54 protein-coding genes, 4 tRNA genes and 1 pseudogene are annotated in these 56,705 nt (G+C 66.4%); 46 read left to right on the top strand and 13 right to left on the bottom strand.

Annotated elements, in window-relative coordinates:
- Positions 1-219 precede the first annotated feature (219 nt).
- Genes DN412_RS27800 through DN412_RS27780 form a run of 5 tightly spaced genes read left to right on the top strand, consistent with a single transcriptional unit; the run spans position 220 to position 4,847 of the window.
- Positions 220-609, top strand: coding sequence for a cupin domain-containing protein (locus tag DN412_RS27800; RefSeq protein WP_115214509.1), 390 nt, complete (start codon positions 220-222; stop codon positions 607-609).
- 48 nt (positions 610-657) lie between these two features.
- Positions 658-1,635, top strand: coding sequence for a Bug family tripartite tricarboxylate transporter substrate binding protein (locus tag DN412_RS27795; RefSeq protein WP_115214508.1), 978 nt, complete (start codon positions 658-660; stop codon positions 1,633-1,635).
- A gap of 49 nt (positions 1,636-1,684) precedes the next feature.
- The gene (locus tag DN412_RS27790) at positions 1,685-2,851 is read left to right on the top strand and encodes an acyl-CoA dehydrogenase family protein (RefSeq protein WP_115214507.1); all 1,167 of its coding nucleotides are present in this window, start codon (positions 1,685-1,687) and stop codon (positions 2,849-2,851) included.
- An 11-nt stretch (positions 2,852-2,862) separates the two neighbouring features.
- The gene (locus DN412_RS27785) at positions 2,863-4,023 is read left to right on the top strand and encodes a CaiB/BaiF CoA transferase family protein (RefSeq protein ID WP_115214506.1); all 1,161 of its coding nucleotides are present in this window, start codon (positions 2,863-2,865) and stop codon (positions 4,021-4,023) included.
- Positions 4,024-4,079: 56 nt separating this feature from the next.
- Positions 4,080-4,847: an IclR family transcriptional regulator gene (locus DN412_RS27780; RefSeq protein WP_115214505.1), complete on the top strand. Its 768-nt coding sequence runs from the start codon at positions 4,080-4,082 to the stop codon at positions 4,845-4,847.
- 101 nt (positions 4,848-4,948) lie between these two features.
- Here the strand turns inward: DN412_RS27780 and DN412_RS27775 are convergent.
- From DN412_RS27775 to fdxA, 3 genes are all read right to left on the bottom strand, one after another.
- A tRNA-Asn gene (locus DN412_RS27775) sits at positions 4,949-5,024 on the bottom strand.
- Positions 5,025-5,267: 243 nt separating this feature from the next.
- On the bottom strand, positions 5,268-6,377 hold the full coding sequence (locus DN412_RS27770; protein ID WP_244222808.1) for an NAD(P)/FAD-dependent oxidoreductase: 1,110 nt from the start codon (positions 6,375-6,377) through the stop codon (positions 5,268-5,270).
- 88 nt (positions 6,378-6,465) lie between these two features.
- Positions 6,466-6,789, bottom strand: a complete 324-nt coding sequence (gene fdxA, locus DN412_RS27765; RefSeq protein ID WP_010814656.1) for a ferredoxin FdxA — start codon at positions 6,787-6,789, stop codon at positions 6,466-6,468.
- Between the two features lie 339 nt (positions 6,790-7,128).
- Here fdxA and DN412_RS27760 point away from each other — a divergent pair, with 339 nt between their 5' ends.
- The 6 genes from DN412_RS27760 to DN412_RS27735 all read left to right on the top strand — a co-directional run bounded on the left by DN412_RS27760 (position 7,129) and on the right by DN412_RS27735 (position 13,865).
- Entirely contained in the window at positions 7,129-7,701 is a 573-nt protein-coding gene (locus tag DN412_RS27760) for a hypothetical protein (RefSeq protein WP_115214504.1), read from the top strand.
- Positions 7,702-7,779: 78 nt separating this feature from the next.
- Positions 7,780-8,958: a nicotinate phosphoribosyltransferase gene (pncB, locus tag DN412_RS27755; RefSeq protein ID WP_115214503.1), complete on the top strand. Its 1,179-nt coding sequence runs from the start codon at positions 7,780-7,782 to the stop codon at positions 8,956-8,958.
- 107 nt (positions 8,959-9,065) lie between these two features.
- Positions 9,066-9,752, top strand: a complete 687-nt coding sequence (locus DN412_RS27750; protein ID WP_115214502.1) for a LutC/YkgG family protein — start codon at positions 9,066-9,068, stop codon at positions 9,750-9,752.
- 156 nt (positions 9,753-9,908) lie between these two features.
- Positions 9,909-11,333 (top strand): sodium:proton antiporter, encoded by a 1,425-nt coding sequence (locus tag DN412_RS27745; RefSeq protein WP_115214501.1) that lies wholly within the window; start codon positions 9,909-9,911, stop codon positions 11,331-11,333.
- Positions 11,334-11,337: 4 nt separating this feature from the next.
- Positions 11,338-12,333, top strand: coding sequence for a 2-hydroxyacid dehydrogenase (locus DN412_RS27740; protein ID WP_115214500.1), 996 nt, complete (start codon positions 11,338-11,340; stop codon positions 12,331-12,333).
- A gap of 38 nt (positions 12,334-12,371) precedes the next feature.
- Positions 12,372-13,865: a DNA recombination protein RmuC gene (locus tag DN412_RS27735; RefSeq protein WP_115214499.1), complete on the top strand. Its 1,494-nt coding sequence runs from the start codon at positions 12,372-12,374 to the stop codon at positions 13,863-13,865.
- A 61-nt stretch (positions 13,866-13,926) separates the two neighbouring features.
- Here the strand turns inward: DN412_RS27735 and DN412_RS27730 are convergent, their stop codons facing one another.
- The 5 genes from DN412_RS27730 to DN412_RS27710 form a co-directional block, all read right to left on the bottom strand.
- Positions 13,927-14,208, bottom strand: a complete 282-nt coding sequence (locus tag DN412_RS27730) for a hypothetical protein (protein WP_078197116.1) — start codon at positions 14,206-14,208, stop codon at positions 13,927-13,929.
- A 195-nt stretch (positions 14,209-14,403) separates the two neighbouring features.
- Positions 14,404-15,693, bottom strand: a complete 1,290-nt coding sequence (gene moeA / locus DN412_RS27725; protein WP_115214498.1) for a molybdopterin molybdotransferase MoeA — start codon at positions 15,691-15,693, stop codon at positions 14,404-14,406.
- Between the two features lie 28 nt (positions 15,694-15,721).
- Positions 15,722-16,321, bottom strand: coding sequence for a molybdenum cofactor guanylyltransferase MobA (gene mobA, locus DN412_RS27720; protein WP_115214497.1), 600 nt, complete (start codon positions 16,319-16,321; stop codon positions 15,722-15,724).
- 13 nt (positions 16,322-16,334) lie between these two features.
- Positions 16,335-17,459: a GTP 3',8-cyclase MoaA gene (gene moaA / locus DN412_RS27715; protein WP_078197113.1), complete on the bottom strand. Its 1,125-nt coding sequence runs from the start codon at positions 17,457-17,459 to the stop codon at positions 16,335-16,337.
- Between the two features lie 219 nt (positions 17,460-17,678).
- A complete protein-coding gene (locus DN412_RS27710; protein WP_115214496.1) occupies positions 17,679-20,771 on the bottom strand; it encodes an Rne/Rng family ribonuclease in 3,093 nt (1,030 codons plus the stop codon).
- Positions 20,772-21,565: 794 nt separating this feature from the next.
- Between DN412_RS27710 and DN412_RS27705 the strand changes: the two genes are divergently transcribed.
- Genes DN412_RS27705 through DN412_RS27690 form a run of 4 tightly spaced genes read left to right on the top strand, consistent with a single transcriptional unit; the run spans position 21,566 to position 24,892 of the window.
- Positions 21,566-22,570: an RluA family pseudouridine synthase gene (locus tag DN412_RS27705; RefSeq protein WP_115214495.1), complete on the top strand. Its 1,005-nt coding sequence runs from the start codon at positions 21,566-21,568 to the stop codon at positions 22,568-22,570.
- Positions 22,571-22,600: 30 nt separating this feature from the next.
- Positions 22,601-23,260: an HAD-IA family hydrolase gene (locus DN412_RS27700; RefSeq protein ID WP_115214494.1), complete on the top strand. Its 660-nt coding sequence runs from the start codon at positions 22,601-22,603 to the stop codon at positions 23,258-23,260.
- Positions 23,253-23,651 carry a Rieske (2Fe-2S) protein gene (locus DN412_RS27695; protein WP_078197109.1) on the top strand — a complete coding sequence of 133 codons (399 nt, stop codon included), beginning with the start codon at positions 23,253-23,255 and terminating at the stop codon, positions 23,649-23,651. The genes DN412_RS27700 and DN412_RS27695 overlap by 8 nt, the downstream gene beginning before the upstream one ends.
- Before the next feature lie 23 nt (positions 23,652-23,674).
- The gene (locus DN412_RS27690) at positions 23,675-24,892 is read left to right on the top strand and encodes a S49 family peptidase (protein WP_115214493.1); all 1,218 of its coding nucleotides are present in this window, start codon (positions 23,675-23,677) and stop codon (positions 24,890-24,892) included.
- A gap of 76 nt (positions 24,893-24,968) precedes the next feature.
- Here DN412_RS27690 and DN412_RS27685 read toward each other — a convergent pair whose 3' ends face one another.
- Both DN412_RS27685 and DN412_RS27680 read right to left on the bottom strand, forming a co-directional pair.
- Positions 24,969-25,700, bottom strand: coding sequence for an SAM-dependent methyltransferase (locus DN412_RS27685; protein ID WP_115214492.1), 732 nt, complete (start codon positions 25,698-25,700; stop codon positions 24,969-24,971).
- Between the two features lie 16 nt (positions 25,701-25,716).
- On the bottom strand, positions 25,717-26,316 hold the full coding sequence (locus DN412_RS27680; RefSeq protein WP_115214491.1) for a Maf-like protein: 600 nt from the start codon (positions 26,314-26,316) through the stop codon (positions 25,717-25,719).
- A gap of 193 nt (positions 26,317-26,509) precedes the next feature.
- Between DN412_RS27680 and DN412_RS27675 the strand changes: the two genes are divergently transcribed.
- From DN412_RS27675 to nagZ, 23 genes are all read left to right on the top strand, one after another.
- On the top strand, positions 26,510-27,100 hold the full coding sequence (locus DN412_RS27675) for a DUF177 domain-containing protein (protein WP_078197105.1): 591 nt from the start codon (positions 26,510-26,512) through the stop codon (positions 27,098-27,100).
- 119 nt (positions 27,101-27,219) lie between these two features.
- Positions 27,220-27,399 (top strand): 50S ribosomal protein L32, encoded by a 180-nt coding sequence (gene rpmF / locus DN412_RS27670; RefSeq protein WP_010814675.1) that lies wholly within the window; start codon positions 27,220-27,222, stop codon positions 27,397-27,399.
- A 165-nt stretch (positions 27,400-27,564) separates the two neighbouring features.
- Positions 27,565-28,644: a phosphate acyltransferase PlsX gene (gene plsX / locus DN412_RS27665; protein ID WP_078197104.1), complete on the top strand. Its 1,080-nt coding sequence runs from the start codon at positions 27,565-27,567 to the stop codon at positions 28,642-28,644.
- Positions 28,645-28,696: 52 nt separating this feature from the next.
- The gene (locus DN412_RS27660; RefSeq protein ID WP_078197103.1) at positions 28,697-29,677 is read left to right on the top strand and encodes a beta-ketoacyl-ACP synthase III; all 981 of its coding nucleotides are present in this window, start codon (positions 28,697-28,699) and stop codon (positions 29,675-29,677) included.
- Positions 29,678-29,760: 83 nt separating this feature from the next.
- Complete coding sequence (gene fabD / locus DN412_RS27655; protein ID WP_115214490.1) at positions 29,761-30,690, top strand: ACP S-malonyltransferase; 930 nt, start codon at positions 29,761-29,763, stop codon at positions 30,688-30,690.
- 16 nt (positions 30,691-30,706) lie between these two features.
- Positions 30,707-31,456, top strand: coding sequence for a 3-oxoacyl-ACP reductase FabG (gene fabG / locus DN412_RS27650; RefSeq protein ID WP_115214489.1), 750 nt, complete (start codon positions 30,707-30,709; stop codon positions 31,454-31,456).
- A gap of 170 nt (positions 31,457-31,626) precedes the next feature.
- Positions 31,627-31,866, top strand: a complete 240-nt coding sequence (gene acpP / locus DN412_RS27645; protein ID WP_008644813.1) for an acyl carrier protein — start codon at positions 31,627-31,629, stop codon at positions 31,864-31,866.
- A 190-nt stretch (positions 31,867-32,056) separates the two neighbouring features.
- Positions 32,057-33,289 (top strand): beta-ketoacyl-ACP synthase II, encoded by a 1,233-nt coding sequence (gene fabF, locus DN412_RS27640; protein ID WP_115214488.1) that lies wholly within the window; start codon positions 32,057-32,059, stop codon positions 33,287-33,289.
- Between the two features lie 52 nt (positions 33,290-33,341).
- On the top strand, positions 33,342-33,869 hold the full coding sequence (locus DN412_RS27635; RefSeq protein ID WP_244222807.1) for a hypothetical protein: 528 nt from the start codon (positions 33,342-33,344) through the stop codon (positions 33,867-33,869).
- Between the two features lie 56 nt (positions 33,870-33,925).
- Positions 33,926-34,525, top strand: a complete 600-nt coding sequence (gene rpoE, locus DN412_RS27630; RefSeq protein ID WP_010814682.1) for an RNA polymerase sigma factor RpoE — start codon at positions 33,926-33,928, stop codon at positions 34,523-34,525.
- Between the two features lie 125 nt (positions 34,526-34,650).
- Positions 34,651-35,280: a sigma-E factor negative regulatory protein gene (locus tag DN412_RS27625; RefSeq protein WP_115214487.1), complete on the top strand. Its 630-nt coding sequence runs from the start codon at positions 34,651-34,653 to the stop codon at positions 35,278-35,280.
- Positions 35,281-35,288: 8 nt separating this feature from the next.
- Positions 35,289-36,368: a MucB/RseB C-terminal domain-containing protein gene (locus DN412_RS27620; RefSeq protein ID WP_115214513.1), complete on the top strand. Its 1,080-nt coding sequence runs from the start codon at positions 35,289-35,291 to the stop codon at positions 36,366-36,368.
- Positions 36,369-36,501: 133 nt separating this feature from the next.
- The gene (locus DN412_RS27615; RefSeq protein WP_115214486.1) at positions 36,502-37,986 is read left to right on the top strand and encodes a DegQ family serine endoprotease; all 1,485 of its coding nucleotides are present in this window, start codon (positions 36,502-36,504) and stop codon (positions 37,984-37,986) included.
- 17 nt (positions 37,987-38,003) lie between these two features.
- On the top strand, positions 38,004-38,297 hold the full coding sequence (locus DN412_RS27610) for a glutaredoxin family protein (protein ID WP_425267452.1): 294 nt from the start codon (positions 38,004-38,006) through the stop codon (positions 38,295-38,297).
- A gap of 198 nt (positions 38,298-38,495) precedes the next feature.
- Entirely contained in the window at positions 38,496-40,289 is a 1,794-nt protein-coding gene (gene lepA, locus DN412_RS27605) for a translation elongation factor 4 (protein WP_115214485.1), read from the top strand.
- A 96-nt stretch (positions 40,290-40,385) separates the two neighbouring features.
- Positions 40,386-41,285, top strand: a complete 900-nt coding sequence (lepB, locus tag DN412_RS27600; protein WP_115214484.1) for a signal peptidase I — start codon at positions 40,386-40,388, stop codon at positions 41,283-41,285.
- Between the two features lie 51 nt (positions 41,286-41,336).
- Positions 41,337-41,729, top strand: coding sequence for a DUF4845 domain-containing protein (locus DN412_RS27595; RefSeq protein WP_115214483.1), 393 nt, complete (start codon positions 41,337-41,339; stop codon positions 41,727-41,729).
- Position 41,730: 1 nt separating this feature from the next.
- Complete coding sequence (rnc, locus tag DN412_RS27590) at positions 41,731-42,501, top strand: ribonuclease III (RefSeq protein WP_010814690.1); 771 nt, start codon at positions 41,731-41,733, stop codon at positions 42,499-42,501.
- Positions 42,498-43,436, top strand: coding sequence for a GTPase Era (gene era, locus DN412_RS27585; RefSeq protein WP_115214482.1), 939 nt, complete (start codon positions 42,498-42,500; stop codon positions 43,434-43,436). Before rnc ends, era begins: the two co-directional genes overlap by 4 nt.
- Positions 43,437-43,455: 19 nt before the next feature.
- Positions 43,456-44,343: a DNA repair protein RecO gene (gene recO / locus DN412_RS27580; RefSeq protein ID WP_115214481.1), complete on the top strand. Its 888-nt coding sequence runs from the start codon at positions 43,456-43,458 to the stop codon at positions 44,341-44,343.
- A gap of 39 nt (positions 44,344-44,382) precedes the next feature.
- A complete protein-coding gene (gene pdxJ / locus DN412_RS27575) occupies positions 44,383-45,165 on the top strand; it encodes a pyridoxine 5'-phosphate synthase (protein WP_115214480.1) in 783 nt (260 codons plus the stop codon).
- Positions 45,162-45,584 carry a holo-ACP synthase gene (gene acpS / locus DN412_RS27570; protein WP_078197090.1) on the top strand — a complete coding sequence of 141 codons (423 nt, stop codon included), beginning with the start codon at positions 45,162-45,164 and terminating at the stop codon, positions 45,582-45,584. The genes pdxJ and acpS overlap by 4 nt, the downstream gene beginning before the upstream one ends.
- Before the next feature lie 14 nt (positions 45,585-45,598).
- Positions 45,599-46,648, top strand: coding sequence for a beta-N-acetylhexosaminidase (nagZ, locus tag DN412_RS27565; protein ID WP_115214479.1), 1,050 nt, complete (start codon positions 45,599-45,601; stop codon positions 46,646-46,648).
- A gap of 87 nt (positions 46,649-46,735) precedes the next feature.
- On the opposite strand, the gene efp is transcribed toward nagZ, so the two are convergent.
- Both efp and earP read right to left on the bottom strand, forming a co-directional pair.
- Positions 46,736-47,296, bottom strand: a complete 561-nt coding sequence (efp, locus tag DN412_RS27560; RefSeq protein WP_115214478.1) for an elongation factor P — start codon at positions 47,294-47,296, stop codon at positions 46,736-46,738.
- A 205-nt stretch (positions 47,297-47,501) separates the two neighbouring features.
- Positions 47,502-48,653: an elongation factor P maturation arginine rhamnosyltransferase EarP gene (gene earP / locus DN412_RS27555; RefSeq protein ID WP_115214477.1), complete on the bottom strand. Its 1,152-nt coding sequence runs from the start codon at positions 48,651-48,653 to the stop codon at positions 47,502-47,504.
- 120 nt (positions 48,654-48,773) lie between these two features.
- On the opposite strand from earP, the gene uvrC reads away from it, so the two are divergent.
- The 6 genes from uvrC to DN412_RS27525 all read left to right on the top strand — a co-directional run bounded on the left by uvrC (position 48,774) and on the right by DN412_RS27525 (position 53,803).
- Positions 48,774-50,861, top strand: a complete 2,088-nt coding sequence (uvrC, locus tag DN412_RS27550) for an excinuclease ABC subunit UvrC (protein ID WP_115214476.1) — start codon at positions 48,774-48,776, stop codon at positions 50,859-50,861.
- A 116-nt stretch (positions 50,862-50,977) separates the two neighbouring features.
- Positions 50,978-51,577 carry a CDP-diacylglycerol--glycerol-3-phosphate 3-phosphatidyltransferase gene (gene pgsA, locus DN412_RS27545; protein WP_115214475.1) on the top strand — a complete coding sequence of 200 codons (600 nt, stop codon included), beginning with the start codon at positions 50,978-50,980 and terminating at the stop codon, positions 51,575-51,577.
- A 172-nt stretch (positions 51,578-51,749) separates the two neighbouring features.
- Positions 51,750-51,825 (top strand) — tRNA-Gly (locus tag DN412_RS27540).
- A 59-nt stretch (positions 51,826-51,884) separates the two neighbouring features.
- A tRNA-Gly gene (locus DN412_RS27535) sits at positions 51,885-51,960 on the top strand.
- Between the two features lie 120 nt (positions 51,961-52,080).
- Positions 52,081-52,154 (top strand) — tRNA-Cys (locus DN412_RS27530).
- Positions 52,155-52,558: 404 nt separating this feature from the next.
- Positions 52,559-53,803, top strand: coding sequence for a cation:proton antiporter domain-containing protein (locus tag DN412_RS27525; RefSeq protein WP_115214474.1), 1,245 nt, complete (start codon positions 52,559-52,561; stop codon positions 53,801-53,803).
- A gap of 20 nt (positions 53,804-53,823) precedes the next feature.
- Here DN412_RS27525 and DN412_RS27520 read toward each other — a convergent pair whose 3' ends face one another.
- A complete protein-coding gene (locus DN412_RS27520) occupies positions 53,824-54,768 on the bottom strand; it encodes a LysR family transcriptional regulator (protein ID WP_115214473.1) in 945 nt (314 codons plus the stop codon).
- A gap of 98 nt (positions 54,769-54,866) precedes the next feature.
- Between DN412_RS27520 and DN412_RS27515 the strand changes: the two genes are divergently transcribed.
- Positions 54,867-55,961, top strand: coding sequence for a YeiH family protein (locus DN412_RS27515; protein WP_115214472.1), 1,095 nt, complete (start codon positions 54,867-54,869; stop codon positions 55,959-55,961).
- Between the two features lie 259 nt (positions 55,962-56,220).
- Positions 56,221-56,705, top strand: a pseudogene (locus DN412_RS44735) (hypothetical protein); the annotation flags it as partial.

The raw sequence follows: 56,705 nt of genomic DNA, 5'->3' as shown, positions 1-56,705 counted from the left end.
TGGTGACACCCCGGAACGCCGAGGGCTGCTGCCGATGCCGTTGACCCTGGCAGGAGGCTCCATGCACGACCCCGCGCCACATACCCCCACCAATTCCCTTCTCCTGATCCCCCGCCGTCTCCGCTCCCGGCAAACCCGCCCCCCGTCAAAAACGTTTGACGTAATAATTCATATGTATAAACTGCTATTCATAAATATGAATTAAAGCAGGAGCCCCACATGCAGGACCACCCCGTGTATTTCATCTCCACTAACGACGTCGAGGGCTACCACCCCGCCAACCATGTCGGCACCCTCAACCGCCGGCTGATCGGCCCTGAGACCGTCGGCTCGCGCCACCTGGAAGTGATCCACGGCACCATCGAGAAAGGCAAGGGCGCGCTGCCGCACGCGCACCCCGGCATCGAGCAGGTCTGCTACGTGCTCGAAGGCCGCGCCGTGGCCGAGGTCGGCGGCCAGCGCAAGGAACTGGGTCCGGGCGACTGCTGCTTCTTCCCGCCGGACCAGATGCACGTGTTCACCGTGGTCAGCGACGAGCCGGCCAGGATTCTGGTGATCTATTCCCCGCCATACGAGGAATCCCCTGATCGCGTAATACGGCCCGCATAAGTCGCGGCCGGTCACGGGCAGGGTACAAAACTACAGGAGACAACCACCGTGAAGTCCTTCAGCAATGCCTTTGCCAGCCTGGTGCTAGGGTGCACCGCGGCGCTGGCCGCCACCCCGGCGCTATCGGCCGATGAATTCCCGTCCAGGCCGCTGCGCCTGGTGGTGCCGTTCGCCGCCGGCAGCGGCACCGACGCCGTGGCCCGCCTGACCGCCAAGTACCTGGGCGAGGCACTGCAGCAGCCGGTGGTGGTGGACAACAAGCCCGGCGCCAACGGCACCATCGCCGCCGAGTTCGTGGCCAAGGCGCCCGCCGACGGCTACACGCTGTTCATGACCACCAACACCACGCATTCGGCCAACCCGTCGCTGATGAAGCAGCTGCGCTATGACCCGGTCAAGGATTTCGCGCCGGTTGCGCGCATGGGCAACCTGCCATTCATGCTGGTGGTCAACCCGGCGCTGCCGGTGAAGACGCTGCGCGAGTTCATCGACTACGCCCGCGCGCATCCGGGCCTGAGCTATGCCAGCGGCAACAGCACCGGCATCGTGTCGGGCGCGACGCTGTCGAAGATGGCCGGGCTGAAGATGCTGCACGTGCCCTACAAGAGCACGCCGCCGGCCATGACCGATGTGATGGGCGGCCAGGTGCAGGCGATGTTCGTCGACTTTGCTGCCGGCATCGCCAACGTGCGCGCCGGCAAGCTGCGCGCGCTGGCGGTGACCACCGCGCAGCGCAGCGCGCTGTTGCCCGACCTGCCGCCGCTGGGGAGCGTGCCGGAACTGAAGGGGTTTGACGTCACCTCTTGGAACGGCGTGTTCGCGCCGGCCGGAGTGCCGGCGCCGGTGGTGGAGCGGCTCAACCGCGAACTGGTTGCCATTGCCACCAGCAAGCAGCATGCCGCGCAGTTTCACGCGCTGGGCTTCGAGCCGTTCGGCAGCACGCCGGCCGAGCTCGGCCAGTTTGTCGTGGCCGAGCTGCAGAAGTGGTCGCGGCTGGTAAAGGACGCAGGCATCCAGCCGGAGTAAGCCACAAACAAGGCAACGAACAAGACAACGATAGCAAACAGGTAACGCCATGAATTTCGATCTCTCCGAAGAACAGGCATCCATCGTCGAGGCCGTGCAGCAGGTCTGCGCGCAGTTCGACATGGAGTACTGGGACCGCCTCGACAAGTCCGCCACCTATCCGCACGAGTTCTACAAGACGCTGTGCGAGGGCGGCTGGCTAGGCGTGGCGATGCCCGAGGCCTTCGGCGGCGCGGGCCTGGGCATCCTGGAGGCGGCGCTGGTGATGCAGACCATCTCGCAGTCGGGTGCGGGCATGACCGGCGCCTCGGCGGTGCATATGAATGTGTTCGGCCTGAACCCGGTGGTGGTGTTCGGTACTGACGAACAGAAGGGCCGCTTCCTGCCGCCGCTGATCGCCGGCCAGGAGAAGGCCTGCTTCGGCGTCACCGAGCCCGACGCGGGACTGGACACCACCAAGCTCAAGACCTTTGCGCGCAAGGTGCCGGGCGGCTATTCGGTGAGCGGGCGCAAGATCTGGATCTCGACCGCGCAGGTGGCCGACCGCATGCTGCTGCTGGCGCGCACCACGCCGCTGGAGGCAGTGAAGAAGTCGACCGAAGGGCTATCGCTGTTCTACACCAGGGTCGACCGCAGCAAGATCGAGATCCGCGAGATCGACAAGATGGGCCGTGCCGCCGTCGATACCAACATGCTGTTCATCGACGACCTGTTCATTCCCGAGGAAGACCGTATCGGCGAGGAGGGCAGGGGCTTCGAATACATCCTGCACGGCCTGAACCCGGAGCGCATCCTGATCGCCGCCGAGGCCATCGGCCTGGGCCGCGCGGCGCTGGCCATCGCCACGCAGTACGCCAAGGAGCGCGTGGTGTTCGGCCGTCCCATCGGCATGAACCAGGGCGTGCAGCACCCGCTGGCGCAGGCGTGGATGCAGCTGGAATCGGCCAACCTGATGATGCTCAAGGCCGCCGCGCGCTATGACGCGGGGCAGTCCTGCGGCGCCGAAGCCAACACCGCCAAGTACCTCGCCGCCGAGGCCGGCCACAACGCGTGCCAGACCGCGATCCTGACGCTGGGCGGCATGGGCTACTCGCGCGAGTACCGCGTGGAGCGGCTGTTGCGTGAATCCTATATCCCACGCATTGCGCCGGTCAGCCCGCAGCTCATCATGTGCTTTATCGCCGAGCGTGTGCTGGGTTTGCCGAAGTCGTACTGAGCGGAGCGACAATGCAAGACGAGCAAGCGCAGGCGCCAGTGGCCACCGGGCCGCTGGCCGGCATCCGCGTCATCGACATGACCTCGGTCGCGATGGGGCCGTATGCGACGCAGATCCTGGGCGACATGGGGGCCGAGGTCATCAAGGTCGAGCCGCCCGCAGGCGACGTTTTCCGCCATGCCGAGCCGGCGCGGCACGCGGCCATGGGCGCCAGCTTCCTGAACCTGAACCGCAACAAGCAGTTCGTGGTGCTGGACGTGAAGCAGCCGGATGACCTGGCCGCGCTGAAGGCCCTGATTGCTACCGCCGATGTCTTTGTCTCCAACGTGCGGCCGCAGTCGCTGCGCAAGCTCGGGCTGGACTATGCGTCGCTGCGCGCGGACCATCCGCGGCTGATCTACTGCGGCGCCTACGGCTATTCGGAAGAGGGCCCCTATGCGGGCGCGCCGGCCTTTGATGACATCATCCAGGCGCGCAGCGGCATGGCGCAGTTCCAGGGCGCCAATTCGAATGAAGGGCCGCAGTATGTCAACACCATCCTGGCCGACAAGGTGGCCGGGCTGACCGTGGCCTACGCGATCCCGATGGCGCTGTATGAGCGCGAGCGTTCCGGCCTGGGCCAGGCCATCGAGGTGCCGATGTTCGAGACGCTGGTGTCCTTCCTGGCCGCCGAGCAGCTGGCCGGGCAGACCTTTATCCCGCCGCTGGGGCCGGCCGGCTATCCGCGCGTGATGTCGCTGCATCGCAAGCCGTACCGCACGCGCGACGGGCATATCGCGCTGCTGCCGTACACCAGCGCGCAATGGCTGCGCTTCTTCGATGTGTCGGGCCATGGGCAGCTGGCCAGTGATCCGCGCTATGCCACGCCGGCCGCGCGCAGCGCCAATATCGACGCGCTCTACGCCACGCTGGCCGAGATCGTCGCGCAGCGTACTTCCGCCGAATGGCTGGACCTGCTGCGCGATGCCGATATCCCGCACAGCCAGGTGCCGAACTTCGACAGCCTGGCCGACGACCCGCACCTGCGCGCCACCGGCATGATGTTCGAGTATGACCACCCAAGCGAAGGGCGCCTGCGCGGCGTCGGCATCCCCACGCGCTTCTCGCGCACGCCGGGCAATATCCGCAGCTGGCCGCAGGCCTTGCCGCAAGCCGAGGGCGGGGAGGACTGACCCGCGCCGCCGCGTACAATCCCGGCCAACGGATACTGAAGTCGAGGAAGCCAACGATGGCAGAAAACGAAGCGGCGGAGAAATCCGGTTATGCCAGCGTCAAGACGGCGCTGCGCGTGATCGAGATCATGGAGATCTATGCGCGTGAAGGGCGCTCGCTGACGCTGACCGAGCTGGCCAAGCTGCTGGGCGCGCCGATGTCGAGCTGCCTGGGGCTGATCCGCACGCTGGCCTCGCTGGGCTACCTGTATGAGACCGGCCGCCGCCAGGGCTATTACCCGACGCGTCGGCTGCTCGACATCGCCCAGCGCATCGCGCGCAACGACCCGTTGCTCGAGCGTGTGCAGCCTGTGCTGGAATCGCTGCGCGACACCACCGGCGAGACCGTGGTCTTCGGCAAGCTGCAGGACGACGGACGCGTCCTGTACCTGGAGGCACGTGAATCCGCCAATCCGGTGCGCTATATCGCCGCGCCGGGCGAACTGCGCGATGCGCATGTCAATTCAATCGGCCGCGCCATCCTGGCCACGCTGACGGCCAGCGCGCGCGGCGAGCTGTTGTCGGGGCTTTCGTTCGCCGCGCGCACGCCGCGCACCATCGGCTCGGCGCAGGCACTGGAAGCGGCCATGCAGGGCTGGCAGAAGCAGGGCTGGTATCCGAATTTCGGCGAGTCGTTTCCCGACCTCGGTGCCATTGCCATTCCGGTGACGATAGGCGGCGCGACCTATGGCCTGTCGGTAGCGGGGCCGCTGCATCGGGTGGAGGTGAATGCGCAGGTTATCGTCGCCGCACTGAACGCTGCCGGCGCTTCGCTGCAGGGATGAGACAGAGAAGAGGGCGTTGTGGCAGCTGGTGTGCCGTGACGCTTTTGCCGAAGCCCAAAACGAAAAAGCCCGGTGCGTTTGCACCGGGCTTCCGTATCGGTTGGCTCCCCGACCTGGGCTCGAACCAGGGACCTGCGGATTAACAGTCCGTCGCTCTACCGACTGAGCTATCGGGGAACAGCTGAGAAAGAAATTATAGCCAGTTTCTCTTTTCTTCGTCAACACCTTTTCGACATTTTGTTCTTGTCAGAAGGTGTCTGGAAGCTTCCGGCTTGCTGCCTGCCGTACGGTGCGAAGGGCATCTCTGCTGGCTTCGTGCCGTCGTATTGAACAGCGAGGCCGCATTATAGCTACGGTTCTGGATTTGTGCCAGAAAAAAACCGCCTCGCGGCGGCTTTTTTCTGCGGGTCTCGCTCGGGGTCAGTCGAACACAGGCGAATCGACGCCGAGGATCTTGTGCAGCTTCGGCGAGGTGGTGGTGTACTGCATGTGGATTTTCTTCTCGGGGAAGATATACGGAGCGGCCCCGAACGCGGCCAGCGCGGCCTCGTGGAAGCCCGACAGGATCAGCTTCTTCTTGCCGGGGTAGGTGTTGATGTCGCCCACCGCGAAGATGCCCGGGATATTGGTCTCGAACTTCTCGGTGTCCACCTTGATCTGCTTGCGCTCCAGGTCCAGGCCCCACTCGGCGATCGGGCCCAGCTTGGGCGACAGGCCAAAGAACACCAGCAGGTCATCCACCGGCAGGCGGCGGGTCACGCCGTCGGCGCCGGTCACCTTGATCTCGGTGAGCACACCGTCCTTCTCTTCATAGCCGCCGATCTGGCCGACCAGGAACTGCATCTCCATCTGCTCGCACAGTTCCTTCATCTTGGCGACCGAGGCGGGCGCCGCGCGGAAGCCGTCGCGGCGGTGGATCATCACCACCGACTCGGCCTTGCCGACCAGGTCCAGGGTCCAGTCCAGCGCCGAGTCGCCGCCGCCGACGATCACCAGGTTGCGGCCGTGGAAGCGGCTCGGGTCCTTGACGCGGTAGAACAGCTGCTTGCCGTCGAACTTGTCGATGCCTTCGACCTTGACCGTGCGTGGCTGGAACGAACCCACGCCGGCAGCGATAAAGATGGTCTTGGTGATGAAGCGGGTTCCGAGCGAGGTCTCGACGAAGAAGCGGCCGTCTTCACGGCGCTCGACCACGGCGACTTCCTGGCCCAGGTGGAAGGTGGGCTCGAATGGCTCGATCTGCTTGAGCAGGTTGTCGGTCAGTTCCTGGCCGGTGCAGATGGGCACGGCCGGGATGTCGTAAATGGGCTTGTCCGGATAGAGCTCCACGCACTGGCCGCCGACCACCTTCAGGGAATCGATGACATGAGCCTTGATTTCGAGCAGGCCCAGTTCGAAGACCTGGAACAGGCCCACCGGACCCGCACCGACGATCAGCGCATCGATTTCCAGCGGCTGGCCGCCGACGGGGCTGCCGCCGTCGACCTGCCTGGTCGTGTCGGCGACGGGATTTGGAATGCTCAAGTCCATATTCGTCCTGATACGTTTGCGTGGGCCTCTGGTGCCCGGTATTGCCGCGGTATTGCGGAAGGCGCGTGGGGACGGCCTTCTTGTTCTGTCAGCGCTGCAGGTACTGCAGCTTGTCCGTCGCGTCCTTCCACTCCTCGGCCTCGGCCAGCGGGGCCTTGGTCTTGGTGATGGAAGGCCAGTTGCGGGCCAGCTCGGCGTTCAGATCGATGAACTGCTGCTGGTCGCCCGGCACATCTTCCTCGGCATAAATGGCATTCACCGGGCATTCGGCCACGCACACGGCGCAGTCGATGCACTCATCCGGGTCGATGGCCAGGAAGTTGGGGCCTTCACGGAAACAATCGACCGGACATACGTCAACGCAGTCTGTGTAGCGGCAACGGATGCAGGATTCGGTGACAACGTGAGTCATTTCGGTTCCAGGAAAACGGGTCGGCTTTTAATGGGAAACTGTTGGGCCGCTTCTTGCCGGCGGACACGCTGTATCTACCACACGGGTTCTACCGCACGGATGCCACTGTTGCCGCAGGGCAGCATGGACTGGACGAGCGCCGGCCGAGGCCTTTCGGAAACCGATATTGTAGCCGAGCCTTCTGGCAAGGATAGCGGGTCTATATAGCCGGATCAGATAGTTTTCTTATTTCTTTATGTGCTTTTGATTTAAACCAGAGCGACGCGCTGGCATGTCGGCCCGCCAGAGGGCATGATGAAGGTCGCCAGCAGTCACTTGCATCCGTGCCGGGAGACCCATATGCCACGCCAGCCTTGCCTTGCCAGCCGCGCCAGCTTGCGGCGCCATGCCGCGATGTGCCGGACATTCGCACCGGTTGCTGTGCTGCTGGCGGCATTTCTGGCGCCGATCAGCGCGGCTTGCGCCCAGACCCTGGCCCAGTCGCCGGCCATGGCCGACAGTGTGGTGTCGCGCCTGGTGGCCTGGCGCGCGCGCACCGACGCGCCGGTCGCCTTGCCGGCGCTGACCAGCTTCGACTGGGACACCTTCAGCGTGACCGACGCGCCCGCGGGCGACGGCGTTGTCCATTGCGGCCGGGCCGGCCTGATGCCGTGCGGGCGGCAACTGCAGCCGCAGCCGGGCGACCGGGTGCAGGTGCTGGGCTTCGAGCGCGCGGGCGCGCAGGTCTATTCCGAGCGCATCATGGCCGGCGACGGCGCCTTTGCCGAACCGCTGCCGCGCCAGGTGCCGCGCGCCGACGCCACGCTGGTGTCGTGCCCCGGCGCGCAGGGCCGCCAGCTGTGGTGCCTGCAGGGCAAGGCAAGGGGCAGGGGGACGTTGCGGCAGCCACAACCCTTTCTCGATGGTGCCTGAGCGGCAAGCGGGGGGGCGGGAATGGCCGGACTTCGGTTAGCATGACGTACTGACCCCGGCATCGCCGTCTGGCTCGTTATGATCATCCAGTCTCTGCTCGACACCGACCTGTATAAATTCACGATGATGCAGGTGGTGCTGCATCAGTTCCCGCAGGCACAAGTGGAATACCGCTTCAAGTGCCGCAACGCTGGCGTCGACCTCACGCCCTATATCGATGAGATCCGCGCCGAGCTGGCACACCTGTGCCAGCTGCGCTTCACCGATGACGAACTGGCCTACCTGCGCGGCCTGCGCTTCATCAAGAGCGATTTCGTCGACTTCCTCGGGCTGTTCCACCTGAACGAGAAATATGTCTCGGTGCGGCCATCCCCGCAAGGCAACGGGGAGATCGAGATCTCCATCGTCGGCCCGTGGCTGCACACCATCCTGTTCGAAGTGCCGGTGCTGGCGATCGTCAACGAGGTGTATTTCCGCCGCACCCAGCCTCGGCCCGACCTGGCCGAAGGCCGCCGCCGGCTGGCAGACAAGCTGGCGCTGCTCAAGGCCCCGGAACTGGCCGATTGCGTGATCGCCGACTACGGCACGCGCCGGCGCTTCTCGCGCGACTGGCAGGAAGAGGTGCTGCTGACCATGCGGCGCCAGCTGGGCCCGCAGCTGGCCGGCACCAGCAACGTCCACTTTGCCCGCCTGCACAATATGGTGCCGCTGGGCACGATGGCGCATGAATACCTGCAGGCCTGCCAGGCACTGGGCCCGCGGCTGCGCGATTCGCAGGTGTACGCGCTGGAGCGCTGGGCGCGTGAGTACCGCGGCGACCTGGGCATCGCGCTGTCCGATACCTACGGTTTCGACGCCTTCCTGCGCGACTTCGACCTGTACTTCTGCAAGCTTTTCGACGGCGTGCGCCATGATTCCGGCGACCCGATGCAGTGGGGCGAGCGCATGGTCGCCCACTATGCCGCCAGCCGCGTCGACCCGCGCACCAAGACGCTGATCTTCAGCGACAGCCTCGACATCCCGCGCGTGATCGAGCTGTATGAGCGCTTCCATGGCCGCTGCCGGCTGGCGTTCGGGGTCGGCACCAACCTGACCAACGATCTCGGCTACACGCCGCTGCAGATCGTGATCAAGATGGTGCGCTGCAACGGGCAGCCGGTGGCCAAGCTGTCGGACACGCCGGAAAAGACCATGTGCGACGATCCCGGCTACCTGTCCTACCTGCGCCAGGTGTACTCGGTTCAGCCGGCGGCTTAGCAAAATTCAACACATTGCGGGCGCTGCGACACGATTTGCGCACGGCGCCCGCCTCTATAATCGGTGCATCGCGCGTTTGCCGCGCATTGCCACCCCAGCCAGGCCTTATGGAAACCAACGACGCCCGCGACCGCATCTTTGCCCGCATCCGTGCTGCCCAGGGCAGGCCGACCCGGCCGAGCGCGGGCGAACGCGAGGCCGTGGCCGACTACCTGGCACGCCATCCGCAGGGTCCGCGCCCGCCGGTGGCGTCCGACCTGGCCGAAGCCTTCCTGGCCCAGGCGCAGCGCATGGCCTCGACCGTGGACCGCGTGGCGACCTTGGACGAGGTGCCCGCCGCCACGCTGCGCTTCCTGGACAGCCTGAACCTGGTGCACCGTGCCGTGGCGTGGGACGCGCTGGGCCCGCTGCCGTGGCAGGCCGCGGGACTGGCGGTGGAGTGCCGCCCGCCGGTGCGCGAGGTCGAGGCCGACCACGACCATGGCGACCTGGTCGGCATCACCGGCTGCTTTTGCGCGATCGCCGAGACCGGCTCGCTGATGCTGCTGTCGGGTCCGGCCACCTTTGCTTCGGCCGCGCTGCTGCCCGAGACCCATGTGGCGGTGGTGCCGCGCTCGCGCATCGTCGCCGGCCTGGAAGAGGCCTTTGCGCTGGTGCGCAGCGAACGCGGCGAACTGCCGCGCGCCACCAATATCATCAGCGGCCCGTCGCGCACGGGCGATATCGAGCAGACCATCGTGCTTGGCGCCCACGGCCCGTACCGCGTGCACGTGATCCTGGTCGACGAGGCCTGAGCCGGGGGCGCCTGCGGCATGGCAGGCGGCGCTCCGCGCAGGCCGCAAGCGCGGGCGCAAGCGGTGCTTGAATTACACTTGCAGGCTTGCCTGCGTGCTGCGGCTTCGTGCCGTGGCACGCCCATGATCGCTGCATTCCCGAGGAGATCCTGCCTGATGCGACGTGCCTCCGTGCTGTTGCCACTGCTGGCCATGCTGGCCGCCTTTCCCGCCGCTGGCCATGCCGCGGACCTCGATGGGGCCGCGCTGTCCCCGCTGTGGGGGCTGCCGTTTGCCGGCATCCTGCTGTCGATTGCGCTGTGGCCGCTGCTCGGGCCGAAGTTCTGGCACCACCACTATGGCAAGATCGCCGCGGGCTGGGGGCTGCTGTTCCTGTTGCCGTTCGCTGCAGTGTTCGGCACGCATGCGGCCGCCGCCAGCGCGGTGCACGCGCTGCTGGCCGAGTACATCCCGTTCATCGCGCTGATCGCCTCGCTGTATATCGTCGCCGGCGGCATCTGCGTGCGCGGCAACCTGCACGGCACGCCCGGGCTCAATACCGGCATCCTGGCGCTGGGCACGCTGCTGGCCAGCTTCATGGGCACCACCGGCGCGGCCATGCTGCTGATCCGCCCGCTGCTGCGCGCCAACGACAACCGCCGCCACGTGGCGCACGTGGTGGTGTTCTTCATCTTCCTGGTGGCCAATGCCGGCGGCGCGCTGACGCCGCTGGGCGACCCGCCGCTGTTCCTGGGCTTCCTGAAGGGCGTGGACTTCTTCTGGACCATGCGCAACATCTTCCCGGAAACGCTCTTTATCTGCGCGGTGCTGCTGGCGCTGTTCTACCTGGTCGACCGCCACTACTACCACAACAAGGAAGAGGAACTGCCGCCGGCCAGCGACCCGACGCCGGACTCCGGCGGCATCGCCATCGAAGGCAAGTTCAACTTCGTGCTGCTGCTTGCCGTGATCGGCCTGGTGCTGATGAGCGGGCTGTGGCGGCCGGGCATCTCGTTCGACATCCTGGGCGCCGAGGTGCCGCTGCAGGCCGCAGTACGCGATGCCCTGCTGGTGGTGGTGGCGGTAGTCTCGCTGCTGGTGACGCCGCGCACGGCGCGTGCGGGCAATGAATTCAACTGGGAGCCGATCCTGGAAGTCGGCAAGCTCTTTGCCGGCATCTTCCTGACCATCGTCCCGGTCATCGCCATGCTCAAGGCCGGTACGGACGGCGCCTTCTCCGGCGTGATCCGCGCGGTCAGCGACAGCAACGGCCAGCCCGTCGACAGCATGTACTTCTGGGCCACCGGCCTGCTGTCGTCGTTCCTGGACAACGCGCCGACCTACCTGGTGTTCTTCAACACCGCCGGCGGCGACGCGGCCACGCTGATGACGCGCGATGCCTCGACGCTGGCCGCGATCTCGGCCAGCGCCGTATTCATGGGCGCCAACACTTATATCGGCAACGCGCCCAACCTGATGGTCAAGGCCATTGCCGAGAGCCGCGGCGTGCGCATGCCGACCTTCTTCGGCTACATGCTGTACTCGGGCATTTTCCTGATGCCGCTGTTCGTCATCATGACCTTCCTCTTCTTCCATATCTGATGCCATGAAGCCGTCCGTCCTGGTCACCCGCGCCATCTATCCCGAAGTCATCGCACACCTGGCGCAGTACTTCGATGTCGACGACAACCAGCAGGACGCTGTGCTCGACGCCGCCGCGCTGAAGGCGCGCCTGGCGGGCAAGGCCGGCGTGCTGGCCAATGCCGCCGACCGCATCGACGCCGACGTGGTCGCCGGGCTGCCGTCGCTGCGCGCGGTGTGCAACATGGCGGTCGGCTACAACAACCTGGACGTGCCGGCGCTGACGGCCGCAGGCATTGTCGCCACCAATACGCCGGACGTGCTGACCGAGACCACCGCCGACTTCGGCTGGGCCCTGCTGATGGCCACCGCGCGCCGCGTGACCGAAGCCGAGCACTACCTGCGCGCCGGCAAGTGGCAGCGCTGGAGCTACGACATGCTGGTCGGCATGGACCTGTACGGCAGCACGCTCGGCATCCTGGGCATGGGCCGCATCGGCCAGGCGCTGGCGCGCCGCGCGAGCGGGTTTGGCATGAGCGTGCTGTACCACAACCGCAGCCAGTTGCCGGCGGACACCGAGCGCGCGCTCAACGCGGGCTATGTAAGCAAGGAAGACCTGCTGCGCCAGTCCGATCACCTGCTGCTGGTGCTGCCCTATGGCCCGCACAGCCACCACGCCATCGGCGCCGCCGAGCTGGCGCTGATGAAGCCCACCGCGACGCTGGTGAACCTGGCGCGCGGCGGCATTGTCGACGACGCCGCACTGGCGCAGGCGCTGCGCGACAAGCGCATCTTCGGCGCCGGCCTGGATGTGTTCGAGGGCGAGCCCGGCGTCCACCCGGACCTGCTGACGGTGCCCAACGTCGTGCTGACCCCGCATATCGCCAGCGCGTCCGAGAAGACCCGCCGCGCGATGGCGATGCTGGCCGCCGACAACCTGATCGCCGCGCTCGACCAGGGGCCGCAGGCCGGCCATCCGCCTACCGTGATCAATCCTGAAGTGATGCCGCATCGCCGCTGAGGCGGCCGCGGCGCTTCATCCAACCTGTCTTTTGTTGCATGACCCTGATTCCGTTCCTGACACTGGCCGTGGCGCTGCTCGCGGTTGTCCTGCTGGTGATCGTGCTGCTGCGCCAGCAGGCTGCCTCGCCCGGCGCCGGCATGGCGCGGCAACTTGACGAGATGCGCGTGGAAAACGCGCGCGGCATGGAGCGGCTGGAGCGCGAAGTGCGCACCGAGGTGGCTGAGGCCGCGCGCGGCAGCCGCGGCGAGTCGGCGCAGCAGATGCTGCGCTTCCAGCAGGCGTTGTCGTCGCAGCTGACCGGCATCGCCACCTTGCAGAACAACCAGATCGACACCTTTGCGCAGCAGCTGGCCAAGCTCACCGAGACCAACACCCAGCAGCTCGAGCAGGTGCGCCAGCACCTGATGCTGCAGGGCCAGCAGGCGCGCGACGAGCAGGCCGGCACGCTGCGCCGCTTCGGCGACGGGCTGCAGCAGCAGCTGGCGCAGATGTCCGAGGCCAATGAGCGGCGCCTGGCCGAAGTGCGCGCCACGCTGGAGAAAAAGCTGCAGGACATCGAGGCCAACAACGCCGCCAAGCTGGAGGAAATGCGCCGCACCGTCGACGAGAAGCTGCACGCGACGCTGGAGCAGCGCCTGGGCGAGTCGTTCCGGCTGGTGTCCGACCGCCTCGAGCAGGTGCACCGAGGCCTGGGCGAGATGCAGGTGCTGGCGCAGGGCGTGGGCGACCTGAAGAAGGTGCTGACCAATGTGAAGTCGCGCGGCACCTGGGGCGAAGTCCAGCTGGAAATGCTGCTGGAGCAGATGCTGACGCCGGAGCAGTATGGCAAGAACGTCGAGACCGTGCGCAACTCGGGCGCGCGCGTGGAGTTTGCGATCCGGCTGCCGGGCAAGGCCGCGGGTGGCGACAACACGCCGGTCTGGCTGCCGGTCGACGCCAAGTTTCCCAAGGAACAGTATGAACGCCTGGTCGACGCGCAGGAGCGGGGCGACCCGGACGGCGTGCTCGCCTTCGGCCGCGAACTGGAAGTGGCCCTGCGGCGCGAGGCCCAGACCATTGCCGAGAAATACCTGTCGCCGCCCCAGACCACGGATTTTGCGATCCTGTTCCTGCCGACCGAGGGGCTCTATGCCGAGGTGCTGCGCCGCCCGGGCCTGACTGACCTGCTGCAGCGCGACTACCGTGTGACCGTGTCGGGGCCGACCACGCTGACCGCGCTGCTGAACAGCCTGCAGATGGGCTTCCGCACGCTGGCGCTGGAAAAGCGTTCAAGCGAGGTGTGGGAGGTGCTGGGGGCGGTCAAGACCGAGTTCGGCAAGTTCGGCGACGTGCTGGCCAAGACCCGCGATACCCTGGAGCGCGCCGCGCGAAATATCGAGCAGGCCGAAGTGCGCACGCGCCAGATGGCGCGCAAGCTGCGCACGGTGGAAGCGCTGCCGGGCGAGGCCGCGCAGCAGGTGCTTGGCCTGAACGCGGCGGAAGCCGCCGCAGACAGCACCGAAGACAGCGCGGAGAGCAGCGGGGGCTGACCGCGCTGCAGACTGAAAGGGGGCGGCCGGCTTGCCGCCGGCCTGGATTGTCGCGCGCCGCTCAGAGCTCTTCTTCGGGCGCCAGCTCGCGAACGTGGACTTCGATGCCGCCGAAGCGGGCGGCCACCCAATTGTAGGCCTTGCAGGCCAGCCACAGCAGGCCGAAGCCGATCAGCGCATTCAGGATGATGGCGGTGAAGACCGTGATGGCCGGCAGGTCACCATAGCGGACGAAGGTGACGAACAGGCCCAGCGACACGATCGGCAGCGAGAAGCACAGGTAGACCAGCACCAGCGCGCGGGCGGTCTTGACGGGGTGGAGGTAGGCGATCTCCTGATTCATGACGGGGAAATTATTCAATTGTTTCTGAATCGTGCGCCAAGTGTAGCGATTGGCCGATCCCAAGCATAGTCCGGCGTCCGCGGGGTGGGCGAAAGCCCCGCGCCAGGCGTGCGGTTACCGTAAATGTGCGGCACAAAAACGACACATTGGTACCGCCGCGTAGCGAATCGTTGCGCGCAGACCCCGCCGGAGCGGCTAGACCAGCCCGTCGAACAGCAGCACCTCGACCGCATCGCCGGCCCTGACCGAATCCTGTTCGTGGCCGAGCACGATAAAGCAGTTGGCCTCGCTCATCGAGCGCAGCACGCCCGAGCCCTGCTGGCCGGTGACGCGCACTTCCCACTGGCCGTCTTGGGCGCGCGCCAGGATGCCGCGCTGGTATTCGGTGCGCCCGGGCTTCTTGCGGATGGCTTGCACGCTGCGCACGCGCAGCAGCGGCAGCGGCGGCACGCTGGCGCCCATCAGGCGGTGCAGCGCGGCGCGCACGAAATGGTAGAAGGTGACCATTACCGCCACCGGGTTGCCCGGCAGGCCGAACAGCAGCGCTTCGCGGCCGTTGGAATTGATGCGCCCGAAGGCCATCGGTCGGCCCGGGCGCATCGCGATCTTCCAGAACGTGACATCGCCCAGGCGCGCCATGATCTGCTTGGTGTAGTCGGCCTCGCCCACCGAGACGCCGCCGGAGGTGATGACCGCGTCGGCGGTCTCGCAGGCGGTGCGGAAGGCGGCTTCAAGCGCGTCGGGGTCGTCGCGCACCACGCCCATGTCGAGCAGGTCGACGTTCATCCGGCGCAGCATGCCGTGCAGCGTGTAGCGGTTGGAATCGTAGACGCAGCCGGGATCGAGCGGCTCGCCGATCGAGCGCAGCTCATCGCCGGTGGAGAAGAACGCCACGCGCAGGCGCCGGCGCACGCGCACCTCGGCCACGCCCAGCGAGGCCAGCAGGCCCAGGTCGGCCGGCTGGAGGATGCGCCCGGCCTGCAGCGCCGCCTGGCCGCGCGCCAGGTCTTCGCCGCGCAGGCGCCGGTTGTCGCCGGTGCGCACGCAGTCGGCGGCAAAGCGGACGCGCGCGCCGTCGGCCGCGGTCTCGACAAATTCCTGCGGCACCACGGTATCGCAGCCGGCCGGCATCACCGCACCGGTCATGATGCGCACCGCCTGCACGGCGGTCGGGGCCAGCGCGCCGGCGCCGCCTGCGAAGGCGCTGCCGATCACTTCCAGTTCGACCGTGCCGGTCTGCGCGGCAGCCAGCGCCGCGCCCTGGAAGGCGTAACCGTCCATCGCCGAGTTGTCATGCGCGGGCACGTCGATGGGCGAGACGATGTCCTCGGCCAGCACGCGGTCCAGCGCGCTGCGGATCGGCACCTGCTCGACGCCGCGCACCGGCTCGACCACCTCGCCGATGATGCGGTTGGCCTGGTCCACCGGCAGGGCGGTGGGGTCGTAATCGGACAGGCAGGAGATGACGGATTGCAGAGAGGGCATGTTGGCTCGGCGGTGGCTCGGCAGGGATTCAGCGCGTCTCGTGCGTGCGCAGTTCGTCCAGGGTATTGATATTGGCAAAGGCCGCGGCGTCGTCGAACAGCACTTCGGCCAGCCGGTGCGAGGCGGCCCAGGTCTCGATCTTACGGCCGCCGCCGGAAAGATAAGCCACCAGGCTGTCGAGCGCACTGACCGGCATCAGGCAAAACACGGGTTGGGTCTGGCGCCGGCCGTCTTCGTCCAGCGTGACCGGGATCGCCACCTCCGCGCCTTCGGTCTCGATCGCCTGCGCCAGGCGCGCCACCAGGTCGGTCGGCAGGAAGGGCGAGTCGCAGGGCGCGGTCACCATCCACGGCGTGGCGCATTGCTCCAGCCCGGCCAGCATCCCCGCCAGCGGCCCGGCGAAGTCGGGCACGGTGTCGGTGTAGACCGGCACGCCAAAGGATTCATAGGCGGCCAGGTTGCGGTTGGCATTGATCATCAGGCCACCCACCTGGGGCGTCAGCCGCATCATCGTGTGCATGGCCATCGGCGTACCGTGCAGCGGCTGCAGGCCCTTGTCGGTGCCGCCCATGCGGCTGCCCCTGCCGCCTGCGAGGATCAGGCCGGTGATGTCGTCGCGTGCAATCATGGATTTTGGTGGATCAGCCACCGATATAGGACATCTCGATCTTGCGCTCGGCGCGCTTGGCGCGCACCGCCGGGTCGCTGCGCTGCTCGGAATAGTTGTCGGTGCGGCCCTGCCACACCTGTGCAATCGCGTTGGAGATTTCCAGGTCGCTGTAGCCGCCGCGCAGCAGCGCGCGCAGGTCGAAACCCTCGGTGGCGAACAGGCACAGGTAGAGCCGGCCTTCGGTCGACAGCCGGATGCGGCTGCAGTCGCCGCAGAAGGCGTGGGTGACGCTGGAGATTACGCCGATCTCGCCGCTGCCGTCGCGGTAGCGCCAGCGCTCGGCGGTTTCGCCCGAGTAGTTGGCCAGCACCGGTTCGAGCGGGAATTCCGCTTCGATGCGCTTTACCACTTCGGCCGACGGCAGCACTTCGTCCATCTGCCAGTGGTTGCTGGCGCCCACGTCCATGAACTCGATAAAGCGCAGGATGATGCCGCTGTGGCGGAAATGGCGCGCCATCGGCACGATTTCCTGGTCGTTGGTGCCGCGCTTGACCACCATGTTGACCTTGATCGGCGCCAGTCCGACGGCCTGCGCGGTCTCGATGCCGTGCAGCACGTCGGCGACCGCGAAGTCCACGTCGTTCATACGGCGGAAGGTGGCGTCGTCGATCGCGTCCAGGCTGACACTGACGCGGGTCAGGCCCGCATCGCGCAGCGAGCGCGCCTTGCGCGCCAGCAGCGAGGCGTTGGTGGTCAGTGTCAGGTCCAGCGGCTTGCCCGAGACGGTCTCGATCTTCGCCAGCATCTCGACCAGGTGCTCGATGTTCTTGCGCAGCAGCGGCTCGCCGCCCGTCAGGCGGATCTTCTCGACGCCGTGGGCGACGAACAGGCGCGCGGTGCGCTCGATTTCCTCGAAGCTGAGCAGCTCGGAATGCGGCAGGAAGGTGTAGTCCTTGTCGAACACTTCCTTCGGCATGCAGTAGACGCAGCGGAAGTTGCAGCGGTCCGTCACCGAGATGCGCAGGTCATGCAGCGGCCGGCCGCGGGTATCGGCCACCAGGCCGGTGGGTGCAACCAGCTTGCCGGGAATGCTGGGCGTCATCGAGCGGTAGCGATGGTCGCGCAGGTCGAAAATCGGGATGACGGATTCGGTCATGGCCTGTGGGTGGGCGCGGCGTCCGGGGAACGGCCTGGCGGCAGGGCTGGTCAGGGCACTCGGGGGCCGGATGCATTCTGCTGCCATTCTAGCCGAGCCGGGGGCGGGGCACTCGCATCCCCCGGTGATGGCGGGGATTCATCTGGCCGGCTGCCCATGAAAAAAAGGGGACGGCCTGGCCGTCCCCTTCTCACTTTGGCTGCGGTGCAGCGGCGTCGCTTACTGCTGCGATGCCATCTCCACTTCGCGGTGGCCGGTTTCCACCAGGATCATCGGACCCTGGGGCAGCGGCGGCAGCGGCTTGCGTTCGCGCGGCACGCGCGGGGCGGGCACGATGCTGGCGGCGGCTTCCTGGGCCGAGCGCAGCTTGTCGCTGTCGGTGTGGACCCATTGCAGGCCGGCGGTGGCGAGCATCGGTTCCAGGTTTTCCAGCGCTGCCGGGGTGGCGGGCGCTGCCGGTGCTACCGGCGCTGCCGGTGCGATGGGCGCCGCGGCCACTGCCGGAGCGGCCGGGGTGACGACCTCCGGCTCGGCTGCCGGTGCCGCTTCGGCGACAGGTGCAGCCACAGGTGCCGACACGACCGGAGCGACCGGAGCGGCTGCGGCGGCCGCGCTCACGGCGGGCTCGACGATGGCTTCGGCGGCAACGGCTTCCGTGACGGCGACGGCCACCGGGGCGGCTTGCTCGGCGACCTGAGCGGTCACCGGTGCGGCCTCGGCTGCCGGGGCAGGCGTCACGCCTTCCGGCACGGCGATGCGGATCGCTTCGACAGCCGCGGCTGCGGCCACCACGGCCACGGCCGCTTGCGGTGCGGGCTCGGCCTGCACGCCGGCCTCAGCCGTTGCCGGGGCAAAGCCTTCGGCGGCGGTTTCGCCGTCGCCTTCGCCCTGCGCGCCTTGCACCGATTCGTCGCGTTCGCGACGATAGCGGTTGCGGCCACGGCGGTTGCGGCGGCGGCGCTCTTCGCCTTCAGCGGTTTCGGCGGCACCTTCGGCGCCTTCCGGCAGTTCGGCGCGGGCTTGCATCTCTTCGGTCACGGCCGGCGGCAGCACGCCCAGGGCCTGGGCGGCGGCGATGGCTTCCGGCTGCGGCGCTTCATCGGCTTCGGCTTCGCGCAGTTCGGTACGCTCGCGCTGGCGTTCACGCTGGCGCTCGCGGCGTTCCTGGTTGCGGTCGCGGCGGCCCTCGACGCGCTCGCCCTGGGCGCGCTCGGCTTGCACGGCCTCGCCCTGGCGGACTACGGCCGGAGTGGCCTGGCCTTCACCTTGCTGGCGCGGCTGGCGGCCCTGGCGTTCGCCACGACCCTCGCCACGGCCTTCGCGTTGTTCGCCGCGCTCGCCACGATCCGCGCGCTCGGTGCGCTGACCACGGCCCTGGCGCTCGCCACGTTCCGTGCGCTCGCCACGCTCGGCGCGATCGCCACGCTCTCCGCGTTCACCACGTTCACTGCGCTGGCCACGGCCTTCGCCGCGCTGGCCGCGTTCGCGGCGGCCTTCGGCGCTACGGGCTTCCGCGGCGGCTGCCGGCTTGGCCGGCTCCACCACCGGCGGGGTCGCCGGACGAGCACCGAAGAGGCCCTTCAGCCAGGCGATGAAACCGCCGCTGACCACCGGCTGGGTGGCCGGCACGGGCGGGGCGGCCGGGGTTTCCGGCTTGGGCGCACGCTCGGCGCGCGGCACCGAGACCGGGGCCGGCTGTTCAGGCGTGATGCCCTTGACTGCGGCCTCCTGGCGCGGCTTGGCTTCTTCCTTGCGGCGGCTGCTGTAGCTGGTGTCGGCTTCCAGTTCCTTGGCGGCGGCCTCGGCCATCTTGTAGCTGGCGGTGCTCTCTTCCAGGCGCGGGTCGTCGTGGCGCAGGCGCTCCAGCTTGTAGTGCGGCGTTTCCAGGTGCTTGTTCGGGATCAACAGCACATTGACCTTGAAGCGCAGCTCGATCAGGTTGATTTCCTGGCGCTTCTCGTTCAGCAGGAAGGCGGCGACCTCCACCGGCACCTGGCAGTGGATGGCGGCGGTGTTTTCCTTCATCGCCTCTTCCTGGATGATGCGCAGCACCTGCAGGGCGGACGATTCGGTATCGCGGATATGGCCGGTGCCGTTGCAGCGCGGGCAAGTGATGTGCGAGCCCTCCGACAGCGACGGACGCAGGCGCTGGCGCGACAGCTCCATCAGGCCGAAGCGGCTGATCTTGCCCATCTGCACGCGGGCGCGGTCGTGGCGCAGGGCGTCCTTCAGGCGCGTTTCCACGTCCTTCTGGGCCTTGCCCGACTCCATGTCGATGAAGTCGATCACGATCAGGCCGCCCAGGTCGCGCAGGCGCAGCTGGCGGGCGATTTCGTCGGCGGCTTCGAGGTTGGTGCGCAGCGCGGTTTCCTCGATGTCGGCACCCTTGGTGGCGCGGGCCGAGTTCACGTCCACGGAGACCAGCGCCTCGGTGTGGTCGATCACGATGGCGCCGCCCGAGGGCAGCATCACCATGCGCGAATAGGCCGACTCGATCTGGTGTTCGATCTGGAAGCGCGAGAAGAGCGGCACGTCGTCCCGGTACTTCTTCACGCGGTTCATGTTGTCAGGCATCACCACGCTCATGAAGGCGCGGGCCTGTTCGTAGATCTCGTCGGTGTCGATCAGGATCTCGCCGATATCCGGCTGGAAGTAGTCGCGGATGGCGCGGATGACCAGGCTCGATTCCAGGTAGATCAGCAGCGGGGCCTTGTTGTCGCCGGCGGCGCCGTCGATGGCCTTCCACAGTTGCAGCAGGTAGTTCAGGTCCCACTGCAGTTCTTCGGCCGAGCGGCCGATGCCGGCGGTGCGGGCGATGATGCTCATGCCGTCGGGCACGGTCAGCTGCGCCATGGTTTCGCGCAGTTCCTGGCGGTCCTCGCCCTCGATGCGGCGCGATACGCCGCCGCCGCGCGGGTTGTTCGGCATCAGCACCAGGTAGCGGCCGGCCAGCGAGATGAAGGTGGTCAGAGCCGCGCCCTTGTTGCCGCGCTCTTCCTTCTCGACCTGGACGATCAGTTCCTGGCCTTCGTGCAGGGCGTCCTGGATGCGCGCGTTGCGCACGTCGATGCCTTCCTTGAAGAAGGCACGGGCCACTTCCTTGAACGGCAGGAAGCCGTGGCGCTCTTCGCCGTAGTTGACGAAGCAGGCTTCCAGCGAGGGCTCGATGCGGGTGATGACGCCCTTGTAGATGTTGCCCTTGCGCTGTTCGCGCCCGGCAGTCTCGATGTCGATATCGATCAGTTTCTGACCGTCGACGATGGCGACGCGCAATTCCTCTTGTTGCGTCGCGTTGAACAGCATGCGTTTCATCGCAATACCTCACTCCAGTGTCGCGGGTGGCACCGTCTGGGCGGTGTCCGCGGCGATCCATGGAGCACGCGAGGGAGCGAGCGAGGCGCGAGAATTGCCGGAAAGCGCCGCTGCGCGAGACATGCGAGCGGCTGGGCGCGGGTGAAAGAGAGCGATGACGTCGGGGTAACGTCCGCGGGGCGGGAGAGAACACCGGAGGCTGCTCTTGCGCAGACATCCGGCGCGTTCCCGTGCCGGAGGCGATGCAGGACGCCGGCGCAACCGGCGCCGGCGGCATCGCGGCCGGCCGCGGAAGGCCTAGACGCGTCAAAGAGCAAATTTTTCGGACACGGCATGGTTGCCGTTGCTGCCTGACTTCTCCTGGCGGGCGCACCTACTACTTCTTGGAGTTCTGCGACCGGGCGCCGGTAACTTCCAGTCAGGCGGCAGGCTAACCTGCCGGCCGGCACCGTTTCCCGGTGCGGGCGGGACTTCTCTCACCGAAGCGGATGCCGGCTGCGGCATCCGCCTTTAAATTCTGTTTTACCTGAACACTCAGTTCCCACGTCACCGCCTGCCCGTGCCGAAGCCACCTTTGGGCGACTTCCTGCATGCCGGCGGCACCGTGCGTGCTGCTTTTACTGCCATTTACCCGTCTGGCGCTTGGCGGAACGCGAAGTTGCGGGAGACGGGCGGGGTTGGCGGCAACCCCCAAGTGTAGAATGCGAGAAATCGAAGAAACTCGAAGACTAATCGCTTACACAGGTCTTGCGCTGCCGGCCACAAGCCGGGACAGCGAGGAAATTATATTGAAAATGAATGAGTTACGCCATCAAATTGAAAAGGCTGCCGAAGCTGCGCCGGCCAGCCCACAGGTGGCGTATGTCACGATTGACGAAGGCTCGGAAGGTCAGCGCATCGACAACTTCCTGCTGAAAGTAGCCAAGGGCGTGCCCAAGAGCCACATCTACCGGGTGCTGCGTTCGGGTGAAGTTCGCGTCAATAAGGGGCGGATCGATGCCACTTATCGCCTGCAGTCGGGGGATGTGGTGCGCATTCCGCCGATGCGGGTGGCGAATTCTGCGCAATCGGTCAATGCCCAGCATGTGCCGGCGGGCGAGTTCCCGGTACTGTTCGAGGACACGCACCTGCTGGTCATCAACAAGCCGGCCGGCGTTGCGGTACATGGCGGCTCCGGCGTGGCCTTCGGCGTGATCGAGCAATTGCGCCGCTCGCGGCCGCAGGCCAAGTTCCTGGAACTGGTGCACCGGCTCGACCGGGAAACCTCCGGCATCCTGATGCTGGCCAAAAAACGCTCGGTGCTGGTCCACCTGCATGAGCAGATCCGCGGCAACGCGATGGACAAGCGCTATTTCGCCTGCGTGGCCGGCGAATTCCCCAACGCGCGCCAGCATGTGAAGCTGCCTCTATATAAGTACAGCACGCCGGATGGCGAGCGCCGGGTGCGGGTGCAGGCCGACGGGCTGGCTTCGCACACCGTATTCAACCGGGTCGAGGCCTTTTCGGGGTTCACCCTGCTGGAAGCCGAACTGAAGACCGGCCGCACCCACCAGATTCGCGTCCACCTGGCGCACTCGGGTTTCCCGATCGTCGGTGACGAAAAATATGGCGACTTCCCGCTGAACAAGGCGCTGGCGCGTTCCGGCGCCAAGCCCGGCCTCAAGCGCATGTTCCTGCACGCCCACCGGCTGGTGTTTATCCACCCGGACACGGGCGAGCCGCTGGCCGTGGAAGCGCCGCTGCCCGACGAATGCGTCGGATTCCTGCAACAATTGCGTGAACTGCATGCCCCAGAGTAGGGTAGTGCATCAAACGACACAAGGACTGCCATGGCCAGGCAACAATTTGACCTGATCGTATTCGACTGGGACGGGACGCTGATGGACTCGACCCCGACCATCGCCAAGTGCATCCAGCTCGCCAGCCGCGACCTGGGCCTGCCGGTGCCGGACGACAGCGCCGCCAGCCACGTGATCGGGCTGGGCCTGAAGGACGCGCTGTCTTATGCGGTGCCGACGCTCGACCCCGCTGACTACCCGCGCCTGGCCGAGCGCTACCGCTACCACTTCCTGACCCGCGACGCCGACCTGGTGTTGTTCGACGGCGTGCGCGAAATGCTCGAGACCTTGCGCGGCGAGCACTATTTCCTCGGCGTGGCCACTGGCAAGACGCGTGTCGGCCTGCAGCGCGCACTGGCCTCCAGCGGCCTGACGCGCCTGTTCGATGCCACGCGCTGTGCCGACGAGACTTTCTCCAAGCCACACCCGGCCATGCTGCACGAGCTGATCCGCGAGCTCGGCCAGGATGTGGAGCGCACGGTGATGATCGGCGACACCACCCACGACCTGCAGATGGCGGTCAATGCCGGCGCCAAGGGGATCGGAGTGTGTTACGGGGCACATCCCGCCGATTCGCTGCGCGCGATGGCGCCGGTTCACTGCGCCACCTCGATCGCCGACCTGACCGAGTGGCTGCTGGCCCATGCCTGAGGCAGTGTCCGGCCAGGCGCCGGTGCGGCTGTGCGATGCGGCCGACCTGGAGGAAGGCGGCCCTGGGGTGCGTTTTTCGGTAGCACTGGACCGGCGCGAGATCGGCGCCTTCGTGGTGCGTTTCGACGGCGCCGCGCACGGCTACCTGAACCAGTGCGCCCATGTGCCGATGGAACTGGACTGGCAGGAGGGCCGGTTCTTCGATGCCTCGGGCCTATACTTGATGTGCGCGACACATGGCGCGGTTTATGCGCCGGACAGCGGAGAGTGCGTCGGCGGCCCCTGCCGCGGGGCATCGCTTGCCAAGCTGCGCATCGAAGAGCGCGAAGGCCAGGTCTACTGGCTGCCGGAGGCGCCGTACCGGGCGGCTGAAGCCGCCGGCGGTGCCTGAATGGATTTCCACGAGCGAGTTGCATGACAGAACAACAGAAACCGCCTTTGGGTGGAACGGGTGAATCGGGCGAGTCGGGTCAGCCTGACGAGCGCAAGCCAGCGGGCGAGGGCGCACCGGGTGAGCGGGTTGGCGAGGAAGGGCCCCGGCCCGAGTCCGAGCGCCTGGTCACCGCCAGGCACGCTGACTATCCGCTGGACGATGAACTGCGCGCGGGAGAAGACGCGGCGCGGCGCGAAGCGCGCGAGCGCAAGGCACGCATGGCCGGCGCGGCCGGCAGCAGTCCGGTCGGTGGCTCGGGTGGCGGCTGGGAGCGCGATGTGCTGGAACGGGTGCTGACCGCGTCGCTGCGCGAGCAACGCGCGGCACGGCGCTGGCGCATTTTCTTCCGCTTTGTCGGCCTGGCCGTGCTGGCGCTGATCCTGCTCGCCGTGTTCGACTTCAAGGGCGACGGCGCCATCAGCACCTCGGGCCGACATACCGCGATGGTCACGCTGGAGGGCGAGATCGCCGCCGGCACGCCGGCCAGCGCGGATTCGATCAATACCTCTCTGCAGGCGGCGTTCGCGGACAGCAACGCCGCCGGGGTGATTCTGAAGATCAACTCGCCGGGCGGCTCGCCGGTGCAGGCCGGCATGATCAACGATGAGATCCATCGGCTGCGCAAGGTCTATCCGTCCAAGCCGTTCTATGTGGTGGTGGAAGAGATCTGCGCCTCGGGTGGCTATTACGTGGCCGCCGCGGCCGACAAGATCTATGTCGACAAGGCGAGCATCGTGGGCTCGATCGGCGTGCTGATGGACGGGTTCGGCTTTACCGGCCTGATGGACAAGCTCGGCGTGGAGCGCCGCCTGTACACCTCGGGCGCCAACAAGGGCATGCTGGACCCATTCTCGCCGCAGGTGCCAAGGCAGAAGGCCTTTGCCGAGACCATGCTCAAGCAGATCCACCAGCAGTTCATCGACGTGGTCAAGGAAGGGCGCGGCGACCGGCTCAAGGACGATCCGGAACTGTTCTCCGGCCTGTTCTGGTCGGGCGAGCGCAGCATCGAGCTGGGCCTGGCCGACGGGCTAGGCAGCGCCGACTATGTGGCGCGCGACCTGTTCAAGGCCGAGGACATCGTTGACTACACGGTCAAGGAGAACATCGCCGAGCGCGTGGCCAAGCGCTTTGGCGCGGCCGTGGGCACGGCGGCGATGAAGACCATGCTGTGGAGCACCGGCATGCAGGGCATGCGCTGACAACGGCTGGTACAGCGGCCATGGCAAAGGGGGCGCTCGCGCCCCCTTTGCCGTTTCCTGTCTTGCTGCTTCTTTCTTATATGGCCAGCAGCGAGAAGATCGCCGGGCGCTTGTGCAGTTCGAGCCGCTCGGGGCGCCAGTCTGACAGCGGCAGCGTGACGATGGTCTCGCCGGGCAGCGTCAGGTCCACCGCCACGGACAGCAGCGTGGTGCCGGCGCAGTGCTGGCGCATGGCCTCCAGTAGGGCCGCGTTGCGGTAGGGCGTCTCGATGAACACCTGGGTCTGGCTGGCCTTGCGCGAGCGCTGTTCCAGTTCACGCAGCCGCTGCGCGCGCTCGCCGGCGTCGACCGGCAGGTAGCCGTTGAAGGCAAAGCTCTGGCCGTTCAGGCCCGAGCCCATCACTGCCAGCAGGATCGAGCTGGGCCCGACCAGCGGCCGCACCCGGATGCGGCGCGCATGCGCCAGCCGCACCAGGTCGGCGCCCGGGTCGGCCACCGCCGGCACGCCGGCCTCGGACAGCAGGCCGCCGTCACGGCCGGCTTCGAGCGGGGCCAGCAGCGCGGCCAGGGCATCGGCGCGCGTATTGACGTTCAGCTCGCGGATCTCGATCTGCTGGATCGGGCGCGCCAGTGGCGTGGTTTCGCCCAGCTTTTTCAGGAAGGCGCGCGCGGTCTTGGCGTTTTCGGCGACAAGGTAGTCGAGGCTGGCGGCGATCTGCTGCACGCCGGCCGGGATCACGTCGGCCAGCGGGTCGGCTTCGTCGCGTTTGCCAAGGGTATTGGGGATCAGGTAAAGAGTGCCGCTCATGGTGGGCTCGTGCGGGTCATGCGGTAAGGAGGGGATAGCCGACCTGGCGCAGCATGCCGGTCAGCGCGATCAGCGGCAGGCCGACCAGCGCGGTGGGGTCGTCGGACTCGACCCGCTCCAGCAGTGTGATGCCCAGGCCCTCGGATTTGGCGCTGCCGGCGACGTCGTAGGGGCGCTCCGCCAGCAGGTAGGCTTCGATTTCGGCGTCGGTCAGATCGCGCATGGTCACGCGGGTCTGCACGTCCGCCAGCTGCACGGTGCCGGTGCGCGCGTCCAGCAGGCACAGAGCCGAGTGGAAGGTGGCGGTGCACCCGCGCATGCGGCGCAGCTGTGCCACGGCCTTCTCGTGCGTGCCGGGCTTTCCCATCTGTTCGCCGTCCAGGGTCAGCACCTGGTCCGAGCCGATCACCAGCACGCCCGGATGGCGGGCGGCAATGGCTTCGGCCTTGCGCTGCGACAGCCGCAGCGCGGTGGCCTCGGGCGCTTCGTTGGCAAGCGGGGTTTCGTCGATGTCGGGCACGGCCACCTCGAACGGGATGCGCAGCCGCTCCAGCAACTCGCGGCGGTAGGGCGAGCCGGAGCCGAGGATCAGCCGGGGGCGGGAATCTGGGGGCATAAGTCGTTGAATCGGAACAGGAAGCCAAGTGGCCTGGGAAGCAAGCCCTTTGACCTCGGAAAGGTTTACGTCGTATAATCGCCCGTTTTGCCGCATCCGCACCCGGGCGCAGTGCCGCCAAAGTGCGCGGCCCGTAGTCCGTCAGGCGAGGAATGTGGCGAACCAGTCATTGTATGCGACAGGAGCCACGCACATGACCCAGCCGATTGACCTGCGCGCGCTTGATCTCTTCGCCATGTGCCGAAAGGGTGAAAGCCTGGCCGGCGACGTGGCAGTGCGGGATTTGCCGCGCATCTTAGCCGAGACCGCCGCGCAAGCGCCAGCCTCGGCACCCGATGAGACGTTTGCCTACACGGCCACCGGCTTCCTGCGTGAAGAGGCGGCCGAGCCGGGCGCCGCGGTGGCGCGGCGGCTGTTCCTCGACGTGACCGTGAAGGGCCGGGTATGGCTGGATTGCCAGCGCTGCCTGACGCCCTATGCGGAGCCGATCGACACGGCAACGCGTTTCGAGGTGGTGGAAAGCGAGGAAGCGGCCGACGCCGCGCCGATGGACGACGACGAAGTCGACGTGATCGCCGGCTCGAAGCGTTTCTCGCTGCTGGACCTGATTGAAGATGAAGTGCTGCTGGCGCTGCCGGTGGCACCCAAGCATGACGTCTGCCCGACGGTACACGAAAGCCTCGTGACCGGTTCGGACGGCGAGGCGCAGCCAGAGGCTGAGCCTGAGGAAGAAAAGCGGCCTTCGCCCTTTGCGGCGCTGGCCGGCCTGAAGACCAAGCATTGAAGCCGCCGACAGGCGGGCCGCAAGGTCTTGCAGGTGAATCTGAAGCATCCGGCCGGGCCCCGGCTACGCCTTGGGCGGGATGCGTGTGTTAATATTGAAAAATTCTCGAAGGAGTCATCATGGCTGTTCAACAGAACAAGAAGTCGCCGTCCAAGCGCGGCATGCACCGTTCGCACGATCACCTGTCGGCCGCGCCGCTGGCAGTTGAGCCGACCACGGGCGAAACCCACCTGCGTCACCACGTGAGCCCGAACGGCTACTACCGTGGCCGCAAGGTCATCAAGACCAAGAACGACTGATAGCTTTGCTCGGCGTGACGTTGCGTCTCGCTCGCGCATGCCTGTAGGTCGGACACTAAAAGGTCAGAGACAAAAAAGCGGCAAGATCGTTGCCGCTTTTTTGTTGGGCGCTCGGGATTCCCGCCGGGCGTGGCGTGCGCCGCCGCGCTATCCGTACCAGGAACAATGACGATCAAAATCGCTATCGACTGCATGGGCGGCGATCACGGAGTTTCCGTGACGGTGCCCGCGGCGATCAGTTTTCTTTCCCGCCACGACGATGCCGAGATGGTGCTGGTCGGCTTGCCCGACGCCATCCGGGCGCAGCTGAAGAAGCTGCACGCGCTGGACCATCCGCGCGTCAGCGTCGTCGAGGCCACCGAGGTCATCACCATGGATGACCCGGTCGAGGTGGCGCTGCGCAAGAAGAGGGACTCTTCGATGCGCGTCGCCGTCACGCAGGTCAAGGAAGGCCTGGCCGGTGCCTGCATCTCCGCCGGCAATACCGGCGCGCTGATGGCCGTGTCGCGCTATGTGCTGAAGACGCTCGAAGGCATCGAGCGGCCGGCCATCGCCACCACGATTCCCAACGAGCAAGGCTGGGGCACCACGGTGCTGGACCTGGGCGCCAATGCCGACTGCGAGCCTGAGCACCTGCTGCAGTTCGCGCGCATGGCCGAAGCCATGGTGGCCGTCGTCGATCACAAGGATCACCCCACGGTGGGCCTGCTGAACATCGGCGAGGAAGTCATCAAGGGCAACGAGGTGGTCAAGCGCGCGGGCGAACTGCTGCGCGCCTCGGAGCTGAACTTCTACGGCAATGTGGAAGGCAACGACATCTTCAAGGGCACTACCGACATCGTGGTCTGCGACGGCTTTGTCGGCAATGTGGCACTCAAGAGCACCGAGGGCCTGGCCAAGATGATTGGCAGTATGATCAAGGAAGAATTCACCCGCTCGTGGTTTACCAAGCTGCTGGCCGCGGTCGCCATGCCGGTGCTGTCGCGCCTGGCCAGGCGGCTCGACCCGGCGCGCTACAACGGCGCCTCGCTGCTGGGGCTGCGCGGGCTGGTGATCAAGAGCCACGGTTCGGCCGATGCCCATTCTTTTGAGTGGGCCATCAAACGCGGGTATGATGCCGCCAAGAATGGCGTGATCGCCCGCATCACCCGGGCTTTTGCCGATAAATCCAGTGCCGCAGGCGCTGCACAGCCCGCCCCGGAGACAGAGACGCCTGGCGCGCATCCCAGCCCCCACGTCGCCTGAGCGCCACGCGCGCCGGTCGCGGGTGCCAGCGGGCCATACGATCCGACAATACATGACCAAGTACGCAAAAATCATCGGTACCGGGAGCTACCTGCCTCCGCGGCGCGTGACTAACCATGACCTGGCCGCGCAGCTTGCCGAAAAGGGCATCGAGACCAGCGACGAGTGGATCGTCTCGCGCAGCGGCATCTCGGCGCGCCACTGGGCCGAGCCCGATGTGGCCAGCAGCGAGCTTGCGGTCAAGGCCGCCGAGCAGGCTATCGAGGCCGCCGGCATCGACCGCCAGGACATCGACCTGATCATCGTCGCCACCTCGACGCCGGACTTCGTGTTCCCCAGCACGGCCTGCATCGTGCAGGAGAAGCTGGGCATCACCAATCACTGCCCGGCATTCGACCTGCAGGCGGTGTGCTCCGGTTTTGTCTACGCTCTGGCCACTGCCGACAAGTTCATCCGCAGCGGCTCGCACCGCAACGTGCTGGTGATCGGCACCGAAGTGTTCTCGCGCATCCTGGACTTCAACGACCGCACCACCTGCGTGCTGTTCGGCGACGGCGCCGGCGCCGTGGTGCTGTCGGCGTCCGAGGAGCCGGGCATCCTGTCCAGCGCCATGCACTCGGATGGCAGCCATGTCGATATCCTGTGCGTGCCGGGCAACGTCGCCGGCGGCAATATCACCGGCAACCCGTTCCTGCGCATGGACGGGCAGGCTGTGTTCAAGCTGGCCGTGAACGTGCTGGACAAGGTCGCGCGTGAGGCCATGGAGGCCGCCAGCGTGACGCCGGACCAGATCGACTGGCTGATCCCGCACCAGGCCAATATCCGCATCATGCAGGGCACGGCGAAGAAGCTGGGCCTGCCGGCGCAGCGCATGGTCGCCACCGTGCACGAGCACGGCAACACCTCGGCCGCGTCGATCCCGCTGGCGCTGGACGTCGCCGTGCGCGACGGCCGCATCCGCCCGGGCCAGACTGTGCTGATGGAAGGCGTGGGCGGCGGCTTCACCTGGGGCGCGGTGCTGCTGCGCATGTGATTCGCGGCCGGCGCCATGACATGCCGCGCATGCAGGCCATGCCGCAGCGCCGGCCTCCCGTTTCTTGTTAGGGTTCCAATCCGATGAAATTCGCTTTCGTATTTCCCGGCCAGGGTTCGCAGTCGGTCGGCATGCTCAATGCCTTCGCGGATAACGCCGTGGTGCGCGCCACCGTGGAAGAAGCCTCGGCCGCGCTTGGCCAGGACCTCGGGCGCCTGATCGCCGAAGGCCCCGCCGAAGAACTGAACCTGACCACCAACACGCAGCCGGTGATGCTGACCGCCGCCGTGGCGATCTACCGCGCCTGGCTGGACGCCGGCGGCCCGGCGCCGGCACTGGTGGCCGGCCACAGCCTGGGCGAGTACTCGGCGCTGGTGGCCGCGGGCGTGATCCCGTTTGCCGACGCGGTGCCGCTGGTGCGCTTCCGCGCGCAGGCCATGCAGGAAGCCGTGCCGGTGGGCGAGGGCGCCATGGCTGCGATCCTGGGCCTGTCCGACGACGACGTGCGCGCCGCATGCGCCGAGGCATCGGCCGCCGGCGTGGTCGAGGCCGTGAACTTCAACGCGCCGTCGCAGGTGGTGATCGCCGGCAGCAAGGCCGCGGTCGAAAAGGCCTGCGAGATCGCCAAGGGCAAGGGCGCCAAGCGCGCGCTGCCGCTGCCGGTGTCGGCGCCGTTCCACTCGTCGCTGCTCAAGCCCGCTTCGGACCGCCTGCGCGAGCGCATGGCCGGGCTGGCTTTCTCGGCACCGTCGATCCCGCTGGTGAACAACGTCGACGTTGCCATCGTCAACGATCCGGAAGCGATCAAGGACGCGCTGGTACGCCAGGCTGCGGCCCCGGTGCGCTGGGTCGAATGCGTGCAGAAGATGGCCGTCGAAGGCGTCACGCACGTGATCGAATGCGGCCCGGGCAAGGTGCTGGCCGGCATGACCAAGCGCATCGACGGCAACCTGACCGGCGCCGCGATCTTCGATCCGGCCTCGCTGCAGGACACGCAGGCACTGCTGAAGTAAGCAAGAGGACATCCGCATGACCAAACTTCTCGACAACCAGGTTGCGCTGGTCACCGGCGCCTCGCGCGGCATCGGTCGCGCCATCGCGCTGGAACTGGCCCGCCAGGGCGCCACCGTGATCGGCACCGCCACCAGCGAAGCCGGCGCGGGCGGCATTACCGACTACCTCGGCGCCGAAGGCCTGAAGGGCAAGGGCGCCGTGCTCAACGTCAATGACGCGGCCGCTTGCGACGCGCTCATCGACGAGATCGTCAAGACCCACGGCGGTATCGGCGTGCTGGTCAACAATGCCGGCATTACGCAGGACCAGCTGGCGATGCGCATGAAGGACGAGGACTGGCTGGCCGTGATCCAGACCAACCTGACTTCGGTGTTCCGCCTGTCGCGCGCGGTGCTGCGCCCGATGATGAAGGCGCGTCAAGGCCGCATCATCAATATCACCTCGGTGGTGGGCTCGGTCGGCAACCCGGGCCAGATGAACTACTCCGCCGCCAAGGCGGGCGTGGCGGGCATGACCCGTTCGCTGGCCGCCGAGATCGGCAGCCGCAACGTGACCGTGAACTGCGTCGCGCCGGGCTTTATCGATACCGACATGACCAAGGCGCTGTCCGAAGAGCAGCATGCTGCTCTCAAGACGCAGATTCCGCTGGGCCGCCTGGGCCAGCCGGACGATATCGCCAATGCGGTGGCCTTCCTGGCTGGTCCGCAAGCCGCCTATATCACCGGCACGACGTTGCATGTGAACGGCGGGATGTACATGAATTAATAGGTTTTTGGGTGGCTGGTTTCGGGGAAGAAGCCCGAAGAAGCTGCCTGAAGTAGTAGTTTTCCGAACCAAACGGGCGCGATTCTTGCAAAGCTTGGCAGGCGGCATTTCTGCCGCCTCAAACCTGCTAAAATGCGCCCACTTTTTGTCGAACTTCCCTGGAGGGTTACATGGACAATATCGAACAACGCGTCAAGAAAATCGTGGCAGAACAGCTTGGCGTGGCCGAGGCAGACATCAAGAACGAATCGTCGTTCGTGAACGATCTCGGTGCGGACTCGCTGGACACGGTTGAACTCGTGATGGCGTTGGAAGATGAATTCGGCATGGAAATTCCCGATGAGGAAGCCGAAAAGATCACGACCGTGCAACAGGCTATCGACTACGCCACCGCGCACGTCAAGGCCTAAGCCCGTCGTCTCTGCATTCCGAGCCACAGAAGGCAGGTGGGCGGGCCGTCTCGGCCTCGCCTTGCTGTTTTCTGTGGCTTTCGTCTGTTCGAAGAAGCAGAATGGAATGTGCTTCGCCGCGCGGCCCGCAGGGCCGGCGGCGGGCAGCTCTGCGTTCCGTTCCCGTTTCACGCACCCGTAGGAAAACATAGTGAGCCGTCGTCGCGTCGTCGTCACTGGGCTTGGCCTTGTGTCTCCGGTCGGAAACACGGTTGCCGAAGGCTGGGCCAACCTGGTAGCCGGCAAGTCCGGCATCGCCACCATCACCAAATTCGATCACTCCGCGCTTTCCGTGCATTTCGCCGGCGAAGTGAAGGGCTTCAATGCCGAGGATTACATCCCCGCCAAGGAAGCCCGGAATATGGATACGTTCATCCATTTCGGCATCGCGGCCGGCACGCAGGCGCTGAAAGACAGCGGCCTGGAAGTGACCGAAGCCAACGCCGACCGCATCGGCGTGCTGGTGGGCTCGGGCATCGGCGGCCTGCCGATGATCGAGGACACCCATGCCGTGCTGACCGAGCGTGGTCCGCGCCGGATTTCGCCGTTCTTCGTGCCGGGCTCGATCATCAATATGATCGCGGGCCACCTGTCGATCATCCACGGCATCAAGGGCCCGAACCTGGCTGCCGTGACGGCCTGCACGACCGGCCTCCACAGCATCGGCCTGGCCGCCCGTCTGATCCAGGCCGGCGATGCCGACGCCATGCTGGCCGGCGGCGCCGAGTCGACCGTGTCGCCGCTGGGCATCGGCGGTTTCGCCGCTGCGCGTGCACTGTCGACGCGCAATGACGATCCGGCCGCCGCTTCGCGTCCGTGGGACAAGGACCGCGACGGCTTCGTGCTGGGCGAGGGCGCCGGTGTGATGATGCTGGAGGAGTACGAGTCGGCCAAGGCGCGCGGTGCGCGCATCTATGCCGAGCTGATCGGCTTCGGCATGAGCGGCGACGCCTACCACATGACCGCGCCGAACATGGACGGCCCGCGTCGCTGCATGGTCAACGCGCTCAAGGACGCCGGCATCAATACCGACCAGGTGCATTACCTGAACGCCCATGGCACGTCCACGCCGCTGGGCGACAAGAACGAATCCGATGCGATCAAGGCCGCATTCGGCGAGCAGGCCTACAAGATGGTGGTGAACTCGACCAAGTCGATGACCGGCCATCTGCTGGGCGGCGCCGGCGGCCTGGAATCGGTCTTCACCGTGCTGGCGCTGCACAACCAGGTATCGCCGCCGACGATCAACCTCGACAACCAGGATCCCGAGTGCGACTTGGACTACGTGGCCAATACGGCACGCGAGATGAAGATCGACGTGGCGGTGAAGAACAACTTCGGTTTCGGCGGCACCAACGGCACGCTTGTTTTCCGCCGCGCCTGATCCGTGGTTGAGGCGGGCCCTTCGCGGGCTGCGCCAGGGCAGGGTCCACCCGTTGTGGTGGACCCTGTTCGTGTTTTGTGCCGGTGAGTTGCTGGCGCTCGCGCTGCTGGCGCGGACGCTGGCCGATGTCATCGCCGGCAGCCAGGCCGGGTTCCAGTGGTGGCATGCCGCCGCCGGGCCGGGACTTGCGCTTGCCGCGGTGGCAACAGTGCGGGCCTGGCCGGCGCGGTGGCAGTGCCTGCGCTGGCGCTGCACGGCCATGCAGGATGCGGGCGACGGCACGCGGCCATTGCGGATCCGGCTGGAAGCGCCGGGCGGTGCCCGGCATGAGGCTGTCGTCCTGCAATGCTGGCAGGCCGGCGGTGCCGCTGTCGTGCGCCTTGTCCCCGGTGCCCCCGGCATGCCGGGGGCCATCTTTCTTCCCTGGCAAGCGGCTGCGCCCGAGGTGGCGCGGCGGTTGCAACGTGCCGCCAGAGTTGCACTGCGGGTGCAACCTGATGCGTCGGCTGGGAACGATTTTGTTAGCTTGCGGTCACAGGATGCGCGTTGCTTCACCGGGCGGGCTGAGAATCGTAGGTAAAATACAACGTTTGTCGTGACGACTAAACCAAGAGATACACTGCAGGTGAGCCATACGTGAGCGAACGCGAAGCCGATCAGCTCCTAGTTGAACGCGTCCAGCAGGGCGACAAGCGGGCCTTTGAACTTCTGGTGACCAAATACCATCGGAAGATCATTCGCCTGATTTCGCGCCTGGTCAGGGATCCCGCTGAAGTCGAGGATGTGGCGCAGGATGCCTTCATCAAGGCATACCGCGCCTTGCCCCAGTTCCGCGGGGAGTCGGCCTTCTACACGTGGCTGTACCGGATCGCCGTCAACACGGCCAAGAACTACCTGGCTACCCAGGGCCGCCGGCCGGAAGCGTCCAGCGATATCGATGCGGAAGAGGCTGAAACTTTTGCGGACGGTGAGCAACTAAGGGATATCAATACGCCGGAGTCGATGCTCCACACGCGCCAGGTCGCCGAGACGGTGAACCGCGCGATGGAGGCGCTTCCGGAAGAATTGCGGACCGCCATCACGCTGCGCGAGATCGAGGGCCTCAGTTATGAGGAAATCGCCGAAGCGATGGGATGTCCGATCGGCACGGTGCGTTCGCGGATCTTCCGGGCGCGCGAGGCGATTGCCGAGAAATTGCGTCCGCTGCTGGGAACGGCAGAGGGCAAGCGGTGGTAGTGGTTCGCCAGCAGTTGATAGTAGAAAAGAATGTCGTGCGGCCAGCGTTGCAGCCTATTCCTGCATCGATAAGCGACAGAAGTAACGGGATTATCGGTGTTCAATGGAATGTCTTGGGGTGGGAAATGGGTCAGGCTCATAAGCAGTCGGTTCATGTAGTGGAAGCAGCGGAGCAGATCTCCGTACTGATGGATGGCGAACTGGCGCCGCACGAAGTCGATGCCGTGCTGGGCCTCGCGAAAAGCGATGCCGGCATGTCCGACTGGACCACTTACCAGTTGATCGGCGACACGCTGCGCTCGGAAGAGCTGACGCACGCGGGCTCCACCGCCGATTTCCTCTCTCGTTTCTCCGCACGCCTGGAAGCCGAGCCGCACGTACTGGTGCCGGCAGTGGCGCAGGCCAGTGCCCGCCACCGCCTGCTGGTCAGGCCATCGTGGGTGCGCCGCGTGATGCCTGGCACGGCGATCGCCGCCGCGGTCGCGGCGGTCAGCTGGGTGGTCGTGCCGCAGATGCGCGGGCCTGCCACGCTGGGCACGCCGGACGCCGTGGTGGCGCGTGCCGACCAGCCTGCTGCCGGCCAGCCGGCTGGCATCGTCACCGTGGCCGCCGAAGCGCCCCAGATGATCCGCGACCCGCGACTGGACGAATATCTGCGTGCCCATCGCACGTCGGTGGCAACGGAAGCGTTCGTGCCGACCATGCGCACGGTTGCCAACGGTGCAAACTTCACTCAGGAAAGTACGCAGGAATAATGCCGGACATGCATAAAGGAGTGTCGCCCGCCTATGTAGCGGGCGCGCAGAAAATCAGGGCCCTGCGTAGGTCCTTTTTTCTGGCCTTGTGTCTGAGCGCTGCAGCGGCCACCGCGCAGCCTTCGGACAGTACGCTGAACCGACGCGACGCCACCGCCTGGCTCAACAAGATCCACAAAGCCGCACAGCAAGAGAACTATGTCGGCACGCTGATCTATCAGCGCGGCAGCGTCATGCACGCCTCGCGTATTCAGCATTACAGCGATCTCGTCCACAACGAGTACGAACGCCTGGAAACGCTCGACGGCAAGCCGCGCGAGGTGCTGCGGCAGAACGACGTGGTGCACAGCCTGATTCCCGAGGCCAAGCTGGTGGTGGTGGAAAAGCAGGAAGCCAAGGACCGCTTCCCCGCGCTGCTCGCCACCAACAAGAACGACGTGCTGGACCTGTACGACATGCGCAAGATGCCCGCCGAGCGCGTGGCCGGCATGGAGTGCGAGGTCTTTGCGCTGGAGCCGCACGATGCCGCGCGCTACGCGGTGCGCCTGTGGGCGGAAAAAAACTCCGGCCTGCTGATGCGCGCGCAGACCATCGGCGAAGGCGGCAAGGTGCTGGAACAGGTGGCGTTTTCGCAGGTGCAGATCGGCGTGCCATCCGAGAAGCAGCGCATCCTCGGCGCGATCAAGAATTCCAGCGGCTGGAATCACTATGAGGTGACCTACCAGCCGGCCAATATCGCCGACGAGGGCTGGTCGATCACCGTGCCGCTCAAGGGTTTCCAGAAGATCCGCGAAGTCCGCCGGCCGCTTGGCGAACTGCGCGCGCCGCCCCCGGGCAATGCGCGCGGGCAGGTCTTCGAAGTGCTGCAGGTCGTCTACAGCGACGGGCTGACCGGCCTGTCGGTCTTTATCGAGCCGGTTTCCGAGCAACGTGTGCGCCGCGAAGGCGTGGCCGCGCTCGGCGCGACCCAGGTCGTGGTGCGCCGGATTGCCGATTACTGGATCACCGTGGTGGGCGAGGTGCCGGCGAGCACCGTCCGCCAGTTTGCGACGGCCGTGGAATATCGCCCTCCCAAGGCGGTACACTGAGCTTGACGCAGGTGCAGCCGACGCCGCCGGACCTTGTCCCGGCGCCGGCTCCATGAAACCTGTGCAGGGGTCCCCGCCACGGGATCACATCCAGTCGGTTTTTCTTCTTTTCGCTGAATCCCGGGAGTTGTCGATGATGTTCAGATCTCCAGCCCTGGCGCGGGCCGTGGTCATGGCTGCCATGATGCTGCTCGGCCCTACCGTTGCCGAAGTCAGCCACGCCCAGGCTGCCGCCTCCACCTACAACCTGCCCGATTTCACCGACCTGGTGGAAAAGGCCAGCCCGGCCGTGGTCAATATCCGCACCACCGAACTTGTGCGCCAGCGCGGCGGGCCCGGCGGCGATGACGACATGGCGGAATTCTTCCGGCGCTTCTTCGGCGTGCCAATGCCTGGTGCCCCGGCGCCCGGCGCCCCCCGCCGCGGCCAGCAGCCGCAGCCGGAAGAGCAGAGCCGCGGCGTGGGTTCGGGCTTCATCATCAGCCAGGACGGCTACGTGATGACCAACGCGCACGTGGTGGCCGACGCCGAAACCATCTATGTGACGCTGCCCGACAAGCGTGAATTCAAGGCCAAGCTGATCGGCTCCGACAAGCGCACCGACGTGGCGCTGCTCAAGGTCGAGGCCACCGGCCTGCCGCGCCTGCCGCTGGGCGATTCCAACAAGGTCCGCGCCGGCGAATGGGTGCTGGCGATCGGCTCGCCGTTCGGGCTGGACAACAGCGTGACCGCCGGCATCGTCTCGGCCAAGGGCCGCGACACCGGCGACTACCTGCCGTTCATCCAGACCGATGTGGCGGTCAACCCCGGCAACTCCGGCGGCCCGCTGATCAACCTGCGCGGCGAGGTGATCGGCATCAACTCGCAGATCTACAGCCGCAGCGGCGGCTATATGGGCATCTCGTTCGCGATCCCGATCGACGAGGCCATGCGCGTGACCGAGCAGCTCAAGGCCACGGGCCGCGTGACGCGCGGCCGCATTGCCGTGGCAATCGGCGACGTCACCAAGGAGGTGGCCGATTCGCTGGGCCTGGGCCGTGCGCGCGGCGCGCTGGTCGGCAGCGTGGAGCCGGGCGGTCCTGCCGAGAAGGCGGGCATCGAGCCCGGCGATATCATCCTGAAGTTCAACGGCCGCGATATCGAACGCGCCTCGGACCTGCCGCGCATGGTGGGCGAGACCAAGCCGGGTACGCGCGTGCCGCTGCAGCTGTGGCGCAAGGGTGCGACCCGCGACGTCACGATCACGGTTACCGAGCTGGAACCGGATGGCAAGACCAAGGCGCGCGGCAATGCCACGCCCAAGGACGACAGCACCGCGCCGGCCAGCAAGCCCAACGCGCTGGGCCTGGTGGTCAGCGACCTGCCCGATGCACGCCTGAAGGAGCTCAAGCTCAAGTCCGGCGTCGAGGTGGAAGTGGCCGACGGCCCGGCACTGCGTGCCGGCATCCGGCCGGGCGACATCATCCTGCGGCTGGGCGACACGGACGTGACCAACGCCCGCCAGTTCAACGAGCTGGTGCGCGGCCTGGACAAGAGCCGGATCGCCGCGGTGTTCGTGCGGCGCGGCGACGCCACCCAGGTGCTGACGCTGCGCCCGGGCGCCACGTCCAGCCGCTGAGCCGCAGTGGCTGCGCCATGACCAGCTTGCCCGCGCTGACCCTGTACGGCCGGGCATACTGCCATTTGTGCGATGATATGAAGGTCGCGCTGGAGCCACTCCGGCGCGATTTTTCTTTCACCCTGCATGAGGTGGATGTCGATGCCGACGCGGGGCTGGAAGACCGCTTCGGCGAACTGGTGCCGGTGCTGATGTCGGGCGCGCCGGCCGACCTGCAAGACGACGCGAAGCCGCTTTGTCACTATTTCCTCGACGCGGCGGCGGTAAGGGTGTGGCTTGAGGCACATGGTGCCGCGCACACCACCCGCTGAATGCCGCCCGCGGCCGTGTCACGCCGCCATTTGACGACCCGGAAGTCATTGAAAATCCGGTAAAATTGCGGATTGGCGCAAAAATTGCACCCCCCGAACCTGCGGTACGCCCGCGCACGCCTTGCGGCGCGCGGCGCCGGGCCGCTCAACCGCTTGTTGCCGCCCGGGCCCTCATGCCGGCGCTCCCCTGAACACTAGATGGACCATATCCGTAATTTTTCGATCATTGCCCATATCGACCATGGGAAGTCCACCCTGGCCGACCGGATTATTCAGCTTTGTGGAGGGCTGTCGGATCGGGAGATGGAAGCGCAGGTCCTCGATTCGATGGATATCGAAAAAGAGCGCGGCATCACCATCAAGGCACAGACCGCCGCGCTCAGCTACAAGGCGCGCGACGGCCAGGTATACAACCTGAACCTGATCGACACCCCGGGGCACGTCGACTTCAGCTATGAAGTGAGCCGCTCGCTGTCCGCCTGCGAAGGTGCGCTGCTGGTAGTGGACGCCTCGCAGGGCGTCGAGGCGCAGACCGTGGCCAACTGCTACACCGCGATCGAGCTGGGCGTGGAGGTGGTGCCGGTGCTCAACAAGATCGACCTGCCGCAGGCCGACCCCGATAACGCGATCCAGGAGATCGAGGACGTGATCGGCATCGATGCGCAGGACGCCACGCCGTGCTCGGCCAAGACCGGGCAGGGCGTGCAGGACGTGATCGAGGCGCTGATCGCCAAGGTGCCGCCGCCCAAGGGCGACCCCGACGCACCGCTGCAGGCACTGATCATCGACTCGTGGTTCGACAACTACGTGGGCGTGGTGATGCTGGTGCGCGTGGTCAACGGCACGCTGCGCACCAAGGACAAGGTGCTGCTGATGGCCACCGGCTCGCAGCACCTGGTGGAGCAGGTAGGCGTGTTCACGCCCAAGTCGATCCAGCGCGATGCGCTGACCGCGGGCCAGGTGGGCTTTGTCATCGCCGGCATCAAGGAACTGAAGGCGGCCAAGGTGGGCGACACCATCACCACCATGCAGCGCAAGGCCGAAGCGCCGCTGCCGGGCTTCAAGGAAGTCAAGCCGCAGGTGTTCGCGGGCCTGTACCCGGTGGAAGCCAACCAGTACGAGGCACTGCGCGAGTCCCTGGAAAAGCTGCGGCTCAACGATGCCTCGCTGCAATTCGAGCCGGAAGTGTCGCAGGCGCTGGGCTTCGGCTTCCGCTGCGGCTTCCTCGGCCTGCTGCACATGGAGATCGTGCAGGAGCGCCTGGAGCGCGAATTCGACATGGACCTGATCACCACCGCGCCGACGGTGGTGTACCAGGTCGAGATGCGCGACGGCACCATGGTCACCGTGGAAAATCCGGCAAAGATGCCGGACCCGAGCAAGATCGAGGCGATCCTGGAACCGATCGTTACCGTCAACCTGTATATGCCGCAGGAATATGTCGGCTCGGTGATCACGCTGTGCACGCAGAAGCGCGGCTCGCAAATCAATATGAGCTACCACGGCAAGCAGGTGCAGCTGACCTACGAGATTCCGATGGCGGAAATCGTGATGGACTTCTTCGATCGCCTGAAGTCGGTGTCGCGCGGCTATGCGTCGATGGACTACGAGTTCAAGGAATATCGCCCGTCGGACGTGGTGAAGGTCGATATCCTGATCAACAGCGACAAGGTCGATGCGCTGTCGGTGATCGTGCACCGCTCGAATTCGCAGTACCGCGGCCGCGAGGTGGCGGCCAAGATGCGTGAGATCATTCCGCGCCAGATGTACGACGTGGCGATCCAGGCGGCCATCGGCTCGAATATCATTGCGCGCGAAAACGTCAAGGCGCTGCGCAAGAACGTGCTGGCCAAGTGCTACGGCGGCGATATCACGCGCAAGAAGAAGCTGCTTGAAAAGCAGAAGGCCGGCAAGAAGCGGATGAAGCAGGTCGGTACGGTCGAGATCCCGCAGGAGGCCTTCCTGGCTATCCTGCAGGTGGACGACAAGTAAGGCGCCGCGCCGGGCAGTGGCAGTGCCACGCGCGGCCGCTTGCCGCCGTGGTGACAGAACAGGCTGTACCAGGATTTCAAAAAACCAGAAGCCGTCATGAATTTTGCACTGATCCTTTTTGTGCTGGTGGTGATTACGGGCGTCGCGTGGGTTGCGGACAAGCTCGTGTTCGAGCGGCAGCGCCGTTCTTCGGCGCGGCTGGCGCTGGCCGAGTTCGATTCGCGCCAGGCCAGCCTGCAGGGCAGCTTCGGCGCGGCGGAAGCTGACGCCACGCGCAAGCGCCTGGCCGAAGAAAAGCTGCGCCAGCCGTGGTGGCTGGAGTACTCGGCCAGTTTCTTCCCGGTGATCCTGGCGGTGTTCGTGCTGCGCTCGTTCGTGGTCGAGCCGTTCAAGATCCCGTCCGGCTCGATGATCCCGACGCTGCTGATCGGCGATTTCATCCTCGTCAACAAGTACGAGTACGGTATCCGCCTGCCGGTGGTGAACAAGAAGGTCGTGGAGATGGGCCAGCCGCAGCGCGGCGACGTGATGGTGTTCCGCTACCCGAAGGACCCGTCGCTCGACTACATCAAGCGCGTGATTGGCGTGCCGGGCGATGTGGTGCAGTACGCCAACAAGCGCCTGACCATCAACGGCAAGCCGGCCGAGTACACCGCGCTGCCGGACTTCCTTGACGAGGAGCGCCTGGCGTATTCCAGGCATTTCCGCGAAAAGCTGCCGAGTGGCGTCGATCATGGCATCCTGAACGACGCGGACCGCCCGGCGTTTGTCGCCGGCGCGGACCCGGATTTCCCGTACCGGGAAAACTGCACTTACAATCAGCAGGGAGTGACTTGCAAGGTACCTTCGGGTCACTATTTCGTCATGGGTGACAACCGGGACAACAGCCTGGATTCCCGTTACTGGGGCTTCGTGCCGGACGAGAATATCGTCGGCAAGGCGTTTGTGATCTGGATGAACCTGGGCAATTTCGGACGCGTGGGATCGTTCAAGTAAGAAGAATCTCCGCGGCGCAAGAACACTCAACACCAAAAGAGGGCAAGCGCGATGGGTCGACTTGGGAAGGCGGGGGCAAGGAATCCGGCACGACGCCGGGCAGGCATGGGCGGGTTTTCCGTCTGGACGCTGCTGGTGATCGTGGTGTTCGTGATCGGCGTGGCCTTGCCGGCCCTGCGCGCGATCCCGAGCCTGGTGGAATATTTTTCGGTCAAGCGCGCCGCCAGCTATGCCAAGCAGCGCGCCGCCAACAAGCGTGAAGTGGTCGAGTTCTTTGAGAAGCAGGCAGTCATCGACCGGATTACCGCAGTAAAGGGCGAGGATCTCCTGGTCCGGGAAGACGAGAACGGCACCATCCAGTCGGTCGATTTCTCGTACCGTACCGAGGTGCCCGTCTACGGACCCCTGAGCCTACTGATTACCTATTCAGGAACGCAGCACTGATATGAACCTCGACGCCTTGCAGCAACGACTCGGCTACCGATTCAGCAAGCCCGAATTGCTGCAACAGGCGCTGACGCACCGCAGCCACAGCGCCCAGCACAACGAACGCCTTGAATTCCTGGGCGATTCGGTGCTCAACTGCGCCGTGGCGGACATGCTCTATGGCATGTTCGGCAAGCTCGACGAGGGTGACCTGTCGCGCGTGCGGGCCAACCTGGTCAAGCAGCAGGCACTGTATGAGATTGCCCAGATGCTGCAGTTGTCCGACACCCTGCGCCTGGGCGAGGGCGAACTGAAGAGCGGGGGCTTTCGCCGCCCGTCGATCCTGGCCGATGCGCTCGAAGCCATCGTCGGCGCGGTGTTCCTGGACGCCGGCTTCGATGCCGCGCGCGCGCTGATCCGCAAGCTCTATATCCCGATCCTGGAGCAGGTCGATCCGCGCACGCTGGGCAAGGACGCCAAGACCCTGCTGCAGGAATACCTGCAGGGCCACAAGATTGCCCTGCCGCAATATAACGTAATCGCCACACACGGGGCCGCGCACAGCCAACAGTTTGAAGTCGAGTGCACGGTGCCTAAACTGGAAGTCCGGGTGTTCGGCACCGGCGCCTCGCGGCGCGCCGCCGAGCAGGCCGCCGCCAAGCTGGCCCTGGACGAAGTCCAGAAGCTGGTGCCGCAGCTGCTCAAGCGCAGCCGCGCCGAGCGTACCGGAAAGACCCGCAAGCAACCCGTGCCGCAAGACCCACAGCTGTCTCTCAGGTTGAAGGAATGACCGAATCTACCCATCCGCAGCAAGACGCGGCGGATACCCCGGCCGCGGCGTTCCGCTGCGGCACCGTGGCCATCGTCGGCCGCCCCAACGTGGGCAAGTCCACGCTGATGAACGCGCTGGTCGGCCAGAAGATCAGTATCACCTCGCGCAAGGCGCAGACCACGCGGCATCGCATCGTCGGCATTCAGACCACGGATGACGCGCAGTATGTGTTCGTCGACACGCCGGGTTTCCAGACCCGCCACGCCAGCGCGCTGAACCGTTCGCTGAACCGCGCGGTCACGTCCACGCTGTCGTCGGTGGACCTGGTGCTGTTCGTGGTCGAGGCCGGCTACTACGGCGCCGACGACGAGAAGGTGCTGTCGCTGCTGCCCAAGAACACGCCGGTACTGCTGATCGCCAACAAGCTGGACCGCGTCAATGGCGAGAATCGCTCGGAAGTGATGATGCCCTTCCTGGAAAAGATGGGGCAGCAGTTCCCGTTCCGCGAAGTGGTGCCGATGACGGCCAAGACCCGTGACCATATCGCGCGCCTGTTCGAGATCATCCGTCCCTACCTGCCGGAAGGCGAGCCGATGTACGACGCCGACGCCATGACCGACCGCAGCGAGCGCTTCCTGGCCTCGGAGATCATCCGCGAGAAGGTGTTCCGCTGGACCGGCGACGAACTCCCGTACACCAGCACCGTGATCATCGACAAGTTCGAGACCGAAGGCCGCCTGCGCCGCGTCTTTGCCACCATCCTGGTCGAGCGCGATGCGCACAAGGCCATGATCATCGGCAACAAGGGTGCCAAGCTCAAGCAGATCTCCACCGAGGCGCGCCTGGACATGGAAAGACTGTTCGACGGCAAGGTCTATCTGGAAATGTGGATCAAGGTGAAGAGCGGCTGGGCCGACAACGAAGCAGGGTTGCGCGCGTACGGCTACGAGTGAGCAAAAAGGCGAGCCACCGGTGAGCAAGACGGCTGATATCGCACGCGTGCCGGCGCCCCGCGCCCGCCGCGCCGACCCCGTGGTCGACGAGGCCGCCGAACTGCTCGACAGCAGGGCGCTGCCCGGCATGGCCGACGCCGCTGCGCGGGCGATGATGGACCGCGCCATGCGCATCGTGCCGGCGCGCCCCGAATCGCGCGTGGCCGAACAGCCGGGCTTCGTGCTGCACGCCTGGCCGTATCGCGAGACCAGCCTGATCCTGGACCTGTTCACGCGCGACTACGGCCGCATCTCGATGGTGGCCAAGGGGGCCAAGCGCCCGCACTCGGCGTTGCGCGCTGTGCTGCAGCACTTCCATCCGGTGTCGGTGTCATGGAGCGGGCGCGGCGAGGTCAAGACCCTGACCAAGGCCGAGTGGGTCGGCGGCATGCCGCCGCTGGCCGGCGATGCGCTGCTGTCGGCGTTCTACCTGAACGAGCTGCTGATGCGCTTCTGCCCGCGCGAGGACGCGCATCCGGCCTTGTTCCGCCATTACCTGACAACGCTGACGCGGCTGGCGCACGGCGAGCAAGCCGGGCTGGTGCTGCGCGGCTTTGAACGCGTGCTGCTGCAGGAAACCGGCTTCGCGGTGGCCTTCGACCAGTGCCTGAGCACCGGCGAGCGGGTCCTGCCCGGCCTGGACTATGTCTACCAGCCCGAGCGCGGCGTGCGCCGCGCGCAGCCGAGCGACCCCTCTTCGTGGCCGGTAGTGTCGGGCCAGACGCTGCTGGACATGGCGCAGGACGACTACAGCCGCGCGCAGACCGCCGCGCAAAGCCGCGCGCTGATGCGTTTCCTGCTGCATTATTATCTGCAAGGCGCGCCGCTGAAGACGCGCCAGATACTGATCGACCTGCAGTATCTCTGACCGACTAGAACCCTCCGACTTACTCCTGCTCCTGCTCGCATGATCTTCCACGCAAATCCGGGCGTCATCGACCTTGGCGTCAATATCGACCACGTCGCCACGCTGCGCAATGCGCGCGGCACCGTGTATCCCGATCCCATCCGTGCCGCGCTGCTGGCGGAACAGGCCGGCGCCGACCTGATCACGCTGCACCTGCGCGAAGACCGCCGCCATATCCGCGATGCCGACGTGCGCGCGCTGCGTCCGCAACTGGCCACGCGCATGAACCTGGAATGCGCGATCACGCAGGAAATGCTCGACATCGCCTGCGAGATCCGCCCGCAGGACGTGTGCCTGGTGCCGGAGCGCCGCGAGGAAGTGACCACCGAGGGCGGCCTGGATGTGGCCGGGCGCTTCGAGCAGGTCAAGGCGGCGTGCGCGCAGCTGGCCGGTGCGGGCATCCGCGTGTCGCTGTTCATCGATGCCGATGCCGGCCAGATCGCCGCCGCGGCCGCGTGCGGCGCGCCGGTGATCGAGCTGCATACCGGCCGCTACGCCGATGCGCATACGCCCGATGAGCAGGCGATCGAGTTCCGCCGCATCGCCGATGGCGTCGATGCCGGCCAGAAGCACGGGCTGGTGGTCAACGCTGGCCACGGCCTGCACTACACCAACGTGCAGCCGATTGCCGCGCTGCCCGGCATCAAGGAGCTGAACATCGGCCACGCGATCGTCGCGCATGCGGTGTTCGCGGGCTGGGAGAACGCGGTGCGCGAGATGAAGGCCATCATGGTCGCCGCGCGCCTGGGCACGCAATATCCTGCCGGGGGCACCCCGGCGTGATCTACGGCGTCGGCACCGACATCATCCAGATCGCCCGCGTGCAGGGCGTGATGGAACGCACCAACGGCCGCTTTGCCGAGAAGGTGCTGGGCCCGGATGAACTGGCCAAGTACCACGCCCGCAAGGCGCGTTCCGAAAAGCGCGGCCTGGCCTTCCTGGCCACGCGCTTCGCCGCCAAGGAAGCGTTCTCCAAGGCCATCGGCCTGGGTATGCGCTGGCCGATGACGTGGCGCGCCATGGAACTGATGAACCTGCCGTCGGGCGAGCCGACACCGGTATGCCATGGCGAACTGGCTGCATGGCTGGCGGAACGCGGGCTCGCCGTGCGGGTCAGTGTCAGTGACGAACATGATTACGCAGTCGCCTTCGCCATTGCCGAGCGCACGGGCGGGGCGGCGTCCCAACCTACAGCTTTGTGAATCCAACCACTTCCATGTCCAAGAAGAATTCCGGCAAGCGGCCGGGCCCGGTGGTCCTCGACGTCGCCGGCAAGCAGCTCGACGCGGAGGACGCGCGCCGCATCGCGCATCCGCTGACCGGCGGCGTGATCCTGTTCGCGCGCAATTTCGAGTCGCGCGCGCAACTGCAGGCGCTGACGCGCGCAATCCGCGCGGTGCGCGACGACGTGCTGATCTGCATCGACCATGAAGGCGGGCGCGTGCAGCGCTGCAAGACCGACGGCTTCACCCACCTGCCGGCGATGCACCGCCTGGGCGAGCTGTGGGAGCGCGACGTGCTGGCCGCGACCAAGGCGGCTGTCGCCTGCGGCTACGTGCTGGCCGCCGAGCTGCGCGCCTGCGACATCGACCTGAGCTTCACCCCGGTGCTGGACCTGGACTATGGGCGCAGTGCCGTGATCGGCGACCGCGCCTTCCACGCCGACCCGCGCGTGGTGTCGATGCTGGCCGGCCACCTGAACCACGGCCTGCTGCTGGCGGGCATGAGCAACTGCGGCAAGCATTTCCCCGGCCACGGCTATGTCGAGGCCGATTCGCACGTGGCGATCCCGGTCGACGAGCGCCCGCTGGACCAGATTCTCGGCCAGGATGCGCGCCCGTACGAATGGCTGGGGCTGTCGCTGTCGTCGGTGATGCCGGCGCACGTGATCTACCCCAAGGTCGACCCGAACCCGGCCGGCTTCTCGCGCTACTGGCTGCAGGACGTGCTACGCGCGCAACTGGGCTTCGAGGGCGTGATCTTCAGCGACGACCTCAGCATGGAAGGCGCCAGCGTGGCCGGCAACGTCACCGAGGCCGCGCGTGCCGCGCTGAGCGCGGGCTGCGACATGGTGCTGATCTGCAACCATCCGGACCGCGCCGACCAGTTGCTGACCGAGCTGGACACGGGCATCGACAAGACCTCGCAGCGCCGCATCCGCAAGCTGTTCGCGCGCAGGAAGCCGCTGGACTGGAACAAGCTGCACCAGGAAGGCGAGTACCGCGCCGCGCTGCGCACGCTGAAGGAGCACGACCTGATCGCCTGACCGGGTCTCGTGCAGAAACAAAAATGGCAGCCGAGGCTGCCATTTTTATTGACCGGCCCCGCGCTGAAGCGGGGCGAAGCAAGCGCCTTAGTTGGCGCGGCTGCGGTATTCGCCGGTGCGGGTGTCGATTTCGATCTTGTCGCCGATGTTGCAGAACAGCGGCACTTGCAGCTCGAAGCCGGTGTTGATCTTTGCGCCCTTGAGCACCTTGCCCGACGAGGTGTCGCCCTTGACGGCCGGCTCGGTGTAGACGATCTCACGGACCAGCGTGGTCGGCATTTCGACCGAGATGGCCTTGTCGTTGTAGAACACCACTTCGACGTTCATGCCGTCCTCGAGGTAGTTCAGCGAGTCACCCATGCTGTCCTTCTCGACTTCGTACTGGTTGTATTCGGTGTCCATGAACACGTACATCGGGTCAGCGAAGTACGAGTAGGTGCATTCGCGGCGCTCGAGCACCACCACTTCGAACTTGTCGTCGGCCTTGAACACCGACTCGCCCGGTGCGTCCGTCAGCAGGTTCTTGTACTTCATCTTGACCACAGCGGCGTTGCGGCCCGACTTGTTGTATTCGGCCTTCTGCACGACCATCGGATCGCCGCCGATCATGAACACGTTACCGACGCGGAGTTCCTGTGCGATTTTCATCTGAACTGATTTCCTGAAAAATAAAGTCTAGGAATTTGGAATGGCGAAGGCGCGCTGCCGGCGTTCCCGCGGTAAGCCCGCGAGAGCCAGGATCCACGCGCTCGCGACCCCGTGCCCAGCTTGCTTTCAGGCCTTTGCCCGGCGTTGCATCAACGCCAGGACAAGACCCTGGTTTTCCGGCCCGGTCGCCATTTGGATCAACCGGTTATTTTACCTGATTTTCGCAAAACGCCACCAGGTTGGCGGCAAGGTCGCCGGGGTGCTGCAAACGCCGCTCCCAGCGCGGCGCGATTGCCGCTAGTGCCGGCAGCTGCGCACGCAGGCGCGGCCAGTTCACGGCGTTGCCGTAGCCGTTCCAGGCGTGCCAGAAATCCGTCAGCGCGGCCGCTGCCTCCGGGGCCACCCCGCCCTGGCCGAACAGGTCGAGCCAGGCGTCCAGCTTGACCCGGTGCGCGGCGTCGTCCTGGGGGTAGATGTGCCAGACCAGCGGCCGCGCTGCCCATTGCGCGCGCACGAAGGAATCCTCGCCGCGCACGAAATTGAGGTCGCAGGCCCACAGCAGCTCGTCATAGTGCTCTTGCCTCACGAAGGGGATGGCCTGCGCGCACAGGCTGCCGCGTTCCACCGGCGCGCCAGGCTGCAGCGGGACGCCCAGCCATTCCGCCACCTGGCTGGCGGCCAGGCCGGCGGGGACGAGGCAGTGGATGGCCTCGCCGCCGGCGCGCCATTGTTCCAGCAGCGCCGGCAGGGCGGGGTTGCGGTAGGCGAACAGGCTCACGCGCAGCGCATCGGGCCGTGGTGTCACGCCAAGCCGGTGCCACAGGGCCGCCTGCGCTGCCGCACCGCTCAGGAACGCCTGGCGTTGCCCGCCCAGCATCGATTCACGCAGCAGGCCGCCGGTGCCGGGCTCGAAACCGGGGAAGAAGAAGTGCTTGACCAGCGGCAACCGCGGATGGGGTGAGGGCATCGCGTGGTGTTCGCGCACCCAGGGCTCGGCGCTCAGGTATTCCAGGTTGATCCAGGCGGGTTTGGGCTGGCGCGCCGCCATGCGGTCGAGGAAGGCCTGCGGCAGGTGGCAGGCAAAGGCTTCGATGACGGCGTCGTGGGGCGTGGCGTCGCCGGTGCTGTCCCGTGCGCCGGGCTGCCACGGGCGGATCTCGACGCCGGCCAGGTGCTGCACGGCGGCGCTGGGATCGAGCTCCGGCGCCAGGCGGGCGAAGCTTGCCAGGTCATCGACCCATAGCCGCACCGCGTGCCCGTGCTCCTGCGCCAGCTGGCGGGCCAGCCGCCAGCAGACGCCGATGTCGCCGAAGTTGTCGATCACGGTGCAGAAGATGTCCCAGGAGCGGATAGGCATGTGTGTGCGGTAGGGTGTGGGGGGGCGCGGGCAGGGCGTCCGCGGAATTGCTCTAAACTTGCGATTTTAGAGGCCACGCCGCTTTGGTGCGCGCTGGCCCGCAGCGGTCACCGTCCCCACATGTCAGAGCAGCAACCCGATTCCCCGAATCCCGCCGACGAGGTACCGGCCGAGGCGCATGCCGACGTGCCCGCCGACGTGCCCGCCGATAAGCCGGCCGACAAGCAGCCCGATGCGCTGGCCGCCGATGCGCCGGCCGAACCGTTTGACGCCCGCCCGGTCATCTCCCGTCTGCCGGGCCTGCCCGGTGTATACCGCTATTTCGACGCCAACGGCAATGTGCTGTACGTGGGCAAGGCGCGCGACCTGAAGAAGCGGGTATCGAGCTATTTCAACAAGACCCAGCTATCGCCGCGCATTGCGATGATGGTGGCGCGCATTGCCCGCATCGACACCACGGTGGTGCGCACCGAGGCCGAGGCGCTGCTGCTCGAGAACAACCTGATCAAGGCGCTGGCGCCGCGCTACAACATCCTGTTCCGTGACGACAAGTCGTACCCGTTCCTCAAGCTGACCGGGCACCGCTTTCCGCGCATGGCGTACTACCGCGGCGCCACCGACCGCAAGCACCAGTATTTCGGGCCGTTCCCGAGCGCCTATGCCGTGCGCGAGAGCATGCAGATCCTGCAGAAGGTGTTCCAGCTGCGCACCTGCGAGGACACCGTCTTCAACAACCGCACGCGGCCGTGCCTGCTGCACCAGATCCATCGTTGCACCGGGCCGTGCGTCAACGCCATCAGCGAAGAGGACTACGCGCGCGATGTCACTAACGCGGCGCGCTTCCTGCAAGGCCGCCAGACCGAGGTGCTGGAGGGCCTGCAGGGCAAGATGGAGCAGCACGCCGGGCGGCTGGAATTCGAGCAGGCTGCGGCGGTGCGCGACCAGATCGCGGCGCTGTCGACCGTGCTCAAGCGCCAGGCGGTGGAAGAGGTGGGCGGGCAGGCGCGCGACATCGACGTGCTGGCCGTCGCCGTGGAGGGCGGGCGCGCCTGCGTCAACCTGGCCATGGTGCGCGGCAGCCGGCATCTGGGCGACAAGGCGTACTTCCCGGCGCATGCCGACGAAGCGGCGATGATCGTCGAGGATGCCGATGAACGCGCGGATGACGGTGCGGAGGGGGCGGACAGCGCCCAAGCCGCGCCGCCGCTGACCGTCGACCGTATCGCCACGCGCGTGCTGTCGGCCTTCATGGTGCAGCATTACCTGGAGCAGCCGGCGCCGCCCATCATCGTCGTCAGCCATGCGCTGGACGATGCCACGGTGCTCGAGGCGCTGACGCTGCACGCCGGACGCAAGGTCACGCTGGTGCGCCAGCCCCAGGGCCAGCGCAAGGTCTGGCTGGAGATGGCGCAGCAGGGCGCGGCGCTGGCGCTGTCGCGCCGCCTGGCCGAGCAGGGCAGCCACGAAGCCCGCACGCGCGCGCTGGCCGAAACCATCGGGCTGGACCTGGAGGACCTGGCGCTGCTGCGCGTGGAATGCTTCGACATCAGCCATACCGCCGGCGAGGCCACCCAGGCGTCGTGCGTGGTGTACCACCACCATGACATGCAGAACAGCGAATACCGTCGCTACAACATCCAGGACATCATTCCCGGCGATGACTACGCGGCCATGCGCCAGGTGCTGACGCGGCGCTACCAGAAGCTGGTCGAGCAGATCCAGGAGGACGGCGGCATGGAGGCCGGCGGCGAAGCCGCGGCCCTGGTGCCGCAGATCGTGCTGATCGACGGCGGCAAGGGCCAGGTCGAGGTGGCGCGGCAGGTATTCGAGGAGCTGGGGCTGGATATCGGCCTGCTGGTCGGCGTGGCCAAGGGCGAGGGCCGCAAGGTCGGCCTGGAGACGCTGGTGTTTGCCGATGGCCGCCCCTCGCTGGAGCTGGGGCAGGGCAGCGCCGCGCTGATGCTGGTGGCGCAGATCCGCGACGAGGCGCACCGCTTTGCCATCACCGGCATGCGCGCGCGCCGCGCCAAGACGCGCACCACCTCGCGGCTGGAAGAGATCGAGGGCATTGGCGCGCGCCGGCGCCAGAAGCTGCTGACCCGCTTCGGCGGGCTGCGCGGCGTGATGGCTGCCAGCATCGATGAGTTGGCCAGCGTCGAGGGCATTTCACGCGGCCTGGCCGAAGAGATCTACCGGCAGCTGCACTGATCGCGCCTGCCGCGCTTTGCGGCGGCCGTGCAGGAAAATGGCCAATGATGGTCGATTGGCCCGGAAATCGGCGACAATCGCAAGATTGGTTACCGTCCCCCCGCCGCCCGAGTTCCATGCCCTTCAATATCCCGATCCTGCTGACCTGGCTTCGCGTCGCCATGATTCCCCTGGTGGTAGGGGTCTTCTACCTGCCGGACGCATGGCTGCCGATGCACACCAAGAACCTGACGGCGGCGTCGTTCTTCATCATCGCCGCGGTGACGGACTGGCTGGACGGGTTTCTTGCGCGACGCTGGAACCAGACGTCATCGTTTGGCGCTTTCCTGGATCCGGTCGCCGACAAGCTGATGGTGACGGCGGCGCTGCTGTCGCTGCTGGCGCTGGGGCGGGTCACCGATCTGATTGCGCTGGTGATCATCGGGCGTGAGATCACCATCTCGGCGCTGCGCGAATGGATGGCGCAGATCGGCGCTTCCAAAAGCGTCGCGGTGAATTTCCTCGGCAAGCTCAAGACCACCGTGCAGATGATTGCGATCCCGCTGCTGCTGTACAGCGACCGCCTGCTTGGCTTCGATGCCCATCTGCTCGGCACGTGGATGATCTATGTGGCGGCGGTGCTGACGCTGTGGTCGATGTTCTATTACATGAAGCTGGCATGGCCGCAGATCCGCGAGCGCAGTGGGGTGGTGGCGCGCGCCGGCGCGCCGAAGTGAAAAGAATTTCGAAAAAGGTGTTGACGAGGAGAGCCGTTCTTTGCATAATCTCATTCTCGTTGCTGACGACGCAAACGAAAGCAGCGAGATAAGGTTGGTTTAGCGCAAGATGTTGTGAAATAACAGCGTGTTGCGGCATAAAACACCTTAGTTTGATTTCGGTGGTGCCCCTGCGGGAGTAGCTCAGTTGGTAGAGCGCAACCTTGCCAAGGTTGAGGTCGCGAGTTCGAGACTCGTCTCCCGCTCCAGGTTAAAGAAGGTCCGGCAGCGTGATCACGCGATGCGGGGCTGGCAGTAAAAGTTGTATGCGGGAGTAGCTCAGTTGGTAGAGCGCAACCTTGCCAAGGTTGAGGTCGCGAGTTCGAGACTCGTCTCCCGCTCCAATCCCCAAAGGGAAGCAACGCTTCCCTTTTTGTTTGGGTTGAATCGCCGCAAGCAGTTTGCCGAAGATGCGCTCCGGCAGCATTGGCTGAATGCGGATACAATCCAGCAGCACGTCACCTGGCGGGGTGGCAGAGTGGTTATGCAGCGGCCTGCAAAGCCGTGTACGCCGGTTCGATTCCGACCTCCGCCTCCAGTTGCATGCAGAACGGCGCCTCGCGGCGCCGTTTTTGTTTTCCGCGCCCGCTTCGGGCACATCTCTCGTTTCCATGACAGCAAGCAGGCACCGGACTGCCCGCCATCTCCCTGGCGCTGGCACGTGGCGGGCATGTTACATTACTCCTGTCGTACGCTCTTCGGGGGGCTTCGCAAGATGGATCGCGGGGCAGCATGTCAATCGCCATCCCCGATCCGTGACGCGCCGCCGGCGTGTCCGGGGCCGCTGCGGCACTTCCCGTTCTTCCCCGTTCCGATGCTGCTGCCGATTGTTGCGGCGACTGTCCCGCGCTGACCGCTGGTGCGCGCCGGATGCGCTGTTGTGGTTGCCAGGGCAGGGAACGGGTTAGCCGTTCAGCCCCTGACACGAGGAATCCCGCACGCATGCATCACGCCACCCCGCTCATCAGTACCATCGTCGGCGGTATCGTCCTGGCCTTTATCCTTGGCGCCGTCGCCAGCCGGCTGCGCCTGCCGCCGTTGATCGGCTATCTATGCGCGGGCATCGTGGTCGGGCCGCATACGCCCGGCTACACCGCTGATCAGGCGCTGGCGCCGGAGTTGGCCGAGCTTGGCGTGATCTTGCTGATGTTCGGCGTGGGGCTGCATTTCTCGATCAAGGATCTGATGGCGGTCAAGCGCATCGCCATCCCCGGCGCGGTGGTGCAGATCGGCATTGCCACGCTGATGGGCATGCTGGTGGCCTGGGGCTTCGGCTGGTCATGGGGGCAGGGGCTGGTGTACGGGCTGGCACTGTCGGTGGCCAGCACGGTGGTGCTGCTCAAGGCGCTGCAGGAACGTGACCTGGTGGAATCGCCGCAGGGCCGCATCGCGGTTGGCTGGCTGATCGTGGAAGACCTGGCGATGGTGCTGGCCCTGGTGCTGCTGCCGGCGATGGCGGGCCTGCTCGCCGGTTCCGGCGTCCCCTCGGGCGAAGCATCCGGCGAGGCCGCGCCGGGTACCAGTGAAGTGGTGTTTGCGATCTTCGCGACGCTGGGCAAGGTGGCCGCCTTTGTCGCGGTGATGCTGGTGATCGGCCGGCGCTTTATCCCGTGGATGCTGGAGCGCATCGTCTGGACCGGCAACCGCGAGATGTTCCGCCTGGGCGTGCTGGCGACGGCGCTGGGCGTGGCCTATGGCGCCTACGCACTCTTTGGCGTGTCGTTCGCGCTGGGCGCGTTCTTTGCCGGCATGGTGCTGGCCGAATCCGAATTCAGCCATCGCGCGGCCGAGGAGTCGCTGCCGCTGCGCGATGCCTTCGCCGTGCTCTTCTTTGTTTCCGTGGGCATGCTGTTCAACCCGATGGTGCTGGTCAACGACCCGTGGGGCGTGCTGGCGACGGTGTTTATCATCGTGGTCGGCAAGTCGCTGGCGGCGCTGGGCATCGTGCGCGCCTTCGGGCACTCGGGGCAGACCGGCATGACCATCGCCGTGAGCCTGGCGCAGATCGGCGAGTTCTCGTTCATCCTCGCCAGCCTTGGCGTCTACCTGAAGATCCTGCCCGAGCGGGGCCAGGCGCTGATCCTGGCCGGCGCGCTGCTGTCGATCATGCTCAATCCGGTGCTGTTCCACCTGCTCGACTTGTACACCGCACGCCGCAGCCGCGGCGCGGACCCGCAGCCGGCCTGAGGCGCGCGCCTGAGCCAGGCTCAGGCGCCGATCCGCGGCGCCATGGTGCGCAGATATTCGGTAAAGGCCAGCAAGCCCTGGGTCGGGAACTTGTCCTGGTGCACCACCAGCTGCAGCGGCCGCACGATGCGCGGCAGGCCGTCGCGGATCGCGACCAGCGTGCCGCGTTCCAGTTCATCGCGCACCACGTGCAGCGACAGGCAGCTGACGCCGAAGCCGCTCATCACGGCGCGCTTGATGGCCTCGGCGTTGCCCAGCTCCAGCGCGAAGCGCAACTCGCCCAGCAGCGGCACCAGCCGTTCCTCGATGACTTCGCGCGTGCCCGAGCCCGGCTCGCGCACGATCCACTCGGCATCGCGCAGCGCCACCAGGTCGTGCGGCGCGGCCGCCAGCGGATGCGAGGGCCCCACGATCACCACCATCTCGTCGTCGCACCAGCGCACGCTGCGCAGGTCGCGCTCATGGCTGGCGCCTTCGACCAGGCCGATATCGGCTTCGAACTGCAGCAGCGACTGCAGCACCTCGCGCGTATTGCCGATGCGCAGGTCCAGCGTGCATGGGCCGCTGCGCGAGTGACGGAAACCCGCCAGCAATGGCGGCAGCATATAGCTGCCGATGGTATTGCTGGCGGCAATGCGCAGCTGGACCCCGGTCTGGGTCGCGAAACGTTCCAGTTCCTGGGCCTGGTCCAGCAGCGACAGCGCGCGCGGGAAAAACTGGCGCCCGGTTTCATTGATGCTGAGGCGGCGGGCAACGCGGTCGAACAGCGGGCTGTCCAGGGCGCGCTCCAGTTCAGCCAGCGAGGCGCTCACGGCTGACTGCGACATCGCCAGCGCCTGCGCCGCCGCCATGGTGCTGCCATGCTGGGCGACGGCCACGAAGACGGATAGCTGGCGCAGCGTCAGGCGCAGGGGCCGGTGTTCGGGCCGGGGCGAAGGGTGGTGGGAGTCTGGGCGGGGATCCATATCGATAAAACAAATAATGCATAACGATATTACCCGTTTTACGGGTTAGGTGGGCGCCAGTACGCTTGAGTCACCAAAGCACACAACCCGAGCCTGCCATGTCTTCCGTCTCCGCCCCCCGCACCGCCCCCGCCGCCGCGCCGGCCTTGCCGCCGCCCTGGTCGCAGCGTTTGCTGACGCTGATCCCGCTGGGCGGCATTGCCTGGCTGGCGATGGTGCTGGCCGAGCATCCGGCCGTGTCGCGCTACGGCCTCAGTGCGTTGACGCTGGCCATGTGCGCCGGCATGGTCGCCGCGAATACGCTGCCGCGCCACTGGCTGGCGCCGCTGGCACCCGGGATGCAGGTTGCCCGCCACTATCTGCTGCGCATGGGCGTGGCGCTGTACGGGCTGCGCCTGACCTTTGCCTCGATCGTCGCGCTGGGCCTGCCGGGCATCGTGGTGCCGCTGACCATGCTGGTGGCCACGCTGCTGTTCGGCACCTGGGCGGGCACGACGTTCTTCGGCCTGAGCCGCCGCGAGGCGATCCTGGTCAGCTCGGGCAGCGCCATCTGCGGCGCGGCCGCGGCCATCGCCGTGTCGTCGGTGGTGCGCACCGACGACAAGCAGACCGCGGTGGCGGTGGCGACGGTGGTGCTGTTCGGCACCGTCGGCATGCTGCTCTATCCCTATCTGTATGAACTGGCGACCGGCCACTGGCACTGGGCCATCAGCGAGCGCATGTTCGGCATCTTCACCGGCGCCACGCTGCACGAAGTGGCCCAGGTGATCGCCGCCGGCAAGATGATCAGCGAGCCGACGGCCGACGCCGCCGTGGTGGCCAAGATGGTGCGCGTGCTGGCCCTGGGTCCGCTGCTGCTGGTGATGGCGCTGTGGCCGCAAGGCGGGTCGCAAGGGGAGCAAGGCGCTGCCGGCGGCAATCGCCTGCGCGGCATCCTGAAGTCGGTGCCGTGGTTCGCGGTGGGGTTTGTCGCGGTGATGGCGGTCAACTCGGCCGGCGCCGTGCCCACCGCCTGGAAGGCGCCGCTGATCGCGCTGGACAACTGGCTGCTGGCCTGTGCCATGCTGGCGATTGGCCTGCACACCCGCATCGGCGACCTATTGCGCGCCGGGCGTAAGCCGCTGGCGCTGGCCGGGGTGCTGTTTGTGTTCCTGATGGGAGTGGGTGCGCTGATGTGCTACGCGATGGCGTGAGGCGCGCCTGCAATGACCGGAACAGGGGGCGATGGCCCCCTTTTTTGCTTTTGGAGCGTTGCTTTGGAGCATTTCAAGGCCCTTCCGGCCCCGGCGTGGGCGGAGAAACGATGACTTGTGGTTATTAAGCGGGTCATCGTTATGCCCATGTTGCCGGGTTTCAGCCAGGCACGCGCCTTGTTTCTCAAGAGGCACGCGCCTTGTTTCTCAGGAGCATTCCAAGGCCCTTACCGGCCTCGGCGTGGGCGGAGAAACGGGGATGGGCTATACCGTGAACGGCAGCGCTGCGATGACCGACATTCCAATGGTGCGCGCTCTCGGCCTGGCATGCCGTGGAGTGAGCCCGCACATGAGCCTGGTCCGGGATTCGTCGGCGACAGTGGTGAGCGCAGCGATGCGCATCCCGTTCAGGAGATCGAGTCAACTTCGACGCTTCCCATGGCGCTGCCGTTCACTGACAATTTTGGAGCCGGCCATGGCGATGCGCAAGCGAGACGACGACGAGGTGTTCCCAAATGCGGCGGGGATCGACGTGGGCGCGTCGAGCCACTGGGTGGCAGTGCCGCGGCATCTGGCCGAGCAGGCCGGCTGCGAGCCGGTGCGTGAGTTCGGCGCAATGACCGACGATCTGCATGCGCTGGCCGACTGGCTACTGGCGTGCGGCGTGGACACGGTCGCGCTGGAGTCCACCGGCGTGTATTGGATCCCGGTGTACGAGGTGCTGGAACAACGCGGCTTGACGGT

Source organism: Cupriavidus lacunae (assembly GCF_003353055.1).
In the GTDB taxonomy this organism is placed as follows: Bacteria; Pseudomonadota; Gammaproteobacteria; order Burkholderiales; family Burkholderiaceae; genus Cupriavidus; species Cupriavidus lacunae.
This window is presented reverse-complemented; position numbering and strand designations above follow the sequence as displayed.

Coding starts and splice junctions, on each gene's coding strand:
- moaA (WP_078197113.1), bottom strand. CDS start 17,459: ATGACCGAATCCGTCATCCCGATTTTCGACCTGCGCGACCATCGCTAC.
- DN412_RS27525 (WP_115214474.1), top strand. CDS start 52,559: ATGCATCACGCCACCCCGCTCATCAGTACCATCGTCGGCGGTATCGTC.
- efp (WP_115214478.1), bottom strand. CDS start 47,296: ATGAAAATCGCACAGGAACTCCGCGTCGGTAACGTGTTCATGATCGGC.
- DN412_RS27760 (WP_115214504.1), top strand. CDS start 7,129: ATGCCACGCCAGCCTTGCCTTGCCAGCCGCGCCAGCTTGCGGCGCCAT.
- DN412_RS27730 (WP_078197116.1), bottom strand. CDS start 14,208: ATGAATCAGGAGATCGCCTACCTCCACCCCGTCAAGACCGCCCGCGCG.
- DN412_RS27690 (WP_115214493.1), top strand. CDS start 23,675: ATGACAGAACAACAGAAACCGCCTTTGGGTGGAACGGGTGAATCGGGC.
- DN412_RS27750 (WP_115214502.1), top strand. CDS start 9,066: ATGGAAACCAACGACGCCCGCGACCGCATCTTTGCCCGCATCCGTGCT.
- acpP (WP_008644813.1), top strand. CDS start 31,627: ATGGACAATATCGAACAACGCGTCAAGAAAATCGTGGCAGAACAGCTT.
- rnc (WP_010814690.1), top strand. CDS start 41,731: ATGAACCTCGACGCCTTGCAGCAACGACTCGGCTACCGATTCAGCAAG.
- DN412_RS27515 (WP_115214472.1), top strand. CDS start 54,867: ATGTCTTCCGTCTCCGCCCCCCGCACCGCCCCCGCCGCCGCGCCGGCC.
- fabG (WP_115214489.1), top strand. CDS start 30,707: ATGACCAAACTTCTCGACAACCAGGTTGCGCTGGTCACCGGCGCCTCG.
- DN412_RS27700 (WP_115214494.1), top strand. CDS start 22,601: ATGGCCAGGCAACAATTTGACCTGATCGTATTCGACTGGGACGGGACG.
- DN412_RS27790 (WP_115214507.1), top strand. CDS start 1,685: ATGAATTTCGATCTCTCCGAAGAACAGGCATCCATCGTCGAGGCCGTG.
- DN412_RS27710 (WP_115214496.1), bottom strand. CDS start 20,771: ATGAAACGCATGCTGTTCAACGCGACGCAACAAGAGGAATTGCGCGTC.
- DN412_RS27780 (WP_115214505.1), top strand. CDS start 4,080: ATGGCAGAAAACGAAGCGGCGGAGAAATCCGGTTATGCCAGCGTCAAG.
- DN412_RS27785 (WP_115214506.1), top strand. CDS start 2,863: ATGCAAGACGAGCAAGCGCAGGCGCCAGTGGCCACCGGGCCGCTGGCC.
- DN412_RS27695 (WP_078197109.1), top strand. CDS start 23,253: ATGCCTGAGGCAGTGTCCGGCCAGGCGCCGGTGCGGCTGTGCGATGCG.
- pncB (WP_115214503.1), top strand. CDS start 7,780: ATGATCATCCAGTCTCTGCTCGACACCGACCTGTATAAATTCACGATG.
- DN412_RS27615 (WP_115214486.1), top strand. CDS start 36,502: ATGATGTTCAGATCTCCAGCCCTGGCGCGGGCCGTGGTCATGGCTGCC.
- plsX (WP_078197104.1), top strand. CDS start 27,565: ATGACGATCAAAATCGCTATCGACTGCATGGGCGGCGATCACGGAGTT.
- DN412_RS27595 (WP_115214483.1), top strand. CDS start 41,337: ATGGGTCGACTTGGGAAGGCGGGGGCAAGGAATCCGGCACGACGCCGG.
- pgsA (WP_115214475.1), top strand. CDS start 50,978: ATGCCCTTCAATATCCCGATCCTGCTGACCTGGCTTCGCGTCGCCATG.
- DN412_RS27680 (WP_115214491.1), bottom strand. CDS start 26,316: ATGCCCCCAGATTCCCGCCCCCGGCTGATCCTCGGCTCCGGCTCGCCC.
- DN412_RS27625 (WP_115214487.1), top strand. CDS start 34,651: ATGGGTCAGGCTCATAAGCAGTCGGTTCATGTAGTGGAAGCAGCGGAG.
- earP (WP_115214477.1), bottom strand. CDS start 48,653: ATGCCTATCCGCTCCTGGGACATCTTCTGCACCGTGATCGACAACTTC.
- DN412_RS27740 (WP_115214500.1), top strand. CDS start 11,338: ATGAAGCCGTCCGTCCTGGTCACCCGCGCCATCTATCCCGAAGTCATC.
- nagZ (WP_115214479.1), top strand. CDS start 45,599: ATGTCCAAGAAGAATTCCGGCAAGCGGCCGGGCCCGGTGGTCCTCGAC.
- fabD (WP_115214490.1), top strand. CDS start 29,761: ATGAAATTCGCTTTCGTATTTCCCGGCCAGGGTTCGCAGTCGGTCGGC.
- rpmF (WP_010814675.1), top strand. CDS start 27,220: ATGGCTGTTCAACAGAACAAGAAGTCGCCGTCCAAGCGCGGCATGCAC.
- mobA (WP_115214497.1), bottom strand. CDS start 16,321: ATGATTGCACGCGACGACATCACCGGCCTGATCCTCGCAGGCGGCAGG.
- DN412_RS27675 (WP_078197105.1), top strand. CDS start 26,510: ATGACCCAGCCGATTGACCTGCGCGCGCTTGATCTCTTCGCCATGTGC.
- DN412_RS27660 (WP_078197103.1), top strand. CDS start 28,697: ATGACCAAGTACGCAAAAATCATCGGTACCGGGAGCTACCTGCCTCCG.
- era (WP_115214482.1), top strand. CDS start 42,498: ATGACCGAATCTACCCATCCGCAGCAAGACGCGGCGGATACCCCGGCC.
- lepB (WP_115214484.1), top strand. CDS start 40,386: ATGAATTTTGCACTGATCCTTTTTGTGCTGGTGGTGATTACGGGCGTC.
- DN412_RS27620 (WP_115214513.1), top strand. CDS start 35,289: ATGCATAAAGGAGTGTCGCCCGCCTATGTAGCGGGCGCGCAGAAAATC.
- DN412_RS27520 (WP_115214473.1), bottom strand. CDS start 54,768: ATGGATCCCCGCCCAGACTCCCACCACCCTTCGCCCCGGCCCGAACAC.
- lepA (WP_115214485.1), top strand. CDS start 38,496: ATGGACCATATCCGTAATTTTTCGATCATTGCCCATATCGACCATGGG.
- DN412_RS27745 (WP_115214501.1), top strand. CDS start 9,909: ATGCGACGTGCCTCCGTGCTGTTGCCACTGCTGGCCATGCTGGCCGCC.
- uvrC (WP_115214476.1), top strand. CDS start 48,774: ATGTCAGAGCAGCAACCCGATTCCCCGAATCCCGCCGACGAGGTACCG.
- DN412_RS27800 (WP_115214509.1), top strand. CDS start 220: ATGCAGGACCACCCCGTGTATTTCATCTCCACTAACGACGTCGAGGGC.
- DN412_RS27685 (WP_115214492.1), bottom strand. CDS start 25,700: ATGAGCGGCACTCTTTACCTGATCCCCAATACCCTTGGCAAACGCGAC.
- pdxJ (WP_115214480.1), top strand. CDS start 44,383: ATGATCTTCCACGCAAATCCGGGCGTCATCGACCTTGGCGTCAATATC.
- DN412_RS27770 (WP_244222808.1), bottom strand. CDS start 6,377: ATGGACTTGAGCATTCCAAATCCCGTCGCCGACACGACCAGGCAGGTC.
- fdxA (WP_010814656.1), bottom strand. CDS start 6,789: ATGACTCACGTTGTCACCGAATCCTGCATCCGTTGCCGCTACACAGAC.
- DN412_RS27610 (WP_425267452.1), top strand. CDS start 38,004: ATGACCAGCTTGCCCGCGCTGACCCTGTACGGCCGGGCATACTGCCAT.
- DN412_RS27705 (WP_115214495.1), top strand. CDS start 21,566: ATGAATGAGTTACGCCATCAAATTGAAAAGGCTGCCGAAGCTGCGCCG.
- DN412_RS27735 (WP_115214499.1), top strand. CDS start 12,372: ATGACCCTGATTCCGTTCCTGACACTGGCCGTGGCGCTGCTCGCGGTT.
- moeA (WP_115214498.1), bottom strand. CDS start 15,693: ATGCCCTCTCTGCAATCCGTCATCTCCTGCCTGTCCGATTACGACCCC.